At 68.1% G+C, this 56775-nt stretch carries 51 protein-coding genes (1 of these 51 only partly in view); 29 read left to right on the forward strand and 22 right to left on the reverse strand.

Translation table 11 applies throughout. The features are described from left to right. Positions 1-38: 38 nt before the first annotated feature. The 4 genes from PMES_RS01560 to leuC form a co-directional block, all read right to left on the reverse strand. On the reverse strand, positions 39-368 hold the full coding sequence (locus PMES_RS01560) for a hypothetical protein (protein ID WP_159963780.1): 330 nt from the start codon (positions 366-368) through the stop codon (positions 39-41). Between the two features lie 98 nt (positions 369-466). After that, positions 467-1300, reverse strand: a complete 834-nt coding sequence (locus PMES_RS01565) for a hypothetical protein (RefSeq protein ID WP_159963781.1) — start codon at positions 1298-1300, stop codon at positions 467-469. A gap of 294 nt (positions 1301-1594) precedes the next feature. Further along, positions 1595-2200, reverse strand: a complete 606-nt coding sequence (gene leuD / locus PMES_RS01570) for a 3-isopropylmalate dehydratase small subunit (RefSeq protein ID WP_159963782.1) — start codon at positions 2198-2200, stop codon at positions 1595-1597. Further along, on the reverse strand, positions 2200-3606 hold the full coding sequence (gene leuC, locus PMES_RS01575; RefSeq protein WP_159963783.1) for a 3-isopropylmalate dehydratase large subunit: 1407 nt from the start codon (positions 3604-3606) through the stop codon (positions 2200-2202). The genes leuD and leuC overlap by 1 nt, the downstream gene beginning before the upstream one ends. 683 nt (positions 3607-4289) lie before the next feature. Here leuC and PMES_RS01580 point away from each other — a divergent pair. Further along, a complete protein-coding gene (locus PMES_RS01580) occupies positions 4290-6038 on the forward strand; it encodes an autotransporter assembly complex protein TamA (RefSeq protein WP_236549657.1) in 1749 nt (582 codons plus the stop codon). Next, positions 6038-12322, forward strand: coding sequence for a translocation/assembly module TamB domain-containing protein (locus PMES_RS01585; protein WP_159963785.1), 6285 nt, complete (start codon positions 6038-6040; stop codon positions 12320-12322). Before PMES_RS01580 ends, PMES_RS01585 begins: the two co-directional genes overlap by 1 nt. 666 nt (positions 12323-12988) lie before the next feature. Here PMES_RS01585 and PMES_RS16810 read toward each other — a convergent pair. The 5 genes from PMES_RS16810 to PMES_RS01605 form a co-directional block, all read right to left on the reverse strand. Further along, positions 12989-13123, reverse strand: a complete 135-nt coding sequence (locus PMES_RS16810; RefSeq protein ID WP_268892399.1) for a hypothetical protein — start codon at positions 13121-13123, stop codon at positions 12989-12991. A gap of 152 nt (positions 13124-13275) precedes the next feature. Beyond that, a complete protein-coding gene (locus PMES_RS01590) occupies positions 13276-14892 on the reverse strand; it encodes a phospholipase D-like domain-containing protein (RefSeq protein ID WP_236549661.1) in 1617 nt (538 codons plus the stop codon). After that, entirely contained in the window at positions 14892-16631 is a 1740-nt protein-coding gene (locus PMES_RS01595; protein WP_159963787.1) for a sensor histidine kinase, read from the reverse strand. Before PMES_RS01595 ends, PMES_RS01590 begins: the two co-directional genes overlap by 1 nt. A gap of 2 nt (positions 16632-16633) precedes the next feature. Further along, positions 16634-17191 (reverse strand): RNA polymerase sigma factor, encoded by a 558-nt coding sequence (locus tag PMES_RS01600; protein WP_159963788.1) that lies wholly within the window; start codon positions 17189-17191, stop codon positions 16634-16636. Continuing rightward, a complete protein-coding gene (locus tag PMES_RS01605) occupies positions 17181-17303 on the reverse strand; it encodes a NepR family anti-sigma factor (RefSeq protein ID WP_159963789.1) in 123 nt (40 codons plus the stop codon). The genes PMES_RS01600 and PMES_RS01605 overlap by 11 nt, the downstream gene beginning before the upstream one ends. Positions 17304-17437: 134 nt before the next feature. Between PMES_RS01605 and PMES_RS01610 the strand changes: the two genes are divergently transcribed. Beyond that, the gene (locus PMES_RS01610; RefSeq protein ID WP_159963790.1) at positions 17438-18265 is read left to right on the forward strand and encodes a response regulator; all 828 of its coding nucleotides are present in this window, start codon (positions 17438-17440) and stop codon (positions 18263-18265) included. Positions 18266-18388: 123 nt separating this feature from the next. Here the strand turns inward: PMES_RS01610 and PMES_RS01615 are convergent, their stop codons facing one another. Beyond that, entirely contained in the window at positions 18389-18553 is a 165-nt protein-coding gene (locus PMES_RS01615; protein WP_159963791.1) for a DUF1328 family protein, read from the reverse strand. Between the two features lie 184 nt (positions 18554-18737). Here PMES_RS01615 and PMES_RS01620 point away from each other — a divergent pair, with 184 nt between their 5' ends. Next, positions 18738-19034 carry an ElaB/YgaM/YqjD family protein gene (locus PMES_RS01620; protein ID WP_159963792.1) on the forward strand — a complete coding sequence of 99 codons (297 nt, stop codon included), beginning with the start codon at positions 18738-18740 and terminating at the stop codon, positions 19032-19034. Between the two features lie 3 nt (positions 19035-19037). Continuing rightward, entirely contained in the window at positions 19038-19409 is a 372-nt protein-coding gene (locus PMES_RS01625; protein WP_159963793.1) for a hypothetical protein, read from the forward strand. Here PMES_RS01625 and PMES_RS01630 read toward each other — a convergent pair. Further along, the gene (locus tag PMES_RS01630) at positions 19396-19752 is read right to left on the reverse strand and encodes a hypothetical protein (protein WP_159963794.1); all 357 of its coding nucleotides are present in this window, start codon (positions 19750-19752) and stop codon (positions 19396-19398) included. The genes PMES_RS01625 and PMES_RS01630 overlap by 14 nt on opposite strands. A 176-nt stretch (positions 19753-19928) precedes the next feature. Here PMES_RS01630 and PMES_RS01635 point away from each other — a divergent pair, with 176 nt between their 5' ends. Then, positions 19929-20579: a Crp/Fnr family transcriptional regulator gene (locus tag PMES_RS01635; protein ID WP_328809142.1), complete on the forward strand. Its 651-nt coding sequence runs from the start codon at positions 19929-19931 to the stop codon at positions 20577-20579. Here PMES_RS01635 and PMES_RS01640 read toward each other — a convergent pair. Continuing rightward, a complete protein-coding gene (locus PMES_RS01640; protein ID WP_159963796.1) occupies positions 20572-21621 on the reverse strand; it encodes a YihY/virulence factor BrkB family protein in 1050 nt (349 codons plus the stop codon). The two genes, PMES_RS01635 and PMES_RS01640, sit on opposite strands and share 8 nt — an antisense overlap. 13 nt (positions 21622-21634) lie before the next feature. Then, positions 21635-21844: a hypervirulence associated TUDOR domain-containing protein gene (locus PMES_RS01645; RefSeq protein ID WP_159963797.1), complete on the reverse strand. Its 210-nt coding sequence runs from the start codon at positions 21842-21844 to the stop codon at positions 21635-21637. A 132-nt stretch (positions 21845-21976) separates the two neighbouring features. On the opposite strand from PMES_RS01645, the gene rsfS reads away from it, so the two are divergent. From rsfS to PMES_RS01690, 9 genes are all read left to right on the forward strand, one after another. Continuing rightward, positions 21977-22450, forward strand: coding sequence for a ribosome silencing factor (rsfS, locus tag PMES_RS01650; RefSeq protein ID WP_159963798.1), 474 nt, complete (start codon positions 21977-21979; stop codon positions 22448-22450). Between the two features lie 6 nt (positions 22451-22456). After that, positions 22457-22927, forward strand: coding sequence for a 23S rRNA (pseudouridine(1915)-N(3))-methyltransferase RlmH (rlmH, locus tag PMES_RS01655; protein WP_159963799.1), 471 nt, complete (start codon positions 22457-22459; stop codon positions 22925-22927). A 175-nt stretch (positions 22928-23102) separates the two neighbouring features. After that, positions 23103-24623 (forward strand): 2,3-bisphosphoglycerate-independent phosphoglycerate mutase, encoded by a 1521-nt coding sequence (gpmI, locus tag PMES_RS01660; RefSeq protein WP_159963800.1) that lies wholly within the window; start codon positions 23103-23105, stop codon positions 24621-24623. 62 nt (positions 24624-24685) lie between these two features. After that, complete coding sequence (locus tag PMES_RS01665; RefSeq protein ID WP_236549659.1) at positions 24686-25771, forward strand: murein hydrolase activator EnvC family protein; 1086 nt, start codon at positions 24686-24688, stop codon at positions 25769-25771. 9 nt (positions 25772-25780) lie between these two features. Further along, positions 25781-27127 (forward strand): S41 family peptidase, encoded by a 1347-nt coding sequence (locus tag PMES_RS01670; protein WP_159963802.1) that lies wholly within the window; start codon positions 25781-25783, stop codon positions 27125-27127. Positions 27128-27247: 120 nt separating this feature from the next. Then, on the forward strand, positions 27248-27730 hold the full coding sequence (locus PMES_RS01675; protein WP_159963803.1) for an RNA pyrophosphohydrolase: 483 nt from the start codon (positions 27248-27250) through the stop codon (positions 27728-27730). A 226-nt stretch (positions 27731-27956) separates the two neighbouring features. After that, positions 27957-31076: an error-prone DNA polymerase gene (locus PMES_RS01680; protein ID WP_159963804.1), complete on the forward strand. Its 3120-nt coding sequence runs from the start codon at positions 27957-27959 to the stop codon at positions 31074-31076. A 229-nt stretch (positions 31077-31305) separates the two neighbouring features. Continuing rightward, on the forward strand, positions 31306-32289 hold the full coding sequence (locus PMES_RS01685; protein ID WP_159963805.1) for an alpha/beta hydrolase family protein: 984 nt from the start codon (positions 31306-31308) through the stop codon (positions 32287-32289). Next, complete coding sequence (locus tag PMES_RS01690; protein WP_159963806.1) at positions 32286-33320, forward strand: GSCFA domain-containing protein; 1035 nt, start codon at positions 32286-32288, stop codon at positions 33318-33320. The genes PMES_RS01685 and PMES_RS01690 overlap by 4 nt, the downstream gene beginning before the upstream one ends. A 61-nt stretch (positions 33321-33381) precedes the next feature. Here the strand turns inward: PMES_RS01690 and PMES_RS01695 are convergent, their stop codons facing one another. Next, on the reverse strand, positions 33382-35580 hold the full coding sequence (locus PMES_RS01695) for a transglycosylase domain-containing protein (protein WP_159963807.1): 2199 nt from the start codon (positions 35578-35580) through the stop codon (positions 33382-33384). Positions 35581-35845: 265 nt separating this feature from the next. Between PMES_RS01695 and PMES_RS01700 the strand changes: the two genes are divergently transcribed. Together PMES_RS01700 and amt are read left to right on the forward strand one after the other, a co-directional pair. Then, the gene (locus PMES_RS01700) at positions 35846-36184 is read left to right on the forward strand and encodes a P-II family nitrogen regulator (protein ID WP_159963808.1); all 339 of its coding nucleotides are present in this window, start codon (positions 35846-35848) and stop codon (positions 36182-36184) included. 19 nt (positions 36185-36203) lie between these two features. Beyond that, complete coding sequence (gene amt, locus PMES_RS01705) at positions 36204-37547, forward strand: ammonium transporter (protein ID WP_159963809.1); 1344 nt, start codon at positions 36204-36206, stop codon at positions 37545-37547. Positions 37548-37647: 100 nt separating this feature from the next. Here the strand turns inward: amt and PMES_RS01710 are convergent, their stop codons facing one another. The 5 genes from PMES_RS01710 to dapA form a co-directional block, all read right to left on the reverse strand. Further along, positions 37648-38028 (reverse strand): rhodanese-like domain-containing protein, encoded by a 381-nt coding sequence (locus tag PMES_RS01710; protein ID WP_159963810.1) that lies wholly within the window; start codon positions 38026-38028, stop codon positions 37648-37650. 183 nt (positions 38029-38211) lie between these two features. Beyond that, complete coding sequence (locus tag PMES_RS01715; protein ID WP_159963811.1) at positions 38212-39396, reverse strand: amino acid aminotransferase; 1185 nt, start codon at positions 39394-39396, stop codon at positions 38212-38214. A gap of 4 nt (positions 39397-39400) precedes the next feature. After that, complete coding sequence (gene sseA / locus PMES_RS01720) at positions 39401-40270, reverse strand: 3-mercaptopyruvate sulfurtransferase (RefSeq protein ID WP_159963812.1); 870 nt, start codon at positions 40268-40270, stop codon at positions 39401-39403. 112 nt (positions 40271-40382) lie between these two features. After that, entirely contained in the window at positions 40383-40856 is a 474-nt protein-coding gene (smpB, locus tag PMES_RS01725) for an SsrA-binding protein SmpB (RefSeq protein ID WP_159963813.1), read from the reverse strand. 157 nt (positions 40857-41013) lie between these two features. After that, positions 41014-41889 (reverse strand): 4-hydroxy-tetrahydrodipicolinate synthase, encoded by an 876-nt coding sequence (gene dapA, locus PMES_RS01730; RefSeq protein WP_159963814.1) that lies wholly within the window; start codon positions 41887-41889, stop codon positions 41014-41016. Positions 41890-42000: 111 nt separating this feature from the next. Here dapA and PMES_RS01735 point away from each other — a divergent pair, with 111 nt between their 5' ends. Next, the gene (locus PMES_RS01735) at positions 42001-43989 is read left to right on the forward strand and encodes a lytic transglycosylase domain-containing protein (RefSeq protein WP_236549660.1); all 1989 of its coding nucleotides are present in this window, start codon (positions 42001-42003) and stop codon (positions 43987-43989) included. Between the two features lie 62 nt (positions 43990-44051). Here PMES_RS01735 and PMES_RS16560 read toward each other — a convergent pair whose 3' ends face one another. Further along, the gene (locus tag PMES_RS16560; RefSeq protein ID WP_201288937.1) at positions 44052-44942 is read right to left on the reverse strand and encodes a hypothetical protein; all 891 of its coding nucleotides are present in this window, start codon (positions 44940-44942) and stop codon (positions 44052-44054) included. A 165-nt stretch (positions 44943-45107) separates the two neighbouring features. On the opposite strand from PMES_RS16560, the gene PMES_RS01745 reads away from it, so the two are divergent. The 7 genes from PMES_RS01745 to PMES_RS01775 all read left to right on the forward strand — a co-directional run bounded on the left by PMES_RS01745 (position 45108) and on the right by PMES_RS01775 (position 51901). After that, a complete protein-coding gene (locus PMES_RS01745) occupies positions 45108-46847 on the forward strand; it encodes a type I secretion system permease/ATPase (protein ID WP_159963815.1) in 1740 nt (579 codons plus the stop codon). Next, positions 46844-48148 (forward strand): HlyD family type I secretion periplasmic adaptor subunit, encoded by a 1305-nt coding sequence (locus PMES_RS01750; RefSeq protein ID WP_159963816.1) that lies wholly within the window; start codon positions 46844-46846, stop codon positions 48146-48148. The genes PMES_RS01745 and PMES_RS01750 overlap by 4 nt, the downstream gene beginning before the upstream one ends. A 101-nt stretch (positions 48149-48249) precedes the next feature. After that, on the forward strand, positions 48250-48714 hold the full coding sequence (locus PMES_RS01755; RefSeq protein WP_159963817.1) for a RidA family protein: 465 nt from the start codon (positions 48250-48252) through the stop codon (positions 48712-48714). After that, entirely contained in the window at positions 48711-49472 is a 762-nt protein-coding gene (locus tag PMES_RS01760; RefSeq protein WP_159963818.1) for a glycerophosphodiester phosphodiesterase family protein, read from the forward strand. Before PMES_RS01755 ends, PMES_RS01760 begins: the two co-directional genes overlap by 4 nt. Positions 49473-49504: 32 nt before the next feature. Beyond that, the gene (locus PMES_RS01765; RefSeq protein ID WP_159963819.1) at positions 49505-50764 is read left to right on the forward strand and encodes a GNAT family N-acetyltransferase; all 1260 of its coding nucleotides are present in this window, start codon (positions 49505-49507) and stop codon (positions 50762-50764) included. After that, positions 50761-51060 (forward strand): 4a-hydroxytetrahydrobiopterin dehydratase, encoded by a 300-nt coding sequence (locus tag PMES_RS01770; RefSeq protein ID WP_159963820.1) that lies wholly within the window; start codon positions 50761-50763, stop codon positions 51058-51060. The genes PMES_RS01765 and PMES_RS01770 overlap by 4 nt, the downstream gene beginning before the upstream one ends. Continuing rightward, positions 51053-51901 (forward strand): mechanosensitive ion channel family protein, encoded by an 849-nt coding sequence (locus PMES_RS01775; protein WP_159963821.1) that lies wholly within the window; start codon positions 51053-51055, stop codon positions 51899-51901. Before PMES_RS01770 ends, PMES_RS01775 begins: the two co-directional genes overlap by 8 nt. A 71-nt stretch (positions 51902-51972) precedes the next feature. On the opposite strand, the gene PMES_RS01780 is transcribed toward PMES_RS01775, so the two are convergent. Further along, complete coding sequence (locus PMES_RS01780; RefSeq protein ID WP_159963822.1) at positions 51973-52461, reverse strand: peroxiredoxin; 489 nt, start codon at positions 52459-52461, stop codon at positions 51973-51975. An 84-nt stretch (positions 52462-52545) separates the two neighbouring features. Between PMES_RS01780 and PMES_RS01785 the strand changes: the two genes are divergently transcribed. Next, a complete protein-coding gene (locus PMES_RS01785; RefSeq protein ID WP_159963823.1) occupies positions 52546-53787 on the forward strand; it encodes an NAD(P)/FAD-dependent oxidoreductase in 1242 nt (413 codons plus the stop codon). Next, the gene (rsmD, locus tag PMES_RS01790) at positions 53784-54353 is read left to right on the forward strand and encodes a 16S rRNA (guanine(966)-N(2))-methyltransferase RsmD (protein ID WP_159963824.1); all 570 of its coding nucleotides are present in this window, start codon (positions 53784-53786) and stop codon (positions 54351-54353) included. The genes PMES_RS01785 and rsmD overlap by 4 nt, the downstream gene beginning before the upstream one ends. Before the next feature lie 66 nt (positions 54354-54419). Here the strand turns inward: rsmD and map are convergent, their stop codons facing one another. Beyond that, positions 54420-55232, reverse strand: coding sequence for a type I methionyl aminopeptidase (map, locus tag PMES_RS01795; RefSeq protein WP_159963825.1), 813 nt, complete (start codon positions 55230-55232; stop codon positions 54420-54422). Positions 55233-55439: 207 nt separating this feature from the next. On the opposite strand from map, the gene PMES_RS01800 reads away from it, so the two are divergent. Further along, positions 55440-56210, forward strand: coding sequence for a competence/damage-inducible protein A (locus tag PMES_RS01800; protein ID WP_159963826.1), 771 nt, complete (start codon positions 55440-55442; stop codon positions 56208-56210). A gap of 44 nt (positions 56211-56254) precedes the next feature. Further along, positions 56255-56775 carry the 5' portion of a GNAT family N-acetyltransferase gene (locus PMES_RS01805; RefSeq protein WP_159963827.1) on the forward strand. The gene runs 214 nt beyond the window's last position, so only the first 521 of its 735 coding nucleotides appear in the window; it begins with the start codon at positions 56255-56257; its stop codon lies off the right edge, out of view.

The following is a 56775-nucleotide window of genomic DNA, read 5'->3' on the forward strand; positions in this document are numbered from 1 at the left end:
ACTCCTGCCCTAATCTCCGTCAGGTGCGAAATCTCAGGTCAGGTGAGAATTGGGAAGGTGCGGGCCAGGAAACGCTTACACATGCCGGCATTCGGCCGCAGGGCGAAGCGGTAGGGGTAGGGGGCGCCGGCCTCCTCGAGCCGCCGTGCGAGCGCCGCAAGGGCACGCCCGTCGTGATCGAAATCGATCCCCTGCAGCACCGCGATATCGGGATCGACACGTGCCAGTTCCGACACGACCCAGGCGGCGCGCCCGGCAAGCGGCTCCGCGCGCAGCGTGCGCAGAAGGAGGCCGGGCCCCTTCGCGGAGAGTTCCGTGTTGTAGGTGGCGATGCGCAGGAGGGTGCCCTCGGCGCGCGGCAGGGGCATGTCCGGGGAGGCTTGTTCCGTCTGGGCGCCGGCGGCCGTCATGCCGTGAAGGGGGCAGGCGCCGAGGAGTGCGGCGCCAAGGAGTGCCCGAAGGCCTGTCAGGCGACCAGGAATGCGCTCTCCATGTCGCTCGTGTTCTGGCGCTTTTCGCTGATCATCGCGGCGACGCGGCTCATCGCGATGCCGCGCATGAAGAGCGAGGCCGGCAGGAAGGACCAGGCGGCGACGGCCCAGATCGTCGTTTGCGGATCCTCGAGCGAGAGCGAGCCGAAGACCGAGGAGGCCGCGTTCACCGCGGCGGGCATCGCGAAGGGCAGCATGAAGCCGAGCGCGATATTCACCCGCCCGTCGCGCCGCAACCTGTAGACCACGTCGCCATTGGCGGTGGGATCGAAAGTGGGCAGGTTGACCCAGACGTTGAACTGTCCACCGCGCAGCGGCCAGTCGCGCCGGCGGATCGCCAGGATGAAGACGGCCATCGACAAGAGCGAGGCGAGATAGGCGAGTCCCGCCGAGGTGCGCAGCATGAACAGGCTTTCATCCGAGGTTCCCTCGGGCAGCATCAGGATCACGAGGCGCACCGGGCTGAAGGGGAAGTCGATCGAACTTGCCACGATATGCCCGGCCACGGCGAGGAAGGTGCTCAGGCTGGATGGCATCTGCTGCCCGCGCGCGATCAGCGACAGGAGCACCACTGTGAGCAGCAGCGAGAAGAAGCGGATGCGGTTGAAAGGGGGCGCGTCGCGGAATTCGAACAGGCACGGGTAGTTCGAGCCGTATTCAAAGATCGTCAGGATGGCGGCGCAGATGGCGATGAGCGCGACGATCTGGGCCCCGTCCGCGCCGACATTGGGCAGCATCAGGGACGGACTCATGATGAGCATGGCGACGAGAATGCCGCGGAAAATTGCCCCTGCCAATCTTACGATCACTGCCCTAGTCCCTCAGCCTGGACGGCACCGATGCGCTGCCAGTGCCTGGTCCCAACTTGATTCCGCCCCCAGGGGCGGTGTGCCTCATTCTTGCCCAACTTTGGCCTACTTTCGCTACGCCGATCAAGGTTCCTCATATCCTTGCGAAATTGTAAGGCGTTTTCGTGGAAAACCTGGTGCGGTAATGCATCAAGCTTGCAACGTAAAAGGGGCCAGCCGAATGGCTGGCCCCATATGTTGTGCCCGGTGGGCGGCAGGCCCCAATGAGCCGCCATGTCTAACGTCGTCCCCCTGTCAGACCCAAGGGCGCGACTGTGCGGCCCGGCTCTCGAATCCCTCGATCGCGGAGGCCTTCTCGAGCGTGAGAGCGATATCGTCGAGCCCGTTGAGCAGGCAGTGCTTGCGGAAGCTGTCGATCTCGAAGGGGAAGACCTCGCCGGTGGAGGCGGTGATCTCCTGACGCTCCAGGTCGACCGTCATACGGGCATTGGCCCCCTTGCGCGCATCCTGCATCAGCGTCTCGACCTGCTCTGCGGGCAGGACCACCGGCAGGATGCCGTTCTTGAAGCAGTTGTTGTAGAAGATGTCGGCGAAGCTCGGCGCGATCACGCAGCGGATGCCGAAATCGAGGATTGCCCAGGGCGCGTGCTCCCGGCTCGATCCGCACCCGAAGTTCTCGCCGGCCACGAGGATCTCGGCGTCACGATAGGCAGGCTTGTTCAGGACGAAATCCGGCTTTTCGGCCCCGTTCTCGTCGAAGCGCATCTCGTCGAAGAGATTCTTGCCAAGCCCCGTGCGCTTGATCGTCTTGAGGAACTGCTTGGGGATGATCATGTCGGTGTCGACATTGATCAGCGGCAGCGGAGCGGCCACCCCGGTGAGTGTCTCGAACTTGTCCATCACATCATCTCCCTGACATCGGTGAGCCGGCCGGTGACGGCGGCCGCGGCCGCCATCGCGGGGCTCATCAGGTGGGTGCGCCCGCCCTTGCCCTGCCGGCCCTCGAAATTGCGGTTGGAAGTCGCGGCGCAGCGCTCGCCGGGGGCAAGCTGATCGGGGTTCATCGCAAGGCACATCGAGCAGCCCGCGAGACGCCATTCGAAGCCCGCGTCCTTGAAGATGTCGGCGATGCCCTCTTCCTCGGCCTGCGCCCGCACGAGGCCGGAGCCCGGCACGACCATGGCCCGGAGCCCGTCCTTGATCTTCTTGCCCTTCAGGATCGCGGCGGCGGCGCGCAGGTCCTCGATCCGCCCGTTTGTGCAGGAGCCGATGAAGACGGTGTCGATCTCGATCTCGCTGAGCGGCGTACCGGGGGTCAGGCCCATGTAGTCGAGCGAGCGCTGCGCGGCCTCGATCTTGCCGCCGCCGAAGCTGCCGGGCTCGGGAACGCGGCCGGTGATCGGCAGCACGTCCTCGGGAGAGGTGCCCCAGGTGACGACGGGGGCAATGTCCTCGCCACGCAGGGTGATGACCTTGTCCCACTGGGCGTCATCGTCGGAATGCAGGGTCTTCCACCATTCCATCGCCGCCTCCCATTGCGCGCCCTTGGGCGCGTGGGGCCGGCCCTTCACGTAATCGAAGGTCGTCTGGTCGGGCGCGACGAGACCGGCACGCGCGCCGCCCTCGATCGCCATGTTGCAGACCGTCATCCGGCCCTCCATCGACAGCGAGCGGATGGCCTCGCCGCAATACTCGATGACATAGCCGGTGCCGCCGGCGGTGCCGGTCTTGCCGATGATCGACAGGGTGATATCCTTGGCGGTGACACCGGGGGCGAGCGTGCCGGTGATCTCCACCTTCATGTTCTTGGACTTCGTCTGGATCAGCGTCTGGGTGGCGAGCACATGCTCGACCTCCGACGTGCCGATGCCATGGGCGAGCGCCCCGAAGGCGCCATGCGTGGCGGTATGCGAATCGCCGCAGACCACGGTCATGCCCGGAAGCGTCCAGCCCTGCTCGGGGCCGACGATGTGCACGATCCCCTGGCGGATGTCGGAGACCGGGTAGTAATGCACCCCAAACTCGCGCGCGTTGGTATCGAGCGCCTCGACCTGGATGCGGCTTTCCTCGTTGTCGATGATGCCGTTGTTGCGCTCCAGCGTGGTGGGCACGTTGTGGTCGGGAACGGCGATGGTCTTGTCCGGCGCATGGACCTTGCGCCCCGCCATGCGCAGCCCCTCGAAGGCCTGCGGGCTCGTCACCTCGTGGACGAGGTGGCGGTCGATGTAGAGAAGGGTGGTGCCGTCTTCGGCCTCATGGGCGACATGGGCGTCCCAGATCTTGTCGTAGAGGGTCTTGCCGGTCATCGGAAAAGCTTTCATGGGGGGTGAACTGGACAACGTAAGGCAGCCGGCGGGCCGCCGGCGGCGCAGCTACAGTCGGGCGCACAGCGCAAGGTCCAGCCTGTGGAACCTCCAAGGCAGTCGGGTGCGGTCGGCCAGATCGAATACACGTATCATGGCTTCGTGAAATACAGTCGATCACGCCGCCTATCAAGGCTGAGGCGTCGGGCCGGCCCGCGCCGCCGCGCAAGCCCCCGGGGCAGGTCGTCCCTTCGGTGCCGAGGCTCGGGCCCGGGCGGGGCGGGGCGGGCGCCGGGATCGGCCCGGTTTTCGTCATCGCCGGGCGTTCCTCCATGCCCATGCCCATGCCCATGCCCATGCCCATGCCGCCCGCACGCCCGTGAAGATTGCCATGCGCGCGATCCGTGCGCCGGGACCGGTATTCCTCGTCGTTCCCGGCCGGCGGACCATGGCCCCCGCGCCTCTCCGCAGCCCCGTTCCGGTGCGGCGACGGGACCCTCCGGATCATGCCCGGCGCGCCCCGGTTTCCGGTCCCCGGAATGCGCATTTGCAAGAATAAAGGCGAATGTGATCGACCACTTCTGGCCAGCGTGGCGGCGGCGCTCTAGGATTGGATCGTCATACGAGGGTGGGGGACCGCAGTGTCAGATTATGATTCGAGAAGCCGCATGACAGGGGCGGCGGTCATGTTCATTTGCGCGGCCGGTGCCGTGGCCGCGCAGACGGTCACGTTCGAGACCCCCGGCGCGGATGGCGATCTTGCGGAGACGCTGCGCGAATCCTCGCTTCTCGTGGCAGCGGAGGGCGAGGACGTCACCAACGCGCAAGAGCTGCTCGCCGCGGCGCGTGCCGATTACGGCCGGCTCGTCGGGGCGCTCTACTCCGAGGGACATTTCGGCGGCATCGTCAGCATCCTCGTCAACGGGCGCGAGGCGGCCGAGATCCCGCCCCTCGCCCCCCTGGGAGCGGTAGAGCGGATCGCGGTCACCGTCAGGCCGGGCCCCGTCTACACCTTCGGGCGGGCCGAGGTCGCGCCGCTGGCGCAGCAGACCGAGCTGCCGGAGGGATTCGCGGCAGGCCAACCGGCACGGACCCCGGCGATCGAGGACGCGGGACAGGCGGCCCTGACCGGCTGGCGCGAGGAGGGCCATGCAAAGGCCGCCGCCGCCGGACAGGACATCACGGCGCGCCATGCGCAGAACCAGCTCGATGCCGCCATCGCCATCGCGCCCGGACCGCGCGTCACCTTCGGGGACCTGATCCTGCGGGGCGGCGACAGCGTGCGCCCGGCGCGGCTGCGCAAGATCGCGGGCCTTCCCAGCGGCGAGATCTTCTCACCCTCCGAACTGGAGCGTTCGGCCCAGCGCCTGCGCCGCACCGGGGTCTTCTCGGCCGTGGCGCTGACCGAGGCGGAGACGCTGGAGCGCGATGGCAGCCTCGACATCATCGCCACGCTCACCGAGCAGAAACCCCGCCGCTTCGGCTTCGGCGCCGAGATCAGCTCGGTCGAAGGCGTGACCCTGTCGAGCTTCTGGCTGCATCGCAACCTGCTGGGCGGGGCGGAGCGGCTCCGCGTCGAGGGCGAGGTCTCGGGGATCGGCGGCAAGACGGGCGGTATGGATTACAGCTTCGCCACCCGCTACAGCCGTCCGGCGACGCTGACCCCCGATACCGATCTTTACGTCCTGGCCGAGCTCGCGCGTCTGGAGGAGCCCGACTACACCTCGCGGATCGGCAGCGTGGGCTTCGGTTTCAAGCATATCTTCAGCGAGGAGCTGGAGGCCGAGCTGGGCGTTGCCTACCGTTTCTCCCGCGTGACCGATGCCCGCGGCGAGACCGATTACAGCATGCTCACCTTCCCGGGCGAAGTGACCTACGACACGCGCGAGAAACCGCTCGACGCGGCGCAGGGCGTCTATCTGAAAGCCGACCTGACGCCTTTCGCGGGGTTCGGCGAGACCGGCAGCGGCGCACGCCTGACCTTCGATACCCGCAGCTATGTCGGCTTTGGCGATGAGGACCGGATCGTGCTGGCGGGCCGGGTGCAGGGCGGCTCGATCATCGGTGCCGAGCTGACATCCGTGCCCAACGACTACCGCTTCTACTCGGGCGGCGGGGGCAGCGTGCGGGGGCAGGACTACCAGTCGCTCGACGTGACCCTGCCCGATGGCACCTCCTCCGGGGGCGCCTCCTTCGTCGGGCTTTCAGGGGAATTGCGCGGCCGGGTGACCGACAAGATCGGCGTCGTGGCCTTCGCCGATTACGGTTATGTCGGCGATGAGACTTTCGGCGGCAATGGCGACAGCCACGCGGGGGCCGGTCTCGGGCTGCGCTACCTGACCCCGATCGGGCCGATCCGGCTCGATGTTGCCGCGCCGGTGAGCGGCGGTGGCAGCGGATTTGATGTATATGTTGGCATAGGGCAGGCGTTCTGATGCACAGGTTTCTGGTTCTTCTCACCGCGATCTTCATGCTGGCCCTGCCGGTCCATGCCCAGGATGACGAGGATGACGGCGGCGGCTTCCTGGAACGCCAGATCGAGAAGGCCCTCTCGGGGCCCGGCTTCGATGTGCGCATCCGCGGCTTCGAGGGCGCGCTGAGCTCGCGCGCGACCATCGAGACGCTGGTCATCTCCGACGATGAGGGTGCCTGGCTCACGCTCGAGGACGCGGTGCTGGACTGGAACCGCTCGGCGCTGCTGCGCGGGCGGCTGGAGGTCGAGGAGCTTTCGGCCGTGCGCCTGTCGATCCCGCGGCTCGCGAACGCCGACCCGTCGGCCCCCGCTCCCGAGGCCACGCCGTTCAGCCTGCCGGACCTGCCGGTTTCCGTGCGTATCGAGAAGCTCGCGATCGACAGGGTCGAGCTGGGCGAGCCGATTCTCGGACGCCCGGCCGTCGTCACCCTCGCCGGCGCCGCCTCGCTCGACGATGGAGAGGGGGAGGTTTCGATCAATGCCGAACGGCTCGACGGCGACCTCGGCACGCTGACGCTTGCCGGCAGCTATGCCAATGACGACAAGGTGCTCACCCTCGATCTGTCGCTCGTCGAGGGGCCCAACGGCATCGTCGCGAGCCTTGCCGACCTGCCGGGGCGCCCGGCGCTCACCGCCGAGATCAAGGGCAGCGGTCCGCTTTCCGATTTCGAGGCGGCCCTGACGCTGGAGACGGACGGCGAGCCGCGCATCGCGGGAACCGTGACGCTCAAGGAGGACGCCGATGGCGGCGCCCGCCGCTTCGCCGCCGATATCAGCGGCGACATCGCGCCCGTCTTCTCGCCGACATACCGCCCCTTCTTCGGGCCGGACATCTCGCTCAGGGCGGCTGGGGCGCAGTTCCCCGACGGCCGCCTCGTGCTCGACGATTTCAGCCTTGCCGCGCAGTCGCTCCTGCTGGAGGGTTCCGCCGCGCTGGGCGCCGACAAGGTGCCGGAGCGTTTCGCGCTCACCGGGCGGATCGCGGGCGAGGACGGCCCTGTCCTCCTGCCTTTCGGCGCGGGCGATACGCGGGTGCGGCAGGTCATTCTCGACCTGGGCTTCGACGCGTCGCAGGGCGAGGCGTGGTCCGGCGAGGTGGTGATCAGCGAGCTGCAGCAGAACGACCTGGAGATCGAGGAGCTGCGTCTCGACGGCGCCGGCGTGATCTCGCAGGATGACACGCTCGCCGTCACGGCGAATTTCGACTTCATCGCCGACGGTCTGTCGCTCGACGATGGCGGGTTGCAGCAGGCGCTGGGCCGCCGCACGCAGGGCCGGGCCGAGATCGCATGGGTCAGCGGAACGCCGGTGCAGCTCGGCCAGCTCGTGCTCGACGGGGCCAGCTACAGGCTCGAGGGGCAGGGGCAGCTCGATCCCGCCGGCGAAGGCATCCCGGCGGCCCTGACGGCCACGCTCGAGGCCGAGGACCTGGCGCCGTTCTCCGGTCTTGCCGGACGGCCCATCAGCGGTGGCCTCACGGCAGACCTGTCGCTCGAGGCGGCGGTGCTCAATGGCGCGTTCGACGTGGCGCTGACCGGCACCGGACGCGACCTGATACTGAGCATTCCGCAGATCGACGGCCTGCTCGAGGGCGAGACGCAGCTGGTGCTGCGGGCCGACCGCGACGAGACCGGCACGCGGCTCGAACAGCTGACGCTGGATGGCGCGCATGTCGAGCTGACGGCGAATGCCGATCTCAAATCCGAGGCGAGCGAGGCACGCGCCGAGCTTGCGATCGCGGAGCTTTCGCGCATGGACCGTGCCCTGTCGGGGCCGGGCCGCGTCGTGCTGACCGCCCGCCAGGAGGCCGAGATCTGGCAGGTCGCGCTCGAAGGCAGCGGGGCGGGCGCCACGGTGAGCGGATCGGGAACAGCGGGCCAGTTCGACAGCACACCGCTGATCACCGGCACGGTGACGCTCGATGCCGAGGATCTCGCGCGCTTCTCGGGGCTTGCCGATCGCCGCCTTGGCGGCAGCGTGGCCCTTTCGCTCGCCGGCTCGGCGCGAACCGATCTGAGTGCGCTCGATCTGACGGCCGAGGGCACCGCGCGCGATCTGCGCATCGGGCAGGCCGAGCTCGACCGCCTGATGGGCGGCGAGACGGTTCTCGATCTGGCCGCGACCAAGGCGGGCAAGGAAATCACCCTGTCGCGCCTGTCGCTGGAGAACCCGCAGATCACCGCCTCGGGAGAGGGCCGCTATGCCCCGGCGAGCGGCGCGGTGGACGCACGGATCCGCCTGTCGGAGCTCGGCGAGATCATGCCCGAGCTTTCCGGCCCCGGAACCCTGGAGCTTGATGCCAGCGGCGCCGACGGCATCTGGACCGTGGTCCTCGACGGTGCCGGCGCGGGGATCACCCTTGCCGCCGATGTCGATGTCGAAGGGCTCGACCAGCCCGTGCAGCGCGTCACCGGCGACGTCGCGATCCGCGCAGAGGAGATCGCGCCCTTCGCGCGGCTCGCCGGTCGCCCAATCGCGGGCGGGATCGCCCTGACCATCGATGGAACCGCCACCACCGACGCGATGTCGATCGATGCCAGCGTCGAGGGAAGCCTGCGCGATCTGCAGATCGGACAGGAGGATATCGACCGCCTTCTCGCCGGCCAGACGGCGATCGACGCGCAGCTGACGCGGGAGGGCAGCCAGTTCGGTGCGCCGCGCCTGCGTGTGGAAAATCCGCAGATGAGCCTTGCCGGCGGCGGCACCTACAGCCCCGAGAATGGCCAGGCCGAGCTACAGCTGACCCTGGCCGAGCTGGGCGACGTGGTGCCCGAGCTCTCCGGCCCGGCGCGGCTCGTGCTCGATGCCCAGGGCGAGGATGGCGTGTGGCAGGCGGTGCTCGAGGGCGAAGGGGCGGATGTCGTCCTGAACGCCGATGTCGCGATCGAGGGGCTGGCCGAGGAGGTGCAATCGCTCGCCGGGCGCGCCAGCTTCAGCGCCGCCGACCTGTCGCGCTTCGAGCGCCTCGCGCAACGTCCCCTCGGGGGCGCGCTTTCGCTCGATATCGAGGGCAGCGGCAACAGTGACCTGGCCGAGCTGACGGTGACGGCGAATGGCGAGGCACGGGACCTCTCCCTTGGCCAGCCCGATCTCGACCGGCTCCTGGCCGGCACCACCACCATCGCGCTCGAGACCGCGAAATCGGGTGACGAGATCACCCTGCCGCGGGCAAGGATCGAGAACCCGCAGATCAGCGTCGCCGGCGAGGGACGCTACAGCCCGCAGAACGGTGCCGTCACGGCGCAGGTCGCGGTCGCCGAGCTTGGCGCGATCGTGCCCGAGCTTTCGGGGCCGGCGACGGTGACGCTCGATGCATCCGGCGAGGGCGGCCTGTGGACGGTGCTGCTCGATGGCGAGGGGGCGGGGATCACGCTCGCCGCCGATACCGAGCTTACCGATCTCGACCAATCGGCATTCACCATCGGCGGCACGGCCGCCCTCGGGGCGGCCGATCTGGCGCGGTTCTCGCGGATCGCGGGACGTGATCTTGCCGGCAGCGTTCAGCTTGCCCTCGAAGGCAGCGCCACGAGCGATTTCGCGCGCGCCGAGCTGGACGCGGAGGGTACGCTCAGGGATCTCGCCGTGGGACAGGCCGAGCTCGACCGGCTTCTCGATGGCACGACCGCCATGACCGCACGGATGCGCAAGAGCGGCGACGAGATCTTCCTGCCGCGCCTGCGCATCGCCAATCCCCGGTTGCAGGTCAACGGCGAGGGCCGCTACGCGCCCGAGCAGGGACAGCTGCGTGCCGACCTGCGCCTGTCCGAGCTGTCGCAGATCGTGCCCGAACTCAGCGGCGAGGCGGTGGCCGAGATCAATGCCGTGGGACAGGACGGCGTGTGGAACGTCGTCCTCGACGGGCGCGGCGCGGACGTGGCGCTCGATGCCGACCTGGAGCTGCGCGGGCTCGACCGCGAGGTGCAGAGCCTGAGCGGAACGGCGCAACTGGCGGCGGCCGAGCTTGGCCGCTTCTCCGGACTGGCCGGGCGCGAGCTTGGCGGTGCGATCACCCTGTCGATCGAGGGAAGCGGCACCAGCGACGCCGCGCGCGCCGATCTGTCCTTCTCGGGAGAAGCGCAGGATCTGGCGATCGGGATCGCGCAGGCCGACGCGCTTCTGGCCGGCCGGACCGTCCTGTCGGGCGAGGTGATGAAGCTTGGCAGCGTGATCGACATCCCCGCCCTTTCGCTGCGCAATCCGCAGATGGAGCTGAGCGCCGAGGGCCGCTACGGGGATGGCGGCGCGCTGGAGGCGCAGTTGCGCCTGACCGAGATCGGACAGCTCGCCGCCGGACTGAGCGGGGCGGCCACGGCGGAGATCGTTGCCGAGGAAATCGGCGCGGCCTGGCAGGTGACGCTCGATGCGGCCGGCGCGGGCGCGATGGTCGCGGCCTCCGCCGAGATCAGCGACATCGCCGGCGGCACGCCTCTCATCGAGGGCGACGCGCGCGTCGAGGCGGCGGACCTGGGACGCTTCTCGGGTCTGGCCGGCCGGCGCCTTGGCGGCAGTCTCGAGGCGCAGGCCTCTGGCGGGCTGCGCACCGACCTGTCGCGGTTCGACGTCGATCTTTCGGCCCGGACCCGCGGCCTGAGTGCCGGGCTGGGCACGGCGGACGGGCTGCTGGGCGGGCAGATGACGCTCGCGGCCAGCGCGTCGCGCGACGCGGCGGGCGATCCGATACGGCTCGAGCGTCTCTCGCTCGACGGATCGCAGCTTACCGCCACGGCGGATGGCACGATCCTGGGCGGGGCGAGCGATCTCGACTTCGCGGTCAGGATCGCCAACATCGCCCCCTTCGCCGCCGGCATCTCCGGTCCGGCACGTGTCGCGGGCAGCCTGCGCGAGGCCGGCAGCGGGCTTGCGCTCGACATCGAGGGGACCGGCCCCGGCGGGGTGGCGCTTGCCGTCGATGGAACGCTCGCACGCGACTTCTCGACCGCCGCGCTCGACGCGAGCGGACAGGTGCCGCTCGGGTTGGCCAACACCGTCCTGATGCCGCGCTCCCTGAATGGCACGGCGCGCTTCGATGTCTCGCTCGACGGCCCGCTTGCGCTTTCTTCGCTCTCGGGCGAGATCAGCACCAGCGGCGCGCGATTCGTCGATCCCGGCTTGCAGGCTGTGCTCGAGGATCTGGCCCTCACGGCGCGGATTGCGAACAGCCGCGTGGTGCTGGACGGCTCGGCGCGCAAGGATGAGGGCGGACGCGTGACCGTCTCCGGCCCGATCACCCTGCTGGGCGGGTTCGATGCCGATCTTCGCATCGCGCTGCAGCAATTCGTGGTCGAGGATCCCGAACTCTACAGGACGATCGTCGACGGCACGGTGGCCATCGAGGGTCCCCTGGCGGGCGGCGCGCGGATCGGTGGCACCCTGGTGCTGGGTCAGACGGATCTGCGCATCCCCTCGACCGGGCTCGGTGCGACGGGGCCGATCCCCGACGGCATCACCCATGTCAGCGAGCCGGAGGCGGTACGGGCCACGCGCCGGCGTGCCGGCCTGATCGAGGATGGGTCGGAGGATGGTGCGTCGGATGGCGGCGGCACGCGCGTCGCCTACCCGCTGGATCTGAGGATCATCGCCGAGAACCAGATCTTCATCCGCGGGCGCGGTCTCGATGCCGAGTTGGGCGGACAACTCACCCTACAGGGAACGACGGCGAACGTGATCCCGGCAGGGCAGTTCGACCTGATCCGGGGACGGATCGACCTTCTGGGCAAACGCCTTGTGCTCGATGAGGGGCAGGTGACGCTGCAGGGCGATTTCACCCCCTTCATCCGCTTCGTCGTGCGCACCGATACCGGCGACGTCACCGTGCTCATCGTCGTCGAGGGACCGGCGCTCAGCCCCGATATCGACTTCCTGTCGGAGCCGGAACTGCCCGAGGACGAGGTGCTGGCCCGCCTGCTCTTCGGACGCTCGATCGAATCGATCTCCGCGCTACAGGCGGCACAGCTCGCCTCCGCGGTCGCGACCCTTGCCGGGCGCGGCGGCGACGGGGTGATCGGCAAGCTGCGGCAGAATTTCGGCCTCGACGATCTGGACGTGACCACGGACGAGGAGGGAAATGTGGGCCTGCGTGCCGGCAAGTACATTTCCGAAAACGTCTATTCGGACGTGGCCGTCGGGAGCGAGGGCGACGCGGAGATCAATCTCAACCTCGACCTGACCCCGTCGCTGACGGTCAAGGGCGGGGCGTCGAGCAGCGGCGAGACGAGCCTCGGGATCTTCTTCGAGAAGGATTACTGACCGGCCATGCGCGCGGCGGCGCTTTTGGGCTCGCCGCGCGCATGGGGCCCGTGCCGAAGCACCGCCGGCATGAGAGGGTGCGCCCCCCGGCGGAGCCGCACCGACACCGGAGACGGACGGCCCCCGAATGCCGCCCACCCACGGGGGGGGGGGGGGGCGTGACCTTCGTGTTGGTTCCCTAACAAAGAAAAAGGCATGCGCATCGCATCCCCATCGGGCAGTGCATCATGCTCATCGCGCACCGACCGGCCGAAAGAGCAAAGCCACTCATAGGGAGCGCGCTGGCCCACTCCGCATCACAAGGCCGAGGGTGCGCCGGGGGCCTCGACCACATGGCTCAGACCGCTGTCAGCCTGGGCGACCTATGTGGCAGTTCCTGCAAGGTATGACTGGCGGGACTGGAGCTTCGTTCCTGCTCGGACGGCTTTGCCGGACCACGCAATCCTCGCGGTAGCGGCGTGATGCGCAGGGTCGGCGGTTGAGCCGGACCGGCATGCGCGCCGAAAGCAAGGACCGTCCGGAGAGCAAGTTCCTGCTGCGTGGAGCTTGGGCAGAAAGGATAATTCAAAATAAATGCCTGCCGACCAGGGGCCGGCAGGCAGAGGGTGTTCATATCCAGCCGCGCGGAGCGGCATCCCCGTCCGGGGGCACGCGTTTTTCTGCGCGTCAGCGCCGGCGTTCCGCCGGATCGATCCTGACACGAAGCTCGCGGCGCTCGGGTTTGCCCGACCTGGCCACCAGTATCGCACCGGCCGCGGAGATCATTGCCAGCAGGAGCGGAATGAACGGCGTAAATTGCATCTGGAACCTCCGGGTTTGATTGCCGCATCATGCAGTCTGGGGGATCAACGTCAATCCCGGATGTCCTGTTCCGAATTTGGCAACAATAGCGCGGATCGACCGCGATCTACGCAACTTTCCGCCGAAGGTTCATTCGTTCGGAATGCGGGCTCTCAAACCATTTCGTCGGGAATGATCGGCAGATCGTGACCGAAGTCACGGGCCACGCGCACATTGTAGGGCAGGATGAACCCCTCGCGCTCCGACGGATCGCGCCGCGCGTTGCGGGCCGCCTGTGCCCGCAGGACCCGAACCGTGCGGTTGGGATCGCTGGCCATCCGCGCGCTGTCCTCCGGCAGCCAGTGATGCATCGCGCGCGACAGGGCATGGGCGGCGAAGCCGGGGGTCTGCACGTGCATTCCGGCCTCCGTGTCCCAGCGCAGGCTGCGCCCGTTGAGATTGGCCGAGGAGACGATGGCGGCGCGTTGGTCGAAGATGCAAAGCTTGGCATGGACATAGACGATGGGCGCGCCGAAATGGCGGTCCCGGTGTTCGGGGCCGTCCTGCAGGACCGGGCCGCGCGGTTGCGCCGGGGAGCCGAAGAAGACGCGCTTGCCGAAAGCCTTGCGCACGGTGGAGACGCAGCGCGCCTGGAGGAACTCGCCGAAGCGTGTGTCCAGTTTCTTGCGTTTCTGGAAGGCAATCACCTCGGGTGCCGCCGGAAGGATCATCGCCAGCGTCAGTTCGGGATCGCGCCGCGCGGCGGCGGCGAGGGCGCGGGCAAGGCCGCGGTCCCGAAAGAACTGCGTCTCGAAATAGATGAGCTTGTGCGAGGCGGCGACCTCGTCGAGAATGGTCTTGAGGATCGAGCGCCGGACCTTCTGCGGTGACAGATAGGGGCCGGACCAGCGGCGCTGCGACGACAGGGTCGTGACGAGACCGTGCTGCTCGGGGGGAGGGGCCTGCGCGCCGCGCACGATCTCCGGCACCGCGCGCAGGTAGTCCTCGGCGGCCTTCGCGACGGGTCCCCGGGTCATGATCTGCACATCGTGCCATGTCAGCTCGGCGGGCCTGTCATGCTCCAGCGTGTCGTAGCGGCGCTCGTTGAGGTCGAGCCCCCCGATATAGAGCGTCTCGCCGTCGATCACGGCGAGCTTCTGGTGATGCGAGGCGGGATAGAGAAGGGGCGGGCCGCTGCGGCGCAATGCGACATCGCCCGGCGGCACCTCGCCGCGCTGCAGGAAATCGGCAAGGCCGGGAAGATGGCGCATGGCGGAGCTGCGATGGGGAAGCTCCAGCGCGTTCAGCGCCTGGGCGATCTCGCGCAGCTCGCCGCTGACCTTTGGCCAGAGGCAGACACGCGGCAGCAGGCCGATCTTGGCCGGGTGAAGGCCGGGGCGCACCGTGACCCTGGCCTCGGGTCCGGCAAGCTCCGCCGCGGCCCAGATCTGCCGCAGGCTGGCCCAGGTTCCCTGGTGGGTGTCCCAGGAGACGATGGGATCGAAATCCGACAGGATGAGATCGAAGGAGATGCCGCGCGAGAAGGTATGGACGAGCAGGTCGAACCAGGTCTCGCCGATGGCCAGGCCCTCGTCGGAGCGTAGCTTGGTGGCGGGATCGAAGATGCGAAAGCCGGCGACGATCCGGTCCTCGGCCGAAAGAAAGGCCCGCTCGAGCGCGGGGAACGCCTCGGACGCCGTCAGGAAGAGCTGCGGCATGTCGGGGCCCGGCGCTTCACGCGCCTCGCCGGCTGCCGCGGTCTGGTGGGGATCGCGATTGTCGTCACGCATCACGCTGCTGCATCCTCGGCGGTGAAATCGCTGGGGCTGAATTTCACGTTGATCTCGTATTGCGTGCCGGTCTCGGTCACCTGCGACACGGCGCCCAGCTGCATGACGAAGGCGTTGATGAGCTGGCTTCCGAGCCCGGGCACCTCGCCCTCCGGCAGCGCGTTGACGGGCGTGCCGATCGAGTTGGAGATCACCAGCCTGACCTGTCCGGTCTCGTCTGCCGCCTTCAGAACGACGCTGATCCAGGGTTTCGCATCCGGGGTCGGGCGCCCGACATACTTGATCGCGTTGGTCGTGGCCTCGGTCACCAGCAGCGACAGGGGAACGGCCTGGTCGGGATAAAGGCTGACCGGGGCGATATCGAGTTCGAGATCGATGCCGGCCGCCGGCGTGATCGAATTGCGGGTGATCTGTGCCGTCAGCTCCTCGATCAGCGTATCGGCGCGCACGTTCGACAGGACCGACGCCTGGTAGAGATTGCGGTGGATCGTCGCGAGGCCGAGCACCCTGTCCTGCAGACGCTTCAGGACGAATTTCGTCTCCGGGCTCTGGGCCTTGCGGATCTGCATGTTGGTGATCGAGGCAATGAGCTGGAGGTTGTTCTTCACGCGGTGATGAACCTCCTTGAGAAGCACGTCCTTCTCGTGCAGCCCGTTCTCAAGCTCGGCCTCGTCGCGCGCGATCTGGTGGGTCATCGACACGAAAGCCTCGATCACCTCGCGCAGCTCCAGCGGCGCCTCGTCAAGATGGACATTGCTGAGCGTGCGCCGGGTGCTCGAGAAGGCGCGGATGTTCTGGCGCAACGAACGGATATGCCTGGTGACAAGGCGGTGAACCGCGAAATAGGCCACCGCGAGGCTGATCAGCCACATCAGGAACGGAAAGAGCACTGCCGACATGGCCGTGAGCCCGCCTGTGCGTCCGGCCGACGGCTCCCAGATGGAAAGCGCGTAGATCGAGCCCGGCAGGAGCGGAGCGACAGTATAGAGCCGCTGTGCACCGGTGCGGTCGACATCCTCGAAGGTTCCGGTCCCATTGCCGCCCAGCATCGAAAGCGCCCGGTTCACCGGAAGGCGATCGAGCGCGGTCTCAAGTCCGATTTGTGAGCTGAGGATGTCGCCGCGATCGTTGAAGGTGATCGTGTCGAGGGGACGGGGGCCGCCATTGTTCCCGGGCGGATTGATCACGATGGCGTCGTGGAGGAAGGACAGGATGACGTAGCCGTCGGGGCGGTTGCCGTCGACCACCGGCTCGACCACGTTGATCAGGTTGTCCTCGGTCTGGCGCGCGGTGAGCGTGGCGCCGACGAAGGGGAGGCCGGTCTCGACATATTGCGTGTGGGTCGCGGTGCTCGAAAGGTCGGTGCCCACAGCCGCGCTGCCGCAGCGCACTATCCCGTCCTCGGAGACATGGGCCGCGAAGGCGATATCCGTGATCGAGGAGGCATAGCGGTCGAGAACCGTGCTGCAGGTTTTCGGGTCCTCGTTATAGCCGGGGATGATCCGCGCGATCGACTGCGCCGCGCCGCGGGTATGCAGGATGACCTGCCGTTCGACCGCGGCCGCCTCGAGCGTCTCGCCGAGCAGGGCTGCCTCGAGCCGCGCGTCCGAATCCTCGATCACGCGGTAGGTCTGGACCATTGCAATGATGCCGATCGGAAGCAGCGCCAGCCCGAGCAGAAGTACGAGCCGGACATCGAGCCTGTTGAGCCCGTCGAAGCCTCTGAGCGGTGCAAGCATGGTCAGCGCTGATGCAGATTGGCAGCCATGACCGATGCTGTCGCTGCGTCGGTGATGACGGGATCCTCCCCGTCGGCCATTCCGAGAAGTTCGGTCAACCGCTTGCGTCCGCGATTGGCACGGCTCTTGATCGTCCCCACCGCCACGCCGCACATCTCGGCCGCTTCCTCGTAGGCAAAGCCCGATGCGCCGACGAGGATCAGCGCCTCGCGCTGCTCGACCGGGAGCTGTTCGAAAGCCTTCTGGAAATCGGCAAGGGCAAGACGCCCGTCATGGGCCGGCTTCTCCGAAAGGCTCGCAGCCATCACGCCGTCGACATCGGCGACTTCGCGGCGGGCCTTGCGGCGCGACGAGTAGAAGGCATTGCGCTGGATGGTGAAGAGCCAGGCGCGCAGGTTGGTGCCGGGCTTGAACTTCTCGATATTCTTCCACGCCTTCTCGATCGTGTCCTGCACGAGATCATCCGCCGCGGCGGAGTTGCGCGTCAAGGACATGGCGAAGGCCCTGAGTGCGGAAAGATGTTCGACCAGCTCATCACGCGGGTCGGCATTACTTGGCATTCGAGGGGTCCTGCTCTTTCAATCGGTTCAGCAGATCCTTAAACCGGTCAGGAACCTCTTCGACAGGTTCCTCCCGATACACGCGACGCAGGTTTTCATCGATCTGTCTCATCACTTTAGACACATCCTTGTTTTCTGTCATTCCGCGCCCACGCATAACTTTTTTCTGCCAGATTTTGGAACAAACGCCGGAGTTGCGAGTTTGGTTCCAACAAAAACGCCGAGAATATTGAGGAACACCTGCATATGACTGAGACGACAGCGCGCGGCGATATTTCTGCCACGATCGGTAGCGACCTTCCCTATCTCCGTCGCTACGCACGGGCGCTTACGGGCTCGCAAGGCACGGGTGACAACTACGCGGCGGCGACGCTGGAGGCGATCCTGCAGGACCGGTCGATCTTCTCCGACGGGTTGCAGCCGCGCGTCGCGCTCTTCCAGGCCTTCCACAAGATATGGTCCACGGCCGGCGCGCCCACCGCCGACACCGAGGATCCGCAGACCCGGATCGAGAGCCGCGCCCTCGACCACATGTCCGGCCTCACCAACAATACGCGCGAGGCGCTTCTTCTCTCGACCATCGAATCGTTCAGTTTCGAGGAAGTCGGCGAGATCATGGGCACCACCAGCGAGGAGGCCGAGAGCCTTGTCGGGATCGCGATCGCCGAGATGGAGCGGTCAATGGCCGGAAAGGTCATGATCATCGAGGACGAGGCGATCATCGCCATGGATATCCATTCCATCGTCACCGAGATGGGCCATGACGTCACCGGGATCGCGCGCACCCGCAGCGCGGCGGTCGAGCTTGGCTCCTCGGATCGTCCCGACCTCATCCTCGCCGACATCCAGCTTGCCGACAATTCGTCCGGCATCGACGCGGTGAATGACATCCTCGCGCAGTTCGGCGACATCCCGGTGATCTTCATCACCGCCTTCCCCGAGCGCCTGCTGACCGGCGACAAGCCCGAGCCGGCCTTCCTGATCTCCAAGCCCTACTCGGAGGATCAGGTCCGCTCGGCGGTCAGCCAGGCGATGTTCTTCGCCAGCACCGAAACGCTCAAGGCGCACGCCTAAGGGGGCGGAGCGGGGCGGGGCGGCGATCCCGCGGGCCGCTTCCTCTGTGCATCGAAATACCAGACACGAAAAAAAGGGTGGCTCCTCGGAGCCACCCTTTCATCGTTTCGAGCCTGACCTAGATCAGTTTGTCTTTTTCGCAGCGCCGAACACGATCGTTCCGACGAACAGCGCGACGAAGAAGAAGAACATGAGCTGGGCCAGCGCAGCCGTGCCAGCGGTTCCGCCGAAGCCCATCAGGCCAGCGAGAAGCGCCGCGCATAGAAATAGCATTGCCGTCTTTGTCACCCTTGTCTCCTTCGTGTAGAGCTCGGTTGGACAGGCAACACGTCCGTGCACGTGCGGTTCCGGGAAGCTTCGCGTTTTTACGGGTATTCCGCGGTCACGCTTGCGTGTTGACACCAAATTGCATCACCATGGTTGCCGCCGGGCTCAAGGGCACGCGGCGACCGGAATCAGAAAGGACTATCCCATGGCGCAATCGAGCGGTCGAAACAACGAGACCACGGCTTCGGTCGAGGATCTGTCACGTCAGGTCGAATCGCTCAAGAGCGACATTGCCGCCCTGACGCAGACGATGGGTGAGCTTGGCAAGTCGGCCGGCCGCGAGCTCAAGCACAGGGCGCGCGAGCAGGCGGATGACGTTCAGCTGCGTGCCGAGACGGCCGTCGAGGATGCCGAGCGCTACGTGCGCGATCACCCGGCGAAGGCGGTGGGCTTCGCGGCCCTGATCGGGCTTCTCATCGGCCTTCTGAGCCGTCGCGGCTGAGGCATGCTGGCTCATTTCTCGGCCTGGGCGGAGCTTCGGGCGCGCCTCGTGGCGCGAAGGATCGTCTTCGGGATCGTCGGGGCGCTCTTTCTGGGCGCGGGCCTGGCATTCCTCACGGTCGCGCTGTGGCTCCTGATCGAGCTCGCCTTGGGTCCGATCCTGGCCAGCGTGGCCCTGGGCATGCTCTTTTTCGGGACGGGTCTGCTGGTCCTGTTCCTGGGGCGCCGTCCCGTTCCGGCTCCGCCCGCGAGTGCGGCGCCGGCGCGCGCCGTGCCGCCCGCCCCCGGTCCGCGCCGCCCGCTCGCCGCGGGCACCGGATTGCTCGAGGCGCTGCTTCTGGGGATCGAGGCGGGACGCCTGATCAGGCGTCGCTGAGCTTCAGCTCCGTCAGGGCGGCATGGAGCATCTCGTCCGTGAAGGGCGATCGCAGGACGGTGGCCTTGGGCAGGTGATCGCCGAGAGGATTGGCGTTCTCGGCGATCAGGACGACGCGCGTGCCATAGAGCGCGAAGGCCGACATGATCTTGCGGTCCTGCGCCAGCGCGTCGCGCGCCGGCACGATGGCCAGATCCAGGGAGACCGCCCGCGACAGCCAGTCGCGCGCCCGCCTGAAGTCCGCGCAGATCGTGACATTGATCCCCGGAAAGAGTTCGCAGACGACATCCTTGATATCCTCGGCTACCAAAGCCGAACTCTGAACGATTAAGCCGGTCCTCATCTTGAAACCTCGAACAATCGGTAAACACTCGAGGCAGCTTTCTGGAACATTGCGCAGAAGGGCGCATTAAACTGTGACGTTGCAGGGAGAAAAAACCGATGGTGGTGCCATGTTCGAGATGTCCTCTCAGACAGCTGCCGCTTTTCCGCAAGATGACTTCCGACGAGGTCTCTTTCATGGAGAAGTTCAAGGCAGGTGAGATGACGGTCGAGGCCGGCACGCAGATTCTCACCGAGGGAAGCGGCAGCTCGCAGCTCTACACGGTGCTTTCCGGCATGGGCATGCGTACCAAGCAGCTGTCGAACGGGCGCCGGCAGGTGATCAGTTTCGTCTTTCCCGGTGATCTCATCGGATTGCAGGCGAGCCTGATGAGCGAGATGGAGCATTCGGTCGACGCGGCCTCGCGCATGCGGCTTTGCGTGTTCAACCGCTCCGAGCTCTACCAGGTCTTCAAGTCGCATCCCGACAGGGCCTTCGATCTGACCTGGCTCGTGTCGAGCGAGGAGCATTTCCTCGGCGAGGCGCTGACGACGGTCGGCCAGCGTTCCGCGATCGAGCGTATCTCCTGGGCTTTCGTGAAGATACACCAGCGGGCGGCGGCGATCGATCTTCTGGAGGAGAACGGGCTTCCCTTTCCCTACAGGCAGCAGGATCTCGCGGATGCGCTTGGCCTGTCGCTCGTCCACACGAACAAGACGCTGGCCAAGCTGCGCGAGCGGCAACTGGTCTTCTGGTCGGAGGGGACCCTTCGGGTCACCAAGCTCGAGGAGCTGGCGCGGATTGCCGGCATGGAGATCGGTCCCCTGCGCCAGCGTCCGCTCATGTAGTCTCCTCGGCCTTGATGACATCACCCGGTGGCGGCTCCTGCGTCGTCGGCAGGGCGGCCTCGGCGAGGGCGGCACTCGAATCGGGGGCGAGCGTGTCGGCGGCGACGGCGCCGCGTTCGCCCATCGGCCGGTCGGGGCCGACGGTGCTGTCCTCGGCGGTGCGCATCTCCAGCTCGACATTGAGCGATGCGCCGAGCAGCACGACGAAGGCGCTGATATAGAGCCACATCAGAAGGGCGATCACCGCCCCGAGCGCGCCGTAGATCTCGTTGTAGCGGCCGAAATTCGTCAGGTAGTAGGAAAACCCGTAAGACGCCGCCGCCCAGATCGCGACGGCGAGCAGCGCGCCGGGGGTCAGCCAGGCGCTGCGCGCATGGCGCCGGTTCGGCCCGTAGCGGTAGATCACGCCGAGCCCGGACATCACCACCGCGATCACGATCAGCCAGCGGGCGGTGGAGATCGCCATGTTGGTCAGCGGGCCGAGTGGCAGGACGGCCAGGAAGATCGGCATGATGACCACCGAGGTCAGCGCGATGATCGCCACGAAGATCAGCAGGAAGGTCACCCCGAACGCGGCGAGGATCTGGCGCAGGCCCACCCTGTTGCGCTCGCGGTAGATGGCGTTCAGCCCCCGGATCAGGGCCGCGACGCCGGCCCGCGAAGACCACAATGCCGCCCCCGTCGAGATCAGCGTCGCCCAGCCCAGGGTGCGCGTATTGGCGCGCACCAGCTGCGTCACCTGGTCATCGAGCAGCACGAAGGCATCCGTGGGGATGAACTTGCGCAGCAGGATCATCTGCGATTCGACCACGCTTGGATCGGCGATGAAGCCCCAGATCGCGATCAGGGCGGCCACCGCGGGAAAAAGCGCCAGCATTCCGTAGAAGGCGACCCCCGCCGAGATCAGCCCCAGATTGGTGTCGTTCATGTTCATGAACACCGCCTTGGAGGCATACCACCAGTCGCGCCATGTCAGGCCCGGATGAAGGCTCCCTGTCGGGCGTTTCTGCTCGCTGCCCGTCTGTGCGCTCTCGGCCGTCATCCCGTCTCCCGGTTCAATTCAATTCGGATGCCAGCTTGAGGACCTCGGCGCCGTCCTCCTGTTCGATCAGGTAGGCGGGCATGTCCTCGGTGGCGTTGCGCGTGATCTCGCTGCCTTGCAGCTTGCGCGTGACCTTGTTCGTGAATCGTTCGGTGATCTTGCCCTTCGCCGTGCCGCCGCCCCAGCTCCATTCGACGGTCTCGCCGATCTTGTAGCTTGCCATGACGCTCTCCCCGGTCAAAACAGGGGAACCCGCCTCAATCGTCGCGGTTCCTTCGAGGCGGAATGTAGCGCGCTGCGCCGAATTGGGACCACAACGATTGAGATCGCACCGTTCAGTCTCTATATTGTCACTATGCCCTGCGCCGGGGCGTTCCGGCGCGCTACGAAGGAGGACGATGTCCTGTCTCTTGACCAAACAGCGGCCGGTGGCACGGCCGCTCACCGGAGTGTCCTCGGCATGACCGACGATGCCCCGGCTCTGACGAGCGAAGCATTGCTCGATATCATCCTTGCATCGCTGGACGACGACAAGGCCGAAGACGTTGTGCAGGTCAGCCTGCGCGGCAAATCCGAAATGGCCGATTACATGGTCATCTGCTCGGGACGCTCTTCGCGCCAGGTCAGCGCGATCTCCGATCGCCTGGTGGACAAGCTCAAGCAGGATCACGGCCGCCTGAGCAAGGTCGAGGGCAAGGATACCGGGGATTGGGTGCTGATCGACACCGGCGATGTCGTCATCCATGTTTTCCGGCCGGAAGTCCGCGAGTTCTACCAGCTCGAGAAGATGTGGGTCGGTCCCAATTCCGCAGCCCAGGCGGATCGCTGAACGCCCATGAAGGTCGCGATCTGTGCGGTGGGCCGGCTCAGGGCCGGCCCCGAGCGTCAGCTGCTCGATGATTACGTCGCCCGGTTCGACAGGACCGGGCGCGGCCTCGGCCTCGGCCCCCTCGCGGTGCAGGAGGTCGAGGACCGGAAAGGCGGCGGCAAGGAGGGCGAGGCGCTCCTGCTCGACAAGGCGATACCGGAGGGCACGCGCATCTGCGCGCTCGACGAGCGCGGGCGGCAGATGTCCTCTCCCGAACTGGCGCAGACCATCGCCGGCTGGCGCGATGCGGGCGATCCCGGCACGGTATTCGTGATCGGCGGGGCCGACGGCCTGACGGCCGACCTGCTGACCCGTGCCGACATGCGCCTGTCGCTGGGCCCGATGGTCTGGCCGCATATGCTGGTGCGGGTCATGCTCGCCGAGCAGCTCTACCGCGCCACGACGATCCTGGCGGGCGGGCCCTATCACCGGGCCTGATGGTCGCAGGAGCGCATGGCGGCACCCGGCCCGCACGCGGCGGGCCATCCGTGCCGCCCGCGCGCACGGGCTTTTCCGCGCCGCCCGCGCGCGGGGCTTTCCGGCGCACCCTTTTCCCGGCCGGGCGCAGAAGCTAGACAGGCAGGACGCGGCAAACGAGCGGAAAGGCCAGTCCATGTATCCTCCGAAACCCGTGATCTTGTGCATTCTCGATGGCTGGGGCCAAGGCGAGACGCGCGAGGCCAACGCACCCGCCCTGGCGCATACGCCCAATTTCGACGCGATCATGGCCGAGGGGCCGGCGGCGACGCTGATCACCCATGGGCCCGATGTCGGATTGCCCAGCGGACAGATGGGCAATTCCGAGGTCGGACACACGAATATCGGCGCGGGCCGGGTGGTCGCGATGGATCTGGGGCAGATCGACCTCGCGATCGAGGATGGCAGCTTTGCCGAAGCCGAGGCGCTGCGCGGCTTCGTTGCGGCGCTTCGGGCCAGCGGCGGACGGGCCCATATGATGGGGGTGGTGTCGGATGGCGGGGTGCATGGGCACCTGTCGCACATGATCGCGGCAGCGCGGGCGCTCGACGCGGCGGGGATCGAGGTGGTGATCCACGCGATCACCGACGGGCGCGACGTGGCCCCGCGATCGGCCGACGGCTACCTTGCCGGGCTGGAGGCGGCCTTGCCCGCACGTGCGCGCATCGCCACCCTTTCGGGGCGCTATTACGCGATGGACCGGGACACGCGCTGGGACCGGGTCGAGCAGGCCTACCAGGCCATGGTGCAGGGCCGGGGAGCCACCGCGACAGACGCGCGGGCGGCATTGCAGGCGAATTACGACGAAGGGCGGAGCGACGAGTTCGTCCTGCCGGCCGTCATGGAGGGCTATGAGGGGATGCGGCCGGGAGATGGCCTCTTCTGCCTCAACTTCCGTGCCGACCGGGCACGCGAGATCCTCGCCGCGATCGGGGATCCGCAATTCGACGGCTTCGCGCGCGGCCAGCGGCCCGAACTTGCCGCGCGTCTCGGCATGGTCGAGTATTCCTCGGCCCACAACGCCTACATGGATGCCGTCTTTCCCAAGCGCGCCATCGTCAACACGCTCGGCGAATGGGTCGCGGCCAAGGGGCTGCGCCAGTTCCGCGTCGCCGAGACCGAGAAATATCCCCATGTCACCTTCTTCCTCAATGGTGGGCGCGAGGAGCCGCAGGAAGGCGAGAGCCGCGCAATGCCGCGCTCGCCGGGGGTCGCGACCTATGACCTGCAGCCCGAGATGTCCTGCACCGAGGTCACCGACCGTCTCGTCGAGGCGATCGGCGCCGGCTACGACCTCGTCGTGTGCAACTATGCCAATCCCGACATGGTGGGTCATACCGGCGATCTCGACGCGGCGATCGCGGCCTGCGCGGCCGTGGACCGGGGTCTTGGCCGCGTCATCGAGGCTTTGCGCGCGGCGGGAGGGGCGATGATCGTCACCGCCGATCATGGCAATTGCGAGACGATGGCCGATCCGCTGACGGGCGGGGCGCATACCGCCCATACGCTGAACCCGGTTCCGGTCGTCCTCGTGGGCGGGCCGGACGGTGCGCGGCTCAGATCGGGCCGGCTGGCGGACCTGGCGCCCACCGTGCTCGAGCTGATGGGCCTGGAGGCGCCCCCCGAGATGACCGGCACGAGCCTGATCGTGCGATGACGGGACGGGGGCGGGGACGGGGGCGCGCCGCGGCGCTGGCGGTCGGCCTTGGACTATGCGCCATGATCGCGGCGCCCCCGGCATGGACGGCCGAGGCGCCCGGTGCGATCGCGCGCCGCGCGGCGGAGCAACTCGATCTCGCGGCGCGCGCGATGGCGCGGGCGGATGGCGCGCGCGACCGCGTGGCGGCCCTGACGGGGACCGTGCGTGCCTACGAGGCGGGGCTGTCGGCCCTGAGGGCGGGGATCAGGCAGGCCTCGGTGCGGCTTCGGCAGATCGACAGCGAACTCGAGGCACGCCGCGACGAGACGGGGCAACTGCTCGCCGCGTTGCAGGTGATGGCGCGCGAGCCCGGAACCGCGCTCCTGCTGCACCCTGCCGGCCCGCTCGGCACCGCGCGCGCGGGCATGATGATCGCCGAGGTCGCCCCCGCGCTGGCCGCGCAAGCGGCCACGCTGCGTGCCGCGCTGGACGAGATGGCCACGCTCAAGGTGCTTCAGGCCTCGGCGCAGTCTACCCTGACCGAGGGGCTTCATGGCGTGCAGCAGGCCCGCCTCGCCCTTGCGCAGGCCGTCTCCGAGCGGACCGACCTGCCACGCAGGATGACCGAGGACACGGAACGGATGCAGCAGTTGATCAACAGTGCCGAGACCTTGCAGGGATTCGCCGACAGCCTGACGGGCCTGCCCGGACAGGAGACGGACCTGCCGGACTTCGCGGCGGGACGCGGGGCGCTTGCGCTGCCGGTCGCGGGCCGCGTCCTGCGCGGCTTCGGCGAGGCGGATGCGGCCGGGATCCGGCGACCCGGTCTCATCGTCGCGGCCGCGCCCGGCGCCCTCGTCACCACGCCCTGGCCGGCGACGATTCGTTACGTGGGACCGTTGCTTGACTACGCAAATGTGATCATTCTGGAGCCTGGAGAGGGGTATCTGCTGGTTCTGGCAGGGCTCGGCGCGGTCTATGGTGAGGCAGGGCTCGTGGTGCCGGCAGGGGCGCCGCTCGGCCTGATGCCCGGCGCGGATCAGGGGATTTCCGCTGCCGTGCAGGAGAGCGTTGATGATCCCCCGGTGGAAACGCTCTATATGGAACTGCGCGACGATCAAACGCCACAGGACCCTGCCGACTGGTTCGCACTGGATGAGGAATAGGACGAGCATATGAAAAAATTCGTGATGGCCGCCGCCGGTGGTACGCTGGCGGGGATTGTCCTGACCACCCAGGTCGCGGGACCGCTGATTGCACAGGAGACAGCCTCCAAGAGCAGCGTCTACGAACAGCTCGACCTTTTCGGCGACATCTTCGAGCGGATCCGGGCGCAATATGTCGAGGAGGTCGAGGAGAAGGACCTCATCGAGGCTGCGATCGACGGGATGCTGACCTCGCTTGACCCGCATTCGAGCTACCTGTCGCCGGATGATGCCGCCGCGATGCGGGTGCAGACGCGCGGCGAGTTCGGCGGCCTTGGCATCGAGGTGACGCAGGAGGAGGGCTTCGTGAAGGTCGTCTCCCCGATGGACGGCACCCCCGCCGACATCGCCGGGATGGAAGCGGGCGACTTCATCACCCATGTCGACGGCGAATCGCTTCTCGGGCTGACCCTCGAGGACGCGGTCGAGCTGATGCGCGGGCCCGTCGGCAGCGAGATCATCGTCACCGTCGTGCGCGAGGGCCGCGACGAGCCCTTCGACGTGTCGATCATCCGCGACACGATCAAGCTGACGGCCGTGCGCACCCGCAACGAGGGCAACACGGTTGTCCTGCGCGTCACGACCTTCAACGACCAGACCTTCCCCAACCTCAAGGAAGGGCTCGAGAAGCAGGTCGAGGAACTCGGCGGCATGGATAAGATCAACGGCATCGTGCTCGATCTGCGCAACAATCCCGGCGGCCTGCTCACCCAGGCGATCCGTGTCTCGGACGCCTTCCTCGAGGAGGGCGAGATCGTCTCGACCCGCGGGCGCGAGGTGGCCGACAGCGACCGCTTCAACGCGACCGCAGGCGATCTGGCCAATGGCAAGCCGATGGTCGTCCTGATCAACGGCGGCTCGGCCTCCGCCTCCGAGATCGTCGCCGGCGCCCTGCAGGATCACCGCCGCGCCATCGTCGTGGGCACCAAGAGCTTCGGCAAGGGTTCGGTGCAGACGGTCATGCCGCTGCGGGGCGATGGTGCGATGCGCCTGACGACGGCGCGCTACTACACCCCGTCCGGCCGCTCGATCCAGTCGCTCGGCGTCTCGCCGGACATCGTGGTGCAGCAGCCCCCGCGCACGCCCGAGGAGGAGACCGAGGAGGACGAGGATCTGGCACGCCCGCTGCGCTCGGAGGCCGATCTGCGCGGCGCCATCACCAACGATTCGGTGAGCGAGGACGAGCAGCGCATCATCCGCGAGGAGCAGGAGCAGGCCGAGGAAGCCGCCAAGCTGCGCGACGAGGATTACCAGCTCGCCTACGCGATCGACATCCTCAAGGGCCTCTCGGCGCTGGGCAGCGACGGCGCCGAGTAATCCCGCGCGCTCTGCCGCGAGCATCGGGGGCGAGCCGCGCCCCCGATGCCTTCTGCGCGAAGCCGCTCGCCCCGATCTTCGCGCCCCGATCCCGTGACACGAGCCCAAGGAGAGCCGCAAATGGCATCCCCCGCCGATCCCGCCGATCTTCCCTATCGCCCCTGTGCCGGCGTCATGCTAGTCAACCCGGTGGGGCTGATCTTTGCCGGCGAGCGGATCGACACCCCCGGCGCGTGGCAGATGCCCCAGGGCGGGATCGACCCCGGCGAGACCCCGCGCGAGGCCGCCCTGCGCGAGCTCGAGGAAGAGACCGGGGTGCGCCGCGGCCGCGTGCGAATCGAGGCCGAAAGCCCGGATTGGATCACCTACGAGCTGCCGCCGGAGCTTCTCGGGAAGCTGTGGGGCGGGCGTTATCGCGGGCAGAAGCAGCGCTGGTTCCTGATGCGCTTCGACGGCTCGGACGACGAGGTGGATATCGACCGCCCCCATCCGGAATTCTCCGCCTGGGACTGGCTTCCGGCCGATCGTCTGCTGCAAAGCATCGTGCCGTTCAAGCGCGAGGTCTACATGCAAGTCCTGAACACGTTCTCCCCCAAGCTCTGAGCGCCTGCGGCGGCACTGCCGTATTCGCCGGACCCTTCTCCCGGCTGCCCCATCGACTCCTCCCTTCGGGTAAGCGGGCCGTTTGGCGCAGCGCGGCGTCTTCCCGATCGATCCTCCCACGCCGCGCAGCGTCGAAGGGAAGCCTGCGCATAACGGGGGTGGCATAAGGTCGCGTTATGGAACAAAAGGTGAATATCCGCCTTGAAAGCCAAACAGGCACGGTGCCATGACTTCACGACCTTCCTTGCCGCAAGATGCCGGCCGCCCCTGGGCGCGGTTCGGGACACCCGCCTGCCCGGAACTTTCGGCGCAGTCGAACTTCACGTTTCTGACGGGTGCCTCGCATCCCGAGGAATACGTGGACCGTGCCGGGCTGCTGGGGATCCCGGCCATTGCCATCGCCGACGAGAACTCGGTGGCGGGGATCGTGCGGGCGCATACCCATCTGCGCGAGATGGCGCGGCTGGCCCGTCTGCGCCGTGCCGCCGATGCCGATCCGATCGGCCCGCCCTGTCCCCCGGAGCTTTCGCGCCCGGGCGCGGGGGGGCTTGCGATCCTGTCTGTGCCGCGCCTGCTCCCGGCGGCGCGGATCGTGACATGTGACGGCTTTGCCATGACCATGCTGCCACGCGACAGGACGGCCTGGGGGCGGCTTTGCCGGCTTCTGACCGCCGGACGCCGCAGGGCGCCGAAAGGCGGCTGCGAGATACGCACCGAGGACCTGCTGGAGTGGTGCGAGGGCTCCGAGCTGGTTCTGCACGCGCCCCCGCTCGATGCGTCCGGGGCGCCGCCGACCGCCTGGCGCGGCACGGCACTGCGCCTGCTGGGCCGGTTCGGCGGTCATGTCTCGCTGATGTTGGCGCCGGTCTATGACGGCCAGGACAAGGATCGGTTCGCCGCGCTGGAGCGGCTCGCCGAGGCGCTGTCCCGGCAGGGCGGGGCGCCCCTGCCGCTCGCCGCCTCCGCCCTGCCGATGATGCATCACGGCGCGCGCCGGCGGCTGGCGGACGTGTTGACGGCGATCCGGATCGGCTGTCCGGTCGAGCGTCTGGGCCGCGCGGCGCTGCCCAATGCCGAGCAACGTCTGCGCGGGCCAGCCGAGATGGCGCGGCTCTTCGCCGGCTACGCGCACGCCCTCGATCATGCGCGCGAGATCGCGGCGCGCTGCACCTTTTCCCTCGACGAGCTGCGCTACGAATACCCCTCCGAGACGGATGGCACCGAGAGCGCCGATCAGCGTCTGGCGCGCCTTGCGCAGGAAGGGTTGCGCTGGCGCTATCCCTCCGGGGCGCCCGGCCATGTGCGCAAGCTTCTGGCCCATGAGCTGCGCCTGATCGGCAAGCTGGGCTACGCGCCCTATTTCCTGACCGTGAACGACATCGTGGCTTTTGCGCGCGGGCGCGGCATCCTGTGCCAGGGGCGCGGCTCGGCGGCCAATTCGGTGGTGTGCTACTGCCTCGGCGTGACCTCGGTGAGCCCCGAGATCGGCACCATGGTCTTCGAGCGTTTCGTCTCCGAGGCGCGCGACGAGCCGCCGGATATCGACGTCGATTTCGAGCACGAGCGCCGCGAGGAGGTGATCCAGTATATCTACGAGCGTTACGGCCGGCACCGCGCCGGGCTTTGCGCCACCGTGATCCATTACCGCGGCAAGAGGGCGATCCGGGAGGTGGGCCGGGCCATGGGCCTGTCGGAGGACACGCTGGCCGCCCTCTCCTCGCAGCTTTGGGGCTTTTTCGGCACGAATGGCATCGAGACGCACCGGATGAAGGAAATCGGGCTTAACGCCGCCGATCCGCGGCTGGCCCGCACGCTCCAGCTCATCGGCGAGATCATTGGCTTTCCGCGCCACCTGAGCCAGCATGTCGGCGGTTTCGTGATTACCGAAGGGCGTCTCGACGCGCTGGTGCCGGTCGAGAACGCGGCTATGGAGGAGCGCACGGTCATCTGCTGGGACAAGGATGACATCGACACGCTCGGCATTCTCAAGGTCGATATTCTCGCCCTCGGGATGCTCAGCTGCCTGCGCCGCTCCTTCGACCTGATCGCGCAGCATCACCGCACCCGCTACGACCTTGCCACCCTGCCGGCGGAGGATCCCGCGACCTATGACATGCTGTGCCAAGCCGACAGCCTCGGGGTGTTCCAGGTCGAAAGCCGGGCGCAGATGAACTTCCTGCCCAGAATGCGCCCGCGCACCTTCTACGACCTGGTGATCGAGGTCGCGATCATCCGGCCCGGCCCGATCCAGGGCGACATGCTGCATCCCTACCTGCGCCGCCGCTCGGGCGAGGAGGAGGTGAGCTTTCCCTCCGACGCGCTGGGCGCGGTGCTCGGCAAGACGCTGGGCGTGCCGCTCTTCCAGGAGCAGGCGATGCAGATTGCCATCGTCGGCGCGGGCTTCAGCCCCGACGAGGCCGACCGCCTGCGCCGGGCGCTCGCCACTTTCAAGAAGCTGGGAAACATCAGCGAGTTCCGCAGCCGCTTTCTGCGCGGCATGCGCCAGAACGGCTACGACGCCGAGTTCTCCGAGCGCTGTTTCGCGCAGATCGAGGGCTTCGGCAGCTACGGCTTTCCCGAAAGCCATGCGGCGAGTTTCGCGCTGTTGGTCTATGCCAGCGCGTGGATCAAGCGGCATCATCCGGGCATCTTCGCCTGCGCGCTTCTCAATTCGCAGCCCATGGGCTTCTACGCGCCGGCGCAGATCGTGCGCGACGCGCGCGAGCACGGGGTCGACGTGCGCCCCGTCTGCATCAATGCGAGCTACTGGGATTGCGTGATGGAGCCCGACGGGCAGGGGGGGCTCGCCCTGAGGCTGGGGCTGCGGATGGTCAAGGCGCTGCGCGAGGACGAGGCCCGCTGGCTCCCGGCGGCGCGCGGCAACGCCTATCTTTCGGTTCAGGATGTCTGGCGGCGCGCGGGCCTGGGTCCGCGGCAGTTGCAGGTTCTGGCGGAGGCCGATGCCTTCGCCGGTCTGGGGATGAGCCGCCGCGACGCGATCTGGGAGGCCAAGGCGCTTGCCGGAACCGAGCCGCTTCCGCTCTTTGCCACCGACATGGACGGTGAGGCGATCCACGAGCCGGCCGCGCATCTTCCCGCGATGAGCGCGGGAGAGCAGGTGGTCGAGGACTATGTCGCCATGCGCCTGACCTTGCGGGCCCATCCGATCTCCTTCCTGCGCGCCCGCCTGACGCCGCCCGCCGGCGGCCCGCCCCCGGCAACAGATCGGGGCGATCCGCCCCCGGACGCACGGCGCCTGTCCAACCTGCGCGGCCTGTCGCGCAGCGATGCCTGGGCGGCGCCGGGCGAGGATGGCAGCGGAAAGTGCATCACCACCCGCGATTGAGCGCCCGCGCGGGCCGGGCTCCGCCGGCGTCCGGCCGGCGCGCCCGCGCGGTTTTCACCCGCGGGCCTGCTTCCATCCACGGCCCGGCCTGATCCGGGCCCGCCGCGTCTTGCCGGGTCTTGCCGGGGCGGGGACAATCGCATTGTGCCCGTGAGGGGCCTCGCCTAATCTGTGCGCGCGCAGCCACACCCCCGCCACAGGCCGCCGAATTTCCAGGAAAGGAGCCGCCATGAGCGATGCGGAACAGCGCAGCATCACCATCGAGGACCTCTCGCGGCAGCTCGTCACGACGCCGAACAAAACCCGCCGGCAGATCTACACGATCCGCTCGGAGGGGATCGACATCCCGGTCAGGGTGATCGACGTGCCCGGAACCGGCGCGGCCGATGCACCGCTGGTCTTCGTCTTCCATGGCGGCTTCAACCGCGCGCAGCCCTATCCGTTCTTCTATGGAAGCCGGTTCGTCGGCCGGCCCGATACCGCGCCGCGCACGGTGATCGCGCTGTGCGACCCGACGCTCGCCCTCTCCGACAGCCTGCGCTTCGGCTGGTTCGCGGGGGCCGAGGGGGTGGATGTGCCGGGGGCGGTGCGCACCTTGCTGGCCGCCTTCGTCGCGCAGATCGCCCCGAGCCGGGTGATCGTCACCGGAGGCTCGATCGGGGCCCATGCCGTGCTCACCCACGCGCGCGAGCTGCCGGGAAGCATGGTGGTCCTGGCCAATCCGCTGCCGCGCATCGACGACTACCACCAGCCTTCGGTGAGGGAGTATTTCAACCTGTGCTGGCCGGGCCATCCCGCACGTGCCGCCGATGTCCCGCAGGTCGTCAACGATGCCTCCCTGGCCTATTCCGACATGACCCTGCACAACGAGTTCGTGATCCTGCTCAACGCGACCGATCCGCATATCTATCGACAGGCGGCGCCGATGCTGGCCAATCTCGGCGGCCGCACCGCCGAGCCGGAACGGATCCTGCCGGTTTCCTATTTCTTCCCCGAGCATGCCGGGCATGCCTTCCCGCCGGACGAGCTGACGGCATGGGTTGATGCCGCCGTGATGGCCCCCGAGCCAACCGCCCGCATGGCCGCCCTGACCCGCGAGAAGCTGCGCGCCGGCGAGGCCCGGCCCGCCCGCGCCAAGGCCACGCGCGACGATCCGCTCGACATCGAACTGGCCGCGCAACTGGTGCGCGCCACCCAAGAGGCCCGCACATGAGCGCCCATCCCTATGCCGGACTGCCGGCCCGCGCCTTCTGGAAGAAGGCGATCGCCGAGCGGCACTTCCTCGATCTCGAGGGGCTCGGCACCCCGATAAGACTGTCGCGCGAGGACCGCGTGGCAACCGCCGGGAGCTGTTTCGCCCAGCATATCGGCAACCGCCTGCAAGCGGCCGGCGCGCGCTATCTCGATTACGAGCCCGCGCCAACCGGCTGGTCACAGGGCAACGCACGCAAACACGGGTTCGGCGTCTATTCCGGCCGTTACGGGAATATCTACACGACGCGGCAACTGCTCCAGCTGGCGCGCGAGGCGACGGGCGCGGACGTGCATGAGCCGGTGATCTGGGAGCGGGACGGGCGGTATTTCGATGCGCTGCGCCCCTCCGTCGACCCGGCGGGCCATGCCCGTCCCGAGGATGTCGTTCTGCTGCGCCAGGCGCATCTCGAGGCGGTGGCCCGTCTCCTCGACGATCTCGATGTCCTGGTCTTCACGCTCGGGCTGACCGAAACGTGGGAGGACCGGCGGACGGGGCGCGTCTTTCCCGCCGCGCCCGGCACCATCGCCGGGCAATACGATCCGGCCAGCATCGATTTCGTGAACCTGCGCCATGGCGCGATCATGGACGATCTGACCGCGTTCCATGCCCTGCTCAAGGCGCGCAATCCCAAGGCGCGCATGGTGCTGACCGTCTCGCCGGTGCCGCTGACGGCGACGGCCTCGGGCGAGCATGTGCTTGCCGCGACGACCTATTCCAAATCGGTGCTGCGCGCCGCCGCCGGCGATTTCGCCGCCGATCATGACGATGTGAGCTACTTCCCCTCCTACGAGATCATCACCGCGCCGGCGGCGGCGGGGATGTTCTTCAACCGCGATCTGCGCAGCGTGAACGGCGCGGGGGTCGATTACGTGATGAAGACCTTCTTCTCGGTGCTCGAGGGGTTCGAGCCGGACGCGGCGCAGGGCACGGATATCCACGATCTCGACCTGATCTGCGAAGAGGGCGCGTTGGAGAAATACGCCGGCTGACCGCGCCGCACCGGCTGCACTGGCCGCGCCGGCCGCCCCGAGGGGGCCGGCGCGGCGCGGCTCAATTCCCCCCGAGCAACCCTCCGAGAACTTCCAGAAGCACCCGTTCGGCCATTTCCGCGGGGCTTTCGCGCCGCGGTTGGCCCGCTTGCGGTTCGGGAGCGGGCGCTTGGTCGCGGGCGATCGTCTCCGCGGGCGGGGGCGCTGCGGGCGGCGGCGGCGCGTAGGCCGGCAGATCCATCGGCAGCGGCCGCGCAGGTTGCCCCCCTTCGATCCGCAGCATCGCCTCCTTCCAGATCTCGGCCGGCAGGCCGCCTCCCGTCACGCCCGTCAGGGGCGTATTGTCGTCATAGCCCATCCAGACGCCGGCGACGTAATCGGCGGTGAAGCCCAGGAACCAGGCATCCCGCGCGGCCTGCGTGGTGCCCGTCTTGCCGGCGGCCTCGCGATCGGGAAGCCTGGCGCGCGTGCCCGTTCCCTCCTCGACGACGCGGCTCATCATCCAGACGAGCTTGCGGGCGGCCTCCTGAGAGATGACCCTCTCGCCCAGACCGCCGGCCTGGCCGATCAGCGGGGTCGAGTTGGCCTGCAGGCGCAGCTCGCTCAGGCCGTAGGGCGTGACCGAACTGCCGCCGTTGAGGATCCCGGCATAGGCGCCGGTCATCTCCAGAAGGGTCGATTCGGACGCACCCAGCGCCAGTGCCGGCCCGGAGGCCAGATCGCTGACGATGCCGAAATCCTCGGCCACCTTGCGCACGTTCTCCCGGCCGATCCGCTCCGAGAGCCTGACAGCGGGAATGTTCAGCGAATCGCGCAACGCCTCCGCCAGTGTCACGTCACCGCGGAAGCGGTTGTCGTAATTGTTGGGCGACCAGGCGCCCGAGCCGGGAATGTTCAGCGTCAGGGGATCGTCGGAGATGAGATCGTAGGGCTCGAAGCCCAGCTCCAGCGCGGCGGCATAGACGAAAGGCTTGAAGGCCGATCCCGTCTGCCTCTTGGCCATGATCGCCCGGTTGAACTGTCCCGCGACGCCCTTGAACTTGCGCCCGCCGACCATCGCGCGCACGGCGCCGTCCGAACTCATGACCACGAGCGCCGCCTGTGCCTTGGAGCCCTCGCGCACCTTGGTCTCGAAGGTTTCGCGCAGGCCCCCCTCGGCGGCTCTCTGGATCTCGGGGTCGAAGGTGGTGCTCAGGATCACGTCCTCGGTGGTCTTGCCGGCGAGGAAATCCGGCACCGTCTCCATGACCCAGTCGGCGAAATAGCCCCCGGCGCGCGCCTCGGCCGCCTCGGAGAGGGTCGCCGGCTGCTCGAGCGCGGCATTCGCCTGCTGCGCGGTGAGGTAATCCTGCTCTTCCATCAGCCGGATCACCGTCGCCGCCCTGTCGCGGCTGCGCTCGATGTTGCTCGTCGGCGCATAGCGCGTCGGCGCGACCAGCAGCCCGGCGAGCATTGCCGCCTCTGCGGGCTGCACCTCGTTGGCGGACTTTCCGAAATACCGCTGCGCCGCCGCCTCGAAGCCGCGCGTGCCGGCGCCGAGATAGGCCCGGTTGAGATAGATCGTCAGGATCTCGTCCTTGGAATACTTGGCCTCCATCGCGAGCGCGAAGACCGCTTCCTTGAGCTTGCGCCACAGCGAGCCTTGCCGGCAGTCATCCTCGTAGGCCCGCTCGCTTTCCCAGGTGTCGGGATCGTAGGGCTCGCCCAGGCAAAGGAGCTTGGCGGTCTGCTGCGTGATGGTCGAGCCGCCGTGACCCGATAGCGGGCCGCGCCCCTCGCTGAGGTTGATCCTGACGGCACCGGCGACGCCGCGCGGCGAGATGCCGAAATGCTCGTAGAAGCGCCTGTCCTCGGTGGCGATGACGGCGTTGCGCAGGTGAACCGAAACCTGTCGCGCGTCGATCTGGCCGCCGAACTGCTCGCCGCGCCATGCGAAGACCTCGCCATGCCGGTCCAGCATCGTCACCGAGCCGCGCGCGCGCCCATCCAGCAGCTCCGTGACCGGGGGCAGGGTGGTGTAGATGTAGTAGGTCCCGAGCGCGAGAAGCAGGGCGATGATCGCGGTGCCGCGCCAGGCAAGGCCCCAACCGAGCCGCACGATCCAGCGCACCAGCCCCGTGATCCATCCGATCAGGCCGCGCCTGCGGGCCTTGCGTGCCGCCGGCTTGCGGCGCTTGCGGGGGGCGGCGGTCTTCTTCTCCGCCGTTCCGCGGCGCCGTTCCGCGACGAGGGGCGGTTTTTTCCTGCCGGTGCCAGTCATGACCGGTCCTTTGTCCATGCTGCTCTTGAAGCCCGAGAATATCGTGCCGCGCCGGGAATGTAGAGCGGGCATGAGAGAAGTTTCGCCCATTGAAAACTGATTAAAAAATAGGCACCAATCTGCTATTGTGCAAATAATGTGCAACTTTTGTGTTTCGCGCCGGTAATGCGGCCTTCGCAAACTGGACACCCGCCGCCGGGCGGCAGTTTTGTGGCGTCACAGAGCGCGGCGATACCGTCGACGCCACCAGCATAGGGGAGCGATCGTGAAATTAGTCATCGCAGCAATCAAGCCGTTCAAGCTCGAGGAGGTCCGCAACGCGCTGACCGAAATCGGCGTGCGCGGAATGATGGTGTCGGAGATCAGGGGATTCGGATCGCAATCGGGCCATACCGAGATCTACCGCGGCGCAGAGTATGCCGTGAACTTCGTCCCGAAAATGCGGCTCGAACTGGTGGTCCCGGATGCCATCGTCGAGCAGGTGGTCGAGACTGTCGCGGCGCAATCGCGCACCGGCAAGATCGGCGATGGCAAGATATTCGTTCTCGATGTCGAGAACGCCCTGCGCGTGCGCACCGGCGAGACCGATGACGACGCGCTCTGAGCAAGACGAGGAAAAGACGATGACATTCTCCAAACGAGCGATCCCGGCCCTTGTCGCCCTGATGCTCCTTCCGGGGCTGGCCACGGCGCAGCAGGCAGCCGATCCCGGCGCGGCCATCCCCGCGGCCGCCCCCGACATCATGCCCTATATCCTGACGAGCCTCCTGTTCCTCGTCGGCGGTTTCCTGGTCTTCTGGATGGCCGCGGGCTTTGCCATGCTCGAAGCGGGCCTCGTGCGCTCGAAGAACGTGACCATGCAGCTGACCAAGAACGTGGCGCTCTTCTCGATCGCGGCGGTGATGTATTACCTCATCGGCTTCGGGCTGATGTATCCTGCCGAATGGGGCATCGAGGGCGTCCTCGGGCCGCTCTTCGCGCCCACCACGCTCGATGCGGTCGGGATCTCGGCCGGGGATGCGGCGATCGATTACGCCTCCGCCGGATCGGACTTCTTCTTCCAGCTAATGTTCGCCGCGACCACCGCCTCGATCGTCTCGGGCGCGCTTGCCGAGCGTATCAAGCTGTGGCCCTTCCTGGCCTTCGTGGTCGTGCTGACCGCATTCATCTACCCGATCGAGGCGTCCTGGCAGTGGGGCGGCGGCTGGCTCTCCGAGATGGGTTTCTCGGATTTCGCAGGCTCCACCCTCGTGCACAGCGCCGGCGGCTGGGCGGCCCTGGCGGGCGCGCTCGTCCTCGGCCCGCGCATCGGCAAGTATCGCGGCGGGCGCACCGTTCCGATGCCCGGCAGCAACCTGGCCCTCGCCACGCTCGGCACGTTCATCCTGTGGTTGGGCTGGTTCGGGTTCAACGGCGGCTCGCAGCTCGCGGCCGGAACCGTGGGCGATATCAGCGACGTGAGCCGGATCTTCGCCAACACCAACATGGCCGCGGCCGGCGGTGCCCTCGCCGCGCTTCTCCTGACCCAGTTCCTCTATCGCAAGCCCGACCTGACGATGGTGCTGAACGGCGCGCTCGCCGGCCTCGTCTCGATCACGGCGGAGCCCCTGATGCCCACCCTGGGCGGTGCGGTCCTGATCGGTGCGGTGGGCGGCGTCCTGGTGGTCCTGACGGTTCCGCTGCTCGACCGGCTCGGCATCGACGACGTGGTCGGCGCGATCCCGGTGCATCTCGTGGCGGGCATCTGGGGGACGATCGTGGTGCCGGTCACCAATCCCGATACCAGCTTTGCCGCACAGGCCATCGGCATCGGCGCGGTCGGGGTCTTCGTCTTCGCCATCAGCCTCGTCTGCTGGCTGGTGCTCAAAGCACTCGTCGGGATCAGGGTCAACGAGGAAGCCGAGATCGCGGGGCTCGACGTGAGCGAGCTTGGCATGGAGGCTTATCCCGAGTTCAATCCGGGCTGACACCGGCCCCCCATGAAACGCGCGAAAGGCCCGGAGCATCGCTCCGGGCCTTTCTGCATGGGGTGCATGCCGATGCGCCGGCCCCTCGCGGTGCGCTCTGTCAGGAGGGCGTGACCTTCTTGGGCGCGCCAGTGGCCATGTCGGTGCCGACATGCGGCAGGCCCGCTTCCTTCCAGGCACCGAAGCCGCCGCCCATATGGGCCACCGGGGAGAGGCCTGCGGCCAGCGCCTCGCGCGCGACCTTCTCGGAGCGTTTTCCCGAACCGCAGTGAAAGACGAGGCGCTTGCCCTCCTGCGAGGGAAGACGATCGGCGCGGAACAGGGCCATCGGCGCGAGAAGCGCACCCTCCACGTTTTCCCACATGTATTCCTGGGGGGTGCGCACGTCGATCAGGGCGATCTCGCCCTTTTCGAGCGCGTCGGAGACCTCCTGCGGGGTCCAGGTCTCGAGCGTGCCGTTCTGCGTGGTCTCGGTATCCATGAATGATCCTCTGCTATCGTCGCGGCGGGGCTGCCATGTCCTGTCGACAGGCAAAGACACCCATTCAACAGGATGAATGGGTGATCGGTTCCAGCGGCGATAGTAGGGACGCACGCAGCGCGAACGGGGGGCAAGGCCCCTTTGGGCGGGGATCGGCACGCGCTGCGCCGATCCCTCCGGGGATCAGACGCCCGCGTCGATGATCGCCTGGGCCAGGATCGGCACCGTGCGCGCGTTCAGGCCGGCGATGTTGAGCCGGCTGTCGCCCACCATGTAGATGCCGCTGTCGCGGCGCATCGCCTCGACCTGCTCGGGCGTGGCGCCAAGGCGCGAGAACATGCCGCGGTGGCGGGCGATGAAGTCGAACCGGTCCGAATTGCTGCGCTGGCGCAGCTCATCGGCCAGCTGCTCGCGCAGGGCCAGCATGCCTGCGCGCATCTCCTCGAGCTCCGCCTTCCAGTCGGCGCGCAGCTCGGGATCATCCAGGATCGTCATCACCACGCGGGCCCCGTGATCGGGCGGGAACGAGAAGTTCTGCCGGTTCAGGTAGGCCAGGTTGCCTTGCGCCAGTTTTTGCATCGCGTCATCCGAGGACAGGGCGATCAGCAGGCCGGTGCGTTCGCGGTAGATGCCGAAATTCTTCGAGCAGCTTGCCGCGATCAGCGCCTGCGGAAGCTGCGTGGCGATCAGGCGCGTGCCCGCCGCATCGCTCTCCAGCCCGTCGCCGAAGCCTTGGTAGGCGATGTCGATGAAGGGAATGGCCCGCTTCTCGAGGAGCAGGTCGGCAACGCTCTGCCACTGGCCCAGCGTCAGGTTGGCGCCGGTGGGATTGTGACAGCAGCCGTGAAGCAGGACGACGTCGCCCTCGGCGACCTGCGACAGGTCCTCCATCATGCCCGCGAAATCGACATCGCGCGCGGCATCGTCGAAATAGCGGTATTCGGAGAAGGGCATCCCGAGATATTTCAGGATCGAAGGGTGGTTCGGCCAGGTCGGCGCCGAGATCCAGACCCGCGCATCGGGGGAGGCCATGCGGATCAGCTCGAAACCCTGGCGAATCGCGCCGGTGCCGCCGGGGGTGGCCACCGCGGCGATCCGGCTTGGCGCCACGTCCGCCCCGAGGATCAGCCCCGTCAGCGCCTTCGCGTAGCCCGGCTCCCCGGCCAGCCCGGTATAGGCCTTGGTGGTCTGCTGCTCGAGAATGCGCGCCTCGGCGGCCTTCACGGCGCGCATCACGGGGGTCACGCCCTCGGCATCGCGGTAGACGCCGACGCCCAGGTCGATCTTGTCATCGCGCGGATCCTCGCGGAAGCTCTGCATGAGGGCGAGGATCTTGTCGGCTGGCTGCTGTTTGAGCTGGTCGAACATGTGGTCAGGTATCTCCTGTTGCGACAGGTCCGGTCTCGACCGGCAGGTCGCCGAAGGCGCCCCATTCGGTCCAGGACCCGTCATATAGGGAATGCTGCTGGTGGCCGAGCCGCTCGAGGGCAAGGCTCAGGATCGCGGCGGTGACGCCCGATCCGCAGCTGGTGATGAGCGGACGCGACAGGTCGACCCCGGCGGCCTCGAAAACGGTGCGCAGCGCTTCCGCCGGCAGCATCGTGCCGTCGCTGGCCAGAAGCTCGGAATAGGGCAGGTTGCGCGATCCGGGGATATGACCGGCGCGCAGCCCGGCGCGCGGTTCGGGATTCTCGCCGGCAAACCGCTTGGCGGAGCGGGCGTCGATGATCTGCGCCTCGCCCAGCTTTGCGGCCGCCGCGACCTGCGTGACGTCGCGCACGAGGTGGTTCTGGCGGCTGGCGGTCATGTGGCGATCGCGGGTCACGGGCGGCAGATCCTCGGTCGGCCGGCCCTCGGCCCGCCACTTGGGAAAGCCCCCGTCCAGCACCGCCACGTCGGTCTTGCCCATCAGCTTGAAGAGCCACCAGACCCGCGCGGCCGAGAAGAGGCCGGCCCCGTCATAGACCACGACCTGGTGGCCGTCGCCGATGCCGAGCCGGCGCATCCTGCTGATGAATTTCTCGGGGGGCGGCGCCATGTGCGGCAGGTCGGAGCGCCCGTCGCTCACATCATCCAGATCGACGAAACGGGCACCGGGAACATGCGCGGCCTCGTATTCGGCGCGCGCATCGCACTTTGCATCGGGCATGTACCAGCTGGCATCGATCACGCGCAGGTCGGGATCGTTCAGGTGACGCTCCAGCCAGTCCGTGGAAACCAGTGTCCTTGGATCGTCCTGCATGCGCATGGCTCCTCGATGAAGGGTCGGGCGCTTCGGTGACTACCTGCCGGAGCAGGGCAAGGCAAGATGGGGCCGCATGGCCCGGCCACGCGCATCGGCACGCCATGCCGCCTCAGCTATGCTCCTTGAGAAGCCTCTGCTGGGTCCGCTGCCAGTCGCGCTTGGCCTCGGTAGCCCGCTTGTCGGGGGCCTTCTTGCCCTTGGCGATGCCGATCTTGATCTTGGCGATGCCGCGATGGTTGAAATAGAGCACCAGGGGTACGAGCGTCATGCCCTTGCGCTGCGTCTCCTGCCACAGGCGCGCCAGCTCGCGCCGGTTGACCAGGAGCTTGCGCCGCCGCCGGTCCTCATGCCCGAACATCGCCGCGTCATAGGGGGCGATATAACTGTTCACCAGCCACAGCTCGCCCTCCTCGACGGCGGCGTAGCTCTCGGCGATGGTGGCCTGGTTGCGGCGCAGCGACTTCACTTCCGAGCCGCTGAGCAGGATCCCGCATTCGAGATCATCGTCGATCGCGTAATCGTAGCGCGCGCGCCGATTCTCGGCGATCACCTTGTAATTCGGGTTATCCTTGGGCTTTGCCATGACCACGCAGATAGGACAGAGCGGCTCCGGCGGCAAGTCACCGAGGCGATTGCGGCGCGATTGATCCGGTATGGTCGCGGCGCGGGCGCGTCCCGCATTGCCCGCGCCCGGTGCGAAAACATGCGCCGCCGCGCGGGTTCGGCGGCGGCGCGCGGGATCAGCCGATCAGCCCGGCCCGCTGCATCGCATCCTTCATCGCCAGCTTGACGCCCTCGCTCAGCCCGACCAGCGGCAGGCGCACTTCCTCGCGGCCGAGGCCCAGAAGCGACAGGCCGTATTTCGCGCCGACGAGCCCCGGTTCGAGGAAGATCGCCTCGTGCAGCGGCATCAGAAGGTCCTGCAATTCGAGGGCCCTTGCGTAATCGCCGCGCAGCGTCGCCTCCTGGAACTCGGCGCAGAGCTTCGGTGCCACGTTGGCGGTGACGCTGATGCAGCCCACGCCGCCATGGGCGTTGAAGCCCAGCGCGCTCGCGTCCTCGCCCGAGAGCTGGACGAAATCGGTACCGCAGCTGGCACGCTGCATGCTGACCCGCTCGACCTCCCCGGTGGCGTCCTTGACGCCGATGATCCTGGGCAACTCGGCGAGGCGTCCCATGGTGGCGGGCGACATGTCCACGACCGAGCGGCCGGGAATGTTGTAGATGATGATCGGGATCTCGACCTCGTCATGGAGCGTCCTGAAATGCTCGTAGAGGCCGGCCTGCGTGGGCTTGTTGTAATAGGGGGTCACGACGAGGGCCCCATCGGCCCCCACCTCCGCCGCGTGGCGCAGCAGGCGCACACCCTCGCGGGTGTTGTTGGAGCCGGCGCCTGCGATCACGGGGATTCGGCCAGCGGCGGCGAGCACGACCTCCTCGATGACGCGCTCGTGCTCGGCATGGCTGAGCGTCGGGCTCTCGCCGGTGGTGCCGACCGGCACGAGACCGTGGCTGCCCTGCTCGACATGCCACTCCACGAGCTTCTTGAGCATGTCCAGATCGAGCTGGCCGTCCTTGAACGGCGTGACCAGGGCGGGCAGGGACCCTTTGAACATGACACGCTTCCTTATCATTCTTGGCGCCAGAGGGGGGAGCCGGGTACGATTGCGCGCGGACCCTAGCCCCGGTGCGCCGCGTTGCCAAGTTCGTGAATTGGAGTCCATGCCTTGCCCGTCTATTTTATCACGATGAAATGGCTTCCCCTTCTTCTTCTGACCTGTGCGCCGGCATTCGCCGCCGGGGTGCAGGGAATGCCCGCCGCCGAGCCTGTCCCGCATCAGTCCCGCCCCTCGATGGGCCTTGCGGACGCGATGACACAGCTGCGCCGGGGCAACTGGTCCGGCGCGCTCGAAGCGGCGGCGCGGCACGGCCCCGTCGGGCGCGACATCATCGAGTGGCACCGTTTGCGGGCCGGCCTCGGCACCTTCGACGAGGCATTGAGCTTCAGCAGGCGCCGCGCCGACTGGCCCGGCATGCCCTACCTGCGGCAGCGCTCCGAGAAGGCGGTGCCGCTCGAGGGACGGGCGCCGGACGTGATCGACTTCTTCTCGAGCAATGCCCCGACGACGGGAAACGGCGCCCTGGCGCTGAGCATGGCCTTCTCGCAGATCGGCGCGCAGGGCGACGCGGAGGCACAGGCGGCGCTGGCCTGGCTCGAGCTGCCGATGGATGCCGAGACCGAGCGGATGCTCCTGGCCCGCTACGGCCGCGCGCTCGAGGGTCTGCACGAGGCACGGCTCGACGCGCTCTTGTGGGAGGGCGCGCCGGCAGCCGCGCGCCGCGCGATGACGCGGGTCGGTGCGGGCTGGCAGGCGCTGGCCGAGGCGCGTTTGCTCCTGCGCACGATGGGCGAGGGCATCGACGCCGCGATCGCCGCGGTGCCGGAGGCGCTCGCGGATGACGCGGGTCTGGCCTATGAGCGGTTCCGCTGGCGGATGGCGAAGGGGCGGCGGGACTCGGCGATCGAACTGCTGGCCGCCCGCAGCAGCTCCGCGGAGGAGCTTGGCCGACCGGAATTGTGGGCCCGAGCCCGGCGCGACCTGGCCCGCGCCGAGATGCGCGGCGGCGATCCCGAGCGCGCCTATGCCATCGCCGCGTCGCACTGGTTGACCGAGGGTTCGGATTTCGCCGATCTCGAATGGCTCTCGGGGTATCTCGCGCTGACCTATCTCGATCAGCCGCAGCGCGCGGTGGAGCATTTCAAGCGGTTCCGCTCGCGTGTCGAGACGCCGATTTCGCTGGGGCGCGCCGGCTATTGGGAGGGCCGCGCGCAGGAGGCGGCGGGCAACATGGAGGCGGCCCGCAACGCCTATGCCTTCGGGGCGGAATTTCAGACGAGCTTCTACGGGCTGCTGGCCGCCGAGCGGGCGGAGCTGCCGCTCGATCCGCTTCTGACCGGTGCGGAGAGCTTTCCGCCGCTTTCGGAAGCCAGCTTCCGTGACAGCGCGGCGCTGGAGGCGGGCCTGCTGCTTCAGGCGGCGGGCGAGCGCGCGCTTGCCGAGCGGTTCTTCATCACGATCGGCGAGACCCTGCCGCGCGCGGAGCTTGGAACGCTCGCCGACCTCGCCCTGCGCCTCGGCGAGCCGCATCTGGGGCTGATGATCGCCAAGGAGGCCGCGCGCCAGGGGCACGAGATCGCGAAAGCCTATTACCCGGTCGTCGATCTGGGGGTCGAGGATATGCCCGTGGCGCGTGAGCTGGCCCTGGCCATCGCGCGGCGCGAGAGCGAATTCGACCCGGGCGTAAGCTCGGGTGTGGGGGCGAGCGGCCTGATGCAGCTGATGCCGGGCACCGCACAGGATGTCGCCAGGCTCCTGGGGTTGCCCTATTCGAAAGAGCGCCTCTTTTCCGATCCCAGCTATAACGCGACGCTGGGGAGCGCCTATCTCGCGGGGTTGATCAACCGCTTCGGGAACAACCCGATCCTCGTCGCGGCAGGATACAATGCCGGCCCCGGGCGCCCGATGCGCTGGATGAAGGAGCGCGGCGATCCGCGCGGTGCCAGGGTCGACATGATCGACTGGATCGAGCACATCCCCTTCGACGAAACCCGCAACTACGTGATGCGCGTGGCCGAATCGCTGCCGGTCTATCGCGCGCGGCTCGAAGGCCGGGTCCGTCCCCTCGATTTCAGCGCGGAGATCGCCGGGCGCTAAGCCGGACGGCTTGCCCCTCGCGCCGAACGCGCGGCTTGTTCCTCGCGCGCCGAACGCGCGGCTTATTCCTCGGGCAGCCGGGCCGGCAGGTCCGGCGCCGCGCCTACGTCGTCGGGGCGTTCGGGGATCACAGCGGGCGCCGGCGCACGGCTTTTCTCGCTCTCGGTGTTTCCCGCCGTCCCGCGGGTCGGGGTGTCCGGCGCCTCCTCGGGGATCACCGCCGGGGCGGGCCGCGCCTTCGGAGCGTCATCCGCGCCGCCCCCGGCGCCGGTTGCCGCCGCCTTCGATGAAGCGGATGCCTTCGGTGAAGCAGGTACGGGGCTTGCCGTCTCTTCGGCTGTGGCGCCTTGGGGCGTGCCGACCCCCGCCGCGCGCGCCCTCGCGGCCGCTTCGGCCGGCCGGCGCGGGGGGCGCAGGCGCGGCAGGCGATCCTGCGCCTGCGCTCCGTCCGCGGGGGCGGCCGCGGGACCGTCGCGTGCCGCGGTCTTCGCCTCGTCCCCCGCTCCCGCCCCAGGTCCGGCTGCTGCCGGCGTGCAGGCGCCGTATCTGAACGCGTATCCGTTCCAGACCATGATCAGCCCGCCATCGGCGGCGCGCATGAACATCGCGCGGTCGCTCCAGCTGTGCCCCTTGGCGCTGCACCGCATGTCATAGAGCACGGCATCCATCTTGCGCACGGGCACGGGCGCGGTCATCTCGCATTGGCTGCCGACGCCATAGAAGATGCCATCCTCGACCTTCACCGACCCGTCATCCCTGTCATCGGGCATGCAGGTGGCGCCGGCATCCGGGCTCCAGAGGCCGTCGAATGTCGATTGCGCCCCGGCGGGCGTGCCCGCAAGGCCCACAAGGCCCAACGCCAATGCCGTCCAGAGCGGCAGGCGCGGTGAAGGCGGTGCCGCGGCGGCGGCGTTGGTCGGACGGCACAGCGCCGCAACGGTAACATGTCTCATGACATCCATCATAGCGCGCTTTGCGCATCGGTCTATCACTCTTGACACAGGGTGTCCGGCAGCGCTGGACCCGCAGGGGCGGCTGCCGTAGTTTCCGGGCACCTGCGAAGGGACCGGCCATGCCCGGTCCAAAGGCCATGACGGTCATTGGGAAGAAGGACAAAGATGCTCAGAGCGCCAGACATAACCGCCGGCAAGCGCGAGCTGACGCAGGCGCGCAAGGCGGCGCGGGGGCTCTTCTGGGTCGTCGGGATCTTCAGCTTCTTCGTCAATCTCCTGATGCTGACCGGACCGCTCTTCATGTTGCAGGTCTATGACCGGGTGCTTGGAAGCCGCTCGGAGGAGACGCTGCTCGCGCTCTTCATCCTGATGGCTTTCCTCTTCGGGATCATGGGGCTCATCGATTTCGCGCGCGGGCGCATCCTGTCGCGGATCGGGGCGGGGTTCCAGGCACGGCTCGATCACCGGGTCTTCGCCGCGGTGCTGCGCCGCGCGACGCTGACCGACAACGAGGACGGACAGAACAACCTGCGTGATCTGGAGGCGGTGCAGCGGCTTCTTTCCTCCCCGGTGCTCAGCGCCTTCTTCGACATCCCCTGGACCCCGATCTTCCTTGCGATCATCGCGATCTTCCACCCGCTGCTCGGACTTCTGGCGATCGGGGGCGGCGGGGTCCTCGTCGTGGCGGCATTGCTCAACCAGTCGATGACCCGCGGCGCGCTCGACAGCTCCAACGCGGCCGGGGTGCGGGCCGAGAGGATGTCCGAGCAGATCCGCCGCGAGGCGGAGATGGTGCGATCGCTGGGAATGCAGGAATCGACCTTCCAGCGCTGGCGCTCGTTGCGCAGCGCGGCGTTGCGCGCCAACATCGAGGCCAGCGACAAGGGCGGCGGCTTCAGCGCGATCTCCCGCACGTTCAGGCTGTTCTTGCAATCGGCGATGCTGGCGCTGGGGGCCTGGCTCGTGCTGCGCGGCGAGCTGACCGCCGGCGGGATGATCGCGGCGTCGATCATGCTGGGCCGTGCCCTTTCCCCCGTGGACACGATCATCGCGCAATGGCAGGTCGTGCAGCGCGCGCGGCAGGGCTGGGGGCAGCTCGCCAGGCTGCTGGGACAGATCGGCGAGGAGCCGCCGCGCACCGCGCTGCCGCGTCCGCGTGCCCGCCTGAGCGTGATCCAGGCCACCATCATTCCCCCCGGCGAGCAGCAGGCTTCCGTCAGGATGGTCTCCTTCGACGTGGAGCCCGGCGAGGCGGTGGGCATCATCGGTCCCTCGGGCTCGGGCAAGTCCACGCTGGCGCGGGCCATCGTGGGGGCATGGCGCTGCTCGGGCGGCAAGATCAGGCTCGACGGCGCGGCGCTCGAGCAATACGAGCCGGACGTTCTCGGCCGGCATATCGGCTACCTGCCGCAACGGGTGCAGCTCTTCGATGGCACGATCGCCGAGAACATCGCGCGGCTCAGCCCCGATGCCGACGACGCGGCCATCGTCACCGCGGCGCGCAAGGCGGCGGCCCATGAAATGATCCTGAAGCTGCCCGATGGCTACGACACCCGTGTGACGGCCGCCGGCGGCCGCTTGTCGGGCGGGCAGGTACAGCGCATCGGGCTTGCGCGGGCGATGTATGGCGAGCCGGTGCTGCTCGTGCTCGACGAGCCCAATTCCAATCTCGACAACGAGGGCAGCGAGGCGCTGAACCTCGCGATGCGCGAGGTCAAGCAATCGGGCGGCGCGGTCCTGATCATGGCGCACCGGCCGGCGGCGATTCGCGAATGCGACAAGCTTCTGGTGCTCGAGGGGGGAATGCGCCGTGCCTACGGGCCGCGCGACGAGGTGTTGCGCGCCACCGTCACGAACCATTCGGCGATTGCCGCCAGCCAGGGCCAGACAGGGGGCGTGTCATGAGCGAGACCCGCATATGGTCTGCGCGCGGGCCGCTTCTGCTGGGCTTCATGGCGCTCTTGCTGCTGGTCGCGGGCTTCGGCACCTGGTCCACCTTCACCCAGATCTCGGGCGCCATCGTCGCGCCGGGGCAGATCGAGGTGGAGCGCAACCGCCAGGTGGTCCAGCATCCCGATGGCGGGGTGGTCGACGAGATCCTCGTCAGCGAAGGCGACGAGGTCACGGCCGGCGAAGTGCTCATCAGGCTCGATTCGACCCTGCTGCGCGCAAGGTTCGAAACCGCCGAAAGCCAGCTCTACGAGTTCATGGCGCGGCGCGCGCGCCTCGAGGCCGAGCTCGATGGCGCCACCGAGATCACCTTTCCCGCCGAGCTGCGCGAGGCGGCGGATGCGCGGCCGGAGCTGCGCGAGCTGCTCGAGGGGCAGGAACGCCTCTTTGCCGCCCGTGCCGAATCGCAACGCAAGTCCGAAGAGCAGCTCGCCGGGCGCAGCACCCAGATCGAGCGGCAGATCGAGGGGATCGAGGCGCAGCAGGCCGCGCTCACCTCCCAGATCGAGCTGATCGGCGAGGAGCTCAGCAGTCAGCAATCCCTGCTCGACAGGGGGCTCGCGCAGGCCAGCCGGGTGCTGTCGCTGCAACGCGAGGATGCGCGCCTGCGCGGCTCGGTGGGCGATCTGACGGCAAAGGCCGCGGAGGCCGCCGAGCGTATCGCGGAGATCGAGATCGAGCTTTTGCAGCTCGACAACCGCCGCCGCGAGGAGGCGATCACGCAGATCCGCGATCTGCAATTCCGCGAGGTCGAGTTCCGCGAGACGCGCGATACGCTGAAGGAACAGCTCGACCGCCTCGAGATCACCGCGCCCGTCTCGGGTATCGTCTACGGGCTGACCGTCTTCGCCGAACGCTCGGTGATCCGCCCGGCCGACACGGTCCTCTATCTCATCCCGCAGGACCGCCCGCTCCTGATCGCGGCGCAGGTGCTGCCGATCCATGTCGACCAGGTCCACGTGGGGCAGGAGGTCATCTTGCGCTTCCCCGCCTTCGATGCGCGCACCACGCCGGAGCTGACCGGAACGGTCAGGCAGCTTTCGGCGGACGCCTTCACCGACGATACGACCCGCTCGACCTTCTACAGGGCCGAGATCGACCTGCTGCCGGGACAGATCGAACGTCTCGGTGCCACGCGCGTCCTGATCCCCGGCATGCCGGTGGAGGCCTTCCTGCGCACCGCCGACCGGACGCCGATCGCCTATCTGGTGAAGCCTCTGACCGATTACTTCACCAAGGCATTCCGCGAAAGCTGAGCCCGCGCCGCGGCGCGGATTGCAAGCGTCGCGCCCATGCGCCACTCTGCGCGCGGCGCGCCCCCGGTCCCGGCGGGCGCCGTGCAAAGGAGAGCCATGAGATGAGCCGCAAGATCGAAGAGCGTCTCGCCGCGCTGGGTGAAAGCCTGCCGGACGCGCCCGCACCGGCCGCCAATTACGTCCCCTTCGTCAGGAGCGGTGCCCTGCTGCATGTTTCGGGACAGATCAGCCAGGATGCGGACGGGCTGATCGTCGGCAAGCTCGGCCGCGATCTGGAGCTCGCCGACGGGGTGCGCGCGGCGCGCCGCTGCGCCCTGTCGCTTCTGGCGCAGGTGCGCGCAGCGGCGGATGGCGATCTCGACCGTCTCGTCAGGGTCGTCAAGCTCACCGCCTTCGTCAATTCCGCACCCGATTTCATCGATCAGCCCAAGGTCGTGAACGGCGCCTCCGACCTGATGGTCGAGCTGCTTGGCGATGCGGGGCGCCATGCCCGCTCGGCCGTGGGTGCTGGGGCCCTGCCGCTTGGCGTCGCGGTGGAGATCGAAGGCATTTTCGAGCTGTCATGACCCTGCCCGGCGTCTTCCGGGCCCGTCCGCTCGCCCATCGCGGCCTGCATGGCGAGGGGCGCGCCGAGAATTCCATGGCAGCCTTTCTCGCCGCGGGCGAGGCGGGCTATGGAATCGAGCTCGACGTGCAGCCGAGCGCCGATGGCGCGGCGATGGTGTTCCATGACACCACCTTGGGGCGCATGACCGGCCGGGAGGGGCGCATCGACGCGCTGACCGCGGACGAGCTTGCCCGCTGCGCCCTGCGCGGCGGCGGCGTGATCGACACGCTTGCGCATGTGCTGGCGCGTGTCGGTCAGACGCCGGTGCTCGTCGAGATCAAGGACCAGGCCCGCGATCCGCTCGGCCCGGTGGACGGACGGCTGGAGAAGGCCGTCGCCGCCGCGCTCGCCGCGCATCGGGGGCCGGCCGCGGTGATGTCGTTCAATCCCGCCTCCATGCGCCTGATGCGCGAATTCGCCCCGCATGTGCCGCGCGGCCTGACCACCTGCGCCTTCGAGTCGGATGCCTGGGGAATCGCGCCCGAGCACGCCGCCCGGCTCGCCGCGATCGAGGACTACACGCAGGTGGGCGCCGGTTTCGTCAGCCACGATGCCGCCGATCCGGACCGCCCGGCGCTGGGGGCGGTCCGCGCCTCCGGCGGCGCGGTGCTGTGCTGGACCATCAAGAGCCGCGCGCAGGAGATCGCCGCGCGGCGCTGGGCCGACAACATCACGTTCGAGCGATACCGCCCCGCAACCGACCCCGCCACCGCTTGACGCCCACCCCGCAAGGCCCAGATGATCGAGCCATGCACAATGACATCAAAGCACAGTCCGGCGCATCCCCGGACGCGGTCGCGGACCCCGGACGGGATGGCGAGACGGCACTCGAGATCGAGATCAGCGCCCATGGGCGGATCGACGAGATCGACCCCGCGCATTGGGATGCCTGCGCGGCACCCGAAGCCGCCGATGGCGGCCGGCCGCGCGATCCCTTCACCACGCATCGCTTTCTCGCCGCGATCGAGAGGAGCGGCTCGGTCGGGCCGGGAACCGGCTGGCAGCCGCGCTATCTGGTGGCGCGCGGCCCGGATGGCCAGCCGATCGCCTGCGCGCCGCTCTATGCCAAGGGGCACAGCCAGGGCGAGTATGTCTTCGACCACGGCTGGGCACAGGCCTATGAGCGTGCCGGCGGGCGCTACTATCCCAAACTGCAAATGGCAGTGCCCTTCACCCCCGCGACGGGGCGGCGTTTCCTGACCAGGCCCGGTTTCGAGGCGGCGGGGCAGGCCGCGCTCCTGCAAGGCGCGACGCAGATCGCCGAGGCCAATGGCCTCTCCTCGCTGCATGTCACCTTCTGCACGCAGGAGGAGGCCGAGCGCGGCACCCGGATGGGTCTTTTGCACAGGACCGGGCAGCAGTTTCACTGGATCAACCGCGATTACGCGGATTTCGACGCTTTCCTCGGCTCGCTCAGCTCGCGCAAGCGCAAGACCCTGCGCAAGGAGCGCCAGGGCGCGCAGGCCTTCGGCGGCGAGATCGTGCAACTGACCGGGGAGGAGATCACGCCCGAGCATTGGGACGCTTTCTGGGAGTTCTACCAAGATACCGGCGCGCGTAAATGGGGACAGCCCTACCTGACGCGGCATTTCTTCGACATCGCTCAGGAGACGTTGCGCGACGATTGCCTCCTCGTGCTCGCCCTGCGCGGCGGCGTGCCGGTCGCAGGCGCGCTGAACCTGATCGGCAGGGACACGCTCTACGGGCGCTACTGGGGCTGCACCGAAGATCATCCCTTCCTGCATTTCGAACTGTGCTACTATCAGGCAATGGATTACGCGATGGCACATGGGCTCGCCCGGGTCGAGGCGGGGGCGCAGGGCGAGCACAAGCTGGCGCGCGGCTATCTTCCCGCACCCGTTCACTCGCTGCACTGGTTGGCGGAGCCGTCCTTCACCCGCGCCGTCGAGGAGTTCCTCGTTGCCGAGCGCGCGGCCGTGGACGAGGAGATCGAGATCCTCACCGGCTACGGCCCCTTCCGCCGCAGCGCGCCGGCGGAGACCGAATGAGCGGGCCGCTCACCGGCTCCGAGCGCAGCGCCGCCCTCGCCCCGTTGCTGGAGCGTGGCTGGCGCGAGACAGCGGATGGGCGGGCCATCACCAAGCAGTTCGCGTTCGCCGATTTCACCGAGGCCTTCGCCTGGATGACCCGCGTGGCCCTGCGTGCTGAGAAGGCGAACCACCATCCCGACTGGTCCAACAGCTATGCCAAGGTCACGGTTTCGTTGACAAGTCACGACACGAATGGTCTGACCCGGCGCGATATCGACCTTGCAAGCTGGATGGAGAAGGCGGCGGATGCTTGATGGAATGTTCAACACCCAGCTGATCGGCGGCAAGTCCCTGGCGGACCTGCTGACCCTCGAGTTCCTGATCTCGATCCTGGGCGATGTGCTGGCGGCGATCGTCATCCTGGTGCTCGGCTTCGCCATCGCGGGCTGGGTCGGGCGGCGCATCGCGGCGATCGGCGGACGCAATCCGCATCTCGACGTCACGCTCTTCAACTTCCTCGGCAACCTGGTGCGCTACGCGATCCTCGCCTTCGCCGCGCTCTTCATCCTCAACACGTTCGGGGTGCAGACGACCTCGGTCGTCGCGGTGATCGGCGCGGCGGGCCTCGCGATCGGCCTCGCGCTCCAGGGGACCCTGTCGAACGTGGCGGCGGGGGTGATGCTGATCTTCTTCAGGCCGATCAAGGCCGGCGATTTCGTCGAGGTCAACGGTCAGATGGGCACGGTGAAGGAGATCAACCTCAACTTCACCGAACTGGCCTCCATCGGCAACGTGCAGATCATCATTCCCAATTCCGAGGTCTGGGGAAACACGATCACCAATTACTCGGTCTATCCCACGCGCCGGGCCGAGTGGATCTTCGGCGTCTCCTACGAGAGCGATCTGAAACTGGCCGAGCGGGTGATCTTCGAGACGGTGATGGCCGATCCGCGCAGCATGTCGGAGCCCGAGCCGTTCATCCAGGTCAACAACCTGGGCGATTTCTCGGTGGATTTTCTGGTGCGGGTCTGGGTGCCGAGCGCCGATTACTTCGCCTACCAGGCCGACATCAAGCGCGCGGTGAAGGACGCCTTCGACGCGCATGGCATCGACATTCCCTTCCCCACGCGAACCGTCCACACCGCCGCAAGCTGACGGCAGGGGGCGGCACGGCCCAGGACCGCGCGGACGAAACGCGCGGCGCCCCCCCCATCCGCGCGCCTTTCTCAGATCGCCGCGAGAAGCGCTTCGCCGCCCGAGCGCTCGCACACGCCGCGCGCCTCTTCCATGTGAAGCACCTTGACCTCGCCATCCTCGGCATAGAGGGCATAGCGCATCGAGCGGTCGTAAAAGCCCACCGCCTCGGCGGTGAAGTTCATCCCGATCGCTTTCGTGAAGCTGGCATCCGCATCGCTGAGCATCGTGATCCCGGCCTCGGCAGCGCCGCTGGTCTTGCCCCAGTAGCGCATCACATGCGGATCGTTCACCGCGACGCAGATGATCTCGTCCACGCCCTTCTTGGCAAAGGCATCCCGGGTGCGGATGAAGCTGGGAACATGGGCGCTGTCGCAGGTCGGGGTGAACGCGCCCGGCAGGCCGAAGATCACCACCTTGCGCCCCGCCAGCCGTTCGTTCAGCGAGACCTGACGCGGGCCCTCGTCATCGATTGCCAGAAGGGTCGCGTCGGGCAACCTGTCACCTTGTTTCAAGCTCATTTCTCCGTGCTCCTTCCCTGATTGCGTTGACATCGCGGGCACATGTAGGCTCATCGCCGAAGTGAACTAGCAGAGGGACGCACGATGCGCCATGTGATCGTGATCGGTGGCGGGCAGGCTGGAGCCTCCCTCGTCGCCCGGCTGCGCGGCCGGGGATTCGACGGCAGGATCACCCTTGTCTGCGGCGAGACGTCACCGCCCTACCAGCGGCCGCCGCTCTCCAAGGCCTACCTGCTGGGCCGCCTCGAGAAGGAGCGGCTCTTCCTACGCCCGGCCGCCTTCTACGAGGAGAACGGGATCGAGCTGCGTCTCGGCCAGATGGCGGAGCGGATCGAGCCCGCGGCCCGGCGCGTGCGCGTGGGCGGCGACTGGCTCGCCTATGACGCGCTGGTCCTGGCCACCGGCGCCGCGCCCCGCCGTCTGCCCGAGGCGATGGGCGGCACGCTCGGCGGGGTGCATGTGCTGCGCGATCTGGAGGATGTCGATGGGATGCGCGCCTCCTTCGTCGAGGGCCGACGGGCGCTGATCGTGGGAGGGGGCTATATCGGGCTCGAGGCGGCGGCGGCCGCGCGGATGAACGGGATGACCGTGACGCTTGTCGAGACGGCGGAGCGGATCCTGCGCCGCGTCGCCGCTCCGCAGACCTCCGACTATTTCCGCGCGCTGCACGAGCGGAACGGTGTCGATCTGCGCGAGGGGGCCGGGCTCGACCGGCTCGAGACGGCGCAGGGCGCCGTGTCCGGCGGTGCGGTTGCGGCGGCGCGGCTTTCGGACGGCGCGCGGATCGAGGTGGACCTGGCCCTGGTGGGGATCGGGGTAAGCGCCCGCGACGCGCTCGCCCGCTCGGCGGGGATCGAGACCGGTCCGGCGCCCTCGGGCGGCATCGTCGTCGACGCGCTGGGACGCAGTTCGGCACCGGGTGTCTGGGCTGCCGGCGACTGCACGCTGCTGCCGCATGAAGGCGAAATGATCCGCCTTGAATCGGTGCAGAACGCGATCGACCAGGCCGAGGCGGTGGCCGACAACATCATGGGCGCCGATACCCCCTACGTGCCGCGTCCCTGGTTCTGGTCCGACCAGTATGACGTGAAGTTGCAGATCGCCGGGCTGGGGACGAACGCGGACCGGATCGTGGTCCGCGAGGGCGCCGCCCCCGCCCAGCGCAGCCACTGGTATTTCCGCGGCAAGCGCCTGATCGCGGTGGATGCGATGAACGATGCGCGCGGCTACATGATCGGCAAGAGGCTGATCGAGGCGGACCGCTCGCCCGATCCCGATCTCGTGGCCGATCCCGGCGTCGATCTCAAGGCGCTGCTCGCGTCATGAGGATCATCGGCGGGGCGCATCGCGGACTGGCCCTCGCGAGCGTCGGCAAGGGTGATGCGGCCGCGCATCTGCGCCCGACCACGGACCGGGTGCGCGAGAGTCTCTTCAACCTGCTGGCGGGGGGCGGGCACGGGCCGAACCCGGTTCCGGGCGCGCAGGTGCTCGACCTGTTCGCGGGGACCGGGGCGCTGGGCCTCGAGGCGCTGTCGCGCGGCGCGGCGCGGGTGAGCTTCGTCGAGAAGGGGGATGCCGCCGCGCGGCTGATCCGGGAGAACATCGCGAAATGCCGGGCTCAGGAGATCACGCGGCTGCTGCGCCGCGATGCGCGTCGGCTCGGCGAGAACTCGGGCGCGGCGCATGATCTGGTCTTTCTCGATCCGCCCTACGGCAAGGCGCTGGGAGAGGCGGCGCTCGCCGCGGCGCTGGATGGCGGCTGGATCGCGCCGGGCGCGCTCGTCGTCTGGGAGGAAAGCGTCCCGCCACAGCTTCCCGCGGGGCTGATCCCGAGCGGGCAACGCCGCTACGGCGATACCTGGATCACCCTCGCCCGCGTCGCCGAAGCCTGACGGCGCGCGCGCGAGGCGGGGCTCACGGGCTTCGTCCCCCGGCGCGGCGCGGTGGCGCGGGGCCCGTCAGCGCCAGGTGGGGTGAAACAGGTTGCCCGGCGAGAGGGTGAAGATCTCCGCACCCTGCGCGGTGACGCCGACGGAATGCTCGAACTGCGCCGAGAGCGACTTGTCGCGCGTCACGGCCGTCCAGTCATCGGCGAGCACCTTGGTTTCGGGCCGGCCGAGATTGACCATCGGTTCGATGGTGAAGAACATGCCTTCCTCCAGCACCGGTCCCGTGCCGGGACGCCCGTAATGCAGGACATTGGGCGGCGCGTGGAACACCCGGCCAAGCCCGTGCCCGCAGAAATCGCGCACCACGCCCATCCGCTCGCCCTCGACATGGCTCTGGATCGCATGACCGATATCGCCAAAGGTATTGCCCGGCCGTACCGCCTCGATCCCCTTGAAGAGCGCGTCATGCGTCACCTCGATCAGGCGCTCGGCCTTGCGCGGCAGCTTGCCGGCGACATACATCCGGCTGGTATCGCCGAACCAGCCATCGACGATCACCGTCACGTCGATGTTGAGGATGTCGCCGTCCTTGAGCTTCTTGTCGCCCGGAATGCCATGGCAGACCACGTGGTTGACGCTGATGCAGCTGGCGTGCTGATACCCCTTGTAGCCGATGGTGGCGGAGGTGGCGCCGGCCTCTTCGACCATCCGGGTGATCATGGCGTCGAGCGCGCCGGTGGTCTGGCCCACCTCGACATGGGGCGCGACATCGTCGAGGATGCGCGCGGCGAGGGCGCCGGCCTTGTGCATGCCGGCAAAATCGGCTGCGTCGTGAATTCGGATGCCGTCCTTGGTCAGACGGCCGCGATTTGTCTCGTCCAACTTGCGGCTCCATGGAAAATTCAGCCCAAAGCATACGCGGATCGCGTGCGAAGTTCCAGCATCCAGGTCAGCGGGACAGGCCCCGGCGACCGGGCGGTGGGCGGCGGGGAATCGCGCGGACCCGGCGGCGCGGGCGCGGTGTGCTTGAATGACACGGCCAGCAGCCTATACCCAGAGCCAGGAGCCCCGGTCACAGGAGACGCGCCGATGCCAAATCCGACAGCCGCCATGCTGGTGATCGGGGATGAGATCCTGTCGGGGCGCACCCGCGATTCGAACCTTCATTACCTTGCCCGCGCCCTGACCGATCACGGTATCGATCTGCGCGAGGCGCGTGTCGTGGCCGACGATGCCGCCGCGATCACCGGCGCGCTGCGCAGCCTGTCCGGGCGGCACGATCATGTCTTCACCTCGGGCGGCATCGGCCCGACGCATGACGACATCACCGCCGATTGCGTCGCCGCCGCCTTCGAGGTGCCGATCGACGTGCGCGAGGACGCGCGGGCGCTGCTTGCGGACCATTACGCGCAGCGCGGCACCGAGCTCAACGAGGCGCGGCTGCGCATGGCGCGCATCCCCGAGGGCGCCGGGCTGATCGAGAACCCGGTCTCGATCGCGCCGGGCTTCACCTTGCGCAACGTGCATGTGATGGCCGGCGTGCCGTCGATCTTCGAGGCGATGCTGGCCTCGCTCCTGCCGCGCCTGACCGGGGGCGCGCCGCTGCTTTCGCAGACGCTTCCGGTGCTGCGCGGCGAGGGCGATATCGCCGGCCCGCTCGGCGCGCTGGCCGCGCGTCATCCCGAGCTCAGCTTCGGCAGCTATCCTTTCGTGAGCAACGGGGTCCACGGATCGAACGTGGTGGTGCGCGGACAGGACGCGGCTGCGGTCAATGCCGCCATGTCCGAACTCTGCGCGCTCTTTCCGGGGGCCGTGGAAGGGGCGCAAGGCGGCGCCGCGCCGGGCGGGGCCATGAAGTGAGCACGGGCCAAGCCGTGCCGGGCCCGGACCAGGCCGCCCCGGGAATGAGCCAGACCGCTCCCACCCGCCTCGAACACGCCCTCGCGCAGACATGGCCCCCCGCCGCGACCATGCGCGCCGGGCCATGGCGGATCTGTGCCGGACGGGGCGGCGGCAAGAGAGTGTCGGCCGCCCGCGCGCTCGAGGCCGGCGCGGCCGGGCAGATCGCCCTTGCCGAACGCGAGATGCAGGCGCTGCGCCAGCCTTGCCTGTTCCAGCTGGGCACGGCGGACGAGGCGCTCGATGCCGCATTGGCGGCGCTGGGCTACCAGGTGATGGACCCGACGGTCTTCTATCATGCCCCGATCGCGCACCTAGCCGAGATGCCTCCGGAGCCGGTGAGCGGGTTCTGGGTCTGGGAGCCGCTGCAGATCATGCGCGACATCTGGCAGGCCGGTGGCATCGGGCCCGAGCGGATCGCGGTCATGCAAAGGGTGAAGGGCCCGAAGATCGGCCTTCTGGGCCGCGCCGCCGACAAGCCCGCCGGCGCCGCCTTCGTGGCGCTCGACGGCGATGTCGCGATGCT

The organism is Profundibacterium mesophilum KAUST100406-0324 (assembly GCF_009835145.1).
Taxonomy (GTDB): Bacteria; Pseudomonadota; Alphaproteobacteria; order Rhodobacterales; family Rhodobacteraceae; genus Profundibacterium; species Profundibacterium mesophilum.

Coding starts and splice junctions, on each gene's coding strand:
- PMES_RS01560 (WP_159963780.1), bottom strand. CDS start 368: ATGCCCCTGCCGCGCGCCGAGGGCACCCTCCTGCGCATCGCCACCTAC.
- leuD (WP_159963782.1), bottom strand. CDS start 2,200: ATGGACAAGTTCGAGACACTCACCGGGGTGGCCGCTCCGCTGCCGCTG.
- leuC (WP_159963783.1), bottom strand. CDS start 3,606: ATGACCGGCAAGACCCTCTACGACAAGATCTGGGACGCCCATGTCGCC.
- PMES_RS01580 (WP_236549657.1), top strand. CDS start 4,290: ATGTTCATTTGCGCGGCCGGTGCCGTGGCCGCGCAGACGGTCACGTTC.
- PMES_RS01585 (WP_159963785.1), top strand. CDS start 6,038: ATGCACAGGTTTCTGGTTCTTCTCACCGCGATCTTCATGCTGGCCCTG.
- PMES_RS16810 (WP_268892399.1), bottom strand. CDS start 13,123: ATGCAATTTACGCCGTTCATTCCGCTCCTGCTGGCAATGATCTCCGCG.
- PMES_RS01590 (WP_236549661.1), bottom strand. CDS start 14,892: ATGCGTGACGACAATCGCGATCCCCACCAGACCGCGGCAGCCGGCGAG.
- PMES_RS01595 (WP_159963787.1), bottom strand. CDS start 16,631: ATGCTTGCACCGCTCAGAGGCTTCGACGGGCTCAACAGGCTCGATGTC.
- PMES_RS01600 (WP_159963788.1), bottom strand. CDS start 17,191: ATGCCAAGTAATGCCGACCCGCGTGATGAGCTGGTCGAACATCTTTCC.
- PMES_RS01605 (WP_159963789.1), bottom strand. CDS start 17,303: ATGAGACAGATCGATGAAAACCTGCGTCGCGTGTATCGGGAGGAACCT.
- PMES_RS01610 (WP_159963790.1), top strand. CDS start 17,438: ATGACTGAGACGACAGCGCGCGGCGATATTTCTGCCACGATCGGTAGC.
- PMES_RS01620 (WP_159963792.1), top strand. CDS start 18,738: ATGGCGCAATCGAGCGGTCGAAACAACGAGACCACGGCTTCGGTCGAG.
- PMES_RS01625 (WP_159963793.1), top strand. CDS start 19,038: ATGCTGGCTCATTTCTCGGCCTGGGCGGAGCTTCGGGCGCGCCTCGTG.
- PMES_RS01630 (WP_159963794.1), bottom strand. CDS start 19,752: ATGAGGACCGGCTTAATCGTTCAGAGTTCGGCTTTGGTAGCCGAGGAT.
- PMES_RS01635 (WP_328809142.1), top strand. CDS start 19,929: ATGGAGAAGTTCAAGGCAGGTGAGATGACGGTCGAGGCCGGCACGCAG.
- PMES_RS01640 (WP_159963796.1), bottom strand. CDS start 21,621: ATGACGGCCGAGAGCGCACAGACGGGCAGCGAGCAGAAACGCCCGACA.
- PMES_RS01645 (WP_159963797.1), bottom strand. CDS start 21,844: ATGGCAAGCTACAAGATCGGCGAGACCGTCGAATGGAGCTGGGGCGGC.
- rsfS (WP_159963798.1), top strand. CDS start 21,977: ATGCCCTGCGCCGGGGCGTTCCGGCGCGCTACGAAGGAGGACGATGTC.
- rlmH (WP_159963799.1), top strand. CDS start 22,457: ATGAAGGTCGCGATCTGTGCGGTGGGCCGGCTCAGGGCCGGCCCCGAG.
- gpmI (WP_159963800.1), top strand. CDS start 23,103: ATGTATCCTCCGAAACCCGTGATCTTGTGCATTCTCGATGGCTGGGGC.
- PMES_RS01665 (WP_236549659.1), top strand. CDS start 24,686: ATGATCGCGGCGCCCCCGGCATGGACGGCCGAGGCGCCCGGTGCGATC.
- PMES_RS01670 (WP_159963802.1), top strand. CDS start 25,781: ATGAAAAAATTCGTGATGGCCGCCGCCGGTGGTACGCTGGCGGGGATT.
- PMES_RS01675 (WP_159963803.1), top strand. CDS start 27,248: ATGGCATCCCCCGCCGATCCCGCCGATCTTCCCTATCGCCCCTGTGCC.
- PMES_RS01680 (WP_159963804.1), top strand. CDS start 27,957: ATGACTTCACGACCTTCCTTGCCGCAAGATGCCGGCCGCCCCTGGGCG.
- PMES_RS01685 (WP_159963805.1), top strand. CDS start 31,306: ATGAGCGATGCGGAACAGCGCAGCATCACCATCGAGGACCTCTCGCGG.
- PMES_RS01690 (WP_159963806.1), top strand. CDS start 32,286: ATGAGCGCCCATCCCTATGCCGGACTGCCGGCCCGCGCCTTCTGGAAG.
- PMES_RS01695 (WP_159963807.1), bottom strand. CDS start 35,580: ATGACTGGCACCGGCAGGAAAAAACCGCCCCTCGTCGCGGAACGGCGC.
- amt (WP_159963809.1), top strand. CDS start 36,204: ATGACATTCTCCAAACGAGCGATCCCGGCCCTTGTCGCCCTGATGCTC.
- PMES_RS01710 (WP_159963810.1), bottom strand. CDS start 38,028: ATGGATACCGAGACCACGCAGAACGGCACGCTCGAGACCTGGACCCCG.
- PMES_RS01715 (WP_159963811.1), bottom strand. CDS start 39,396: ATGTTCGACCAGCTCAAACAGCAGCCAGCCGACAAGATCCTCGCCCTC.
- sseA (WP_159963812.1), bottom strand. CDS start 40,270: ATGCAGGACGATCCAAGGACACTGGTTTCCACGGACTGGCTGGAGCGT.
- smpB (WP_159963813.1), bottom strand. CDS start 40,856: ATGGCAAAGCCCAAGGATAACCCGAATTACAAGGTGATCGCCGAGAAT.
- dapA (WP_159963814.1), bottom strand. CDS start 41,889: ATGTTCAAAGGGTCCCTGCCCGCCCTGGTCACGCCGTTCAAGGACGGC.
- PMES_RS16560 (WP_201288937.1), bottom strand. CDS start 44,942: ATGAGACATGTTACCGTTGCGGCGCTGTGCCGTCCGACCAACGCCGCC.
- PMES_RS01745 (WP_159963815.1), top strand. CDS start 45,108: ATGCTCAGAGCGCCAGACATAACCGCCGGCAAGCGCGAGCTGACGCAG.
- PMES_RS01750 (WP_159963816.1), top strand. CDS start 46,844: ATGAGCGAGACCCGCATATGGTCTGCGCGCGGGCCGCTTCTGCTGGGC.
- PMES_RS01755 (WP_159963817.1), top strand. CDS start 48,250: ATGAGCCGCAAGATCGAAGAGCGTCTCGCCGCGCTGGGTGAAAGCCTG.
- PMES_RS01760 (WP_159963818.1), top strand. CDS start 48,711: ATGACCCTGCCCGGCGTCTTCCGGGCCCGTCCGCTCGCCCATCGCGGC.
- PMES_RS01765 (WP_159963819.1), top strand. CDS start 49,505: ATGCACAATGACATCAAAGCACAGTCCGGCGCATCCCCGGACGCGGTC.
- PMES_RS01770 (WP_159963820.1), top strand. CDS start 50,761: ATGAGCGGGCCGCTCACCGGCTCCGAGCGCAGCGCCGCCCTCGCCCCG.
- PMES_RS01775 (WP_159963821.1), top strand. CDS start 51,053: ATGCTTGATGGAATGTTCAACACCCAGCTGATCGGCGGCAAGTCCCTG.
- PMES_RS01780 (WP_159963822.1), bottom strand. CDS start 52,461: ATGAGCTTGAAACAAGGTGACAGGTTGCCCGACGCGACCCTTCTGGCA.
- PMES_RS01785 (WP_159963823.1), top strand. CDS start 52,546: ATGCGCCATGTGATCGTGATCGGTGGCGGGCAGGCTGGAGCCTCCCTC.
- rsmD (WP_159963824.1), top strand. CDS start 53,784: ATGAGGATCATCGGCGGGGCGCATCGCGGACTGGCCCTCGCGAGCGTC.
- PMES_RS01800 (WP_159963826.1), top strand. CDS start 55,440: ATGCCAAATCCGACAGCCGCCATGCTGGTGATCGGGGATGAGATCCTG.